Raw genomic sequence first — 57671 nt, forward strand, 5'->3', positions numbered from 1 at the left:
CTCCAGCATTTCAGCTGCGAACCACCAAAATGTCGAAAAAACGGCAGCTTTGGATAAATACTGAAGGAACAAACGTTTCCGCTGATTGCGAAATCATAGTCGCAATCAACCGAATGAGCTTAAACTGTGAGAACGAAATCGTCCTCAGGGGTCTGTATGGGCAGTAAGTCCCTACCGAAAAACAGTAAGAAACGCTCCTCAATGGAGAAGCTGGGCAAGCAGGGCTGGGAGGCTTTGCAGTCTGGCGATTTCGAACTGGCTTTGACATCTTATTCCAATGCCGTGCAGCTGGCCCAGGACCTGGAAGATCCGGCGGCGTTTGCTGTCTTCATCAGCTACCTGGGTGTCGCCAAACAGAGCTGCGGACGATTAGAAGAAGCGCATACCGATTACAGTCAGGCGGCTCAAGTGGCACGTGACAATCATCTGCCTCAAATCGAAGCACACGCGAATCTGCTGCTGGGCGAATTCGAGCGTGATCGCGGTCACTGCGACGAGGCTATCCAACACTTCATGCAAGCCCTGGACGCAGCATATACCTCCGAAGACAACGTCGGAATGGAGATTTCATTCGGTAATCTCGGTCGCCTCTATCTGGAAAGAGGTTGGGCAGAGCAAGCTTCTGAGTGGTTCAGACACGCACTGGAAGCAAGAGAAGAGACACCGAATCGCTCGTCCTGGCTTGGTAGCCTCGGTCTATCCATGGCAGAGTTGGGTCTCTTCGAAGAAGCTGTCAGCTACTACTCCATCGCCTTTGACGAAGCGCAGGCGCGTGGTGATTACATGACCCAGGCAATCTGCCGAGGCAGTCAGGGCAACGCTTTCTTCGAATTGAAGAGATATCCGGATGCCATTATGTGCTATCAGGATGCACTGCAGCTTTCCGAAGCAGTTGGAGATGGGCGTCGCGTCGGTATATGGGAAGGGAACATCGGCACCACCTGGCTCAAACTGGACAATCTTGATAAAGCGATTGACTGTTGCGCAAAAGCAGTAGAGTTAGCACGGGAGTATAAGGATCCACAGTCGGAAGCGGCTCACCTTGATAGTCTCGGCGATTGCTTCATGGCAAAAGGTGAAGTCGAAACGGCGCTGGAGTACTACGAACAAGCGCTTCAAATCAGCGAAGACATTGATGATAGACAGGGCGAGCGCATTTATCTATCGAACATCGGCAAAGTCTACGAGAAGCGAGAGCAGTTGCAGCCTGCTTTTGAGTGCTACGAGAAGGCGATCAATCTCTTCGACGAGCAGCGTGCTTCGATTAAAGCAGACGATTTGAAAACGAGTTTCGCCAATCGCGGACAAGAACTTTATCGAGACATGGTCAAAGTCTGTCTATCCATGGACAAACGAGTAGAAGCGCTCGAATACGTTGGTCGCGCAAAATCTCGCGCCTTACTCGATCTGTTGAGCAATTCGCCAATCGATATTTCCGAACTGACTGAGAGTCCCGACCAATCTCTGGCTCGATTGATCAGACGCGAATCTGAACTGCGCAGTCAGATTGCTCACTTCGAACGACTCTTCTGGCAAGGTCCACCAGCCAGCGAATCTGGCTCCAGAAGCGCGACTCTGGCGCCCGAAGATTCACAGAAGATTTACTCTGAGTGGAGAGATGTCGTTAATCAACTGCGCCGACGCCATCCCAATTACGCCGGGTTGGTGACTGCCACCACGCTCAATTTCGACGAGATCAAGTCGCTCTGGACAACACCACGTGGAAACGATCCCGAACAATATCAATTGAACCGCAGAACTGCTCTGCTGGAGTTTTACTGGACAGACCAGTACATCGTTTCCGCAGCGATCTGGTACGGGAAGGACGAACCGACCATCCACATCATAGCCAGCGAAGAAGACCGCGAGTCGTTCGACGCTGACCTGGCAAGCTTCCTGGAAATGTCAGCGACCGAAGGTTGGGAAGTGCCAACAAGTTTGTGCAAACGCTTATACAACAAGCTGGTGGCGCCGGTGATGGCAGGCATTCCAGAGTCGATAGACAGATTGCTGATTGTTCCACACTCCAGCCTGCACCATCTTCCTTTTGCCGCATTGCATGATGGAAAAGGTTTCCTCTGCGAACAGTATTCGATAAGCTACCTTCCCACTACAAGTTTGATTCCTGTTCTCGCAAAAGCGAATCGCAACACAGCCGCTGAAGGGAACAAATACCTGGTCTCTGCGATCAGCGATTACTCCGCTACCAGACGAGAGGGCTTGGTGTTCAGCTCGAGATTGCGCTCTGCTGCTGGTCTCGAAGACTTGACCTACACCATGGAAGAAGCACAAAACATTTTCTCTCAAACATCAGACGCAAAACTGCTTACAAACGATGAAGTGAAACAATCATTGCCGGAACTATTCAGTCAATATTCGGTAGTGCACTTTGCCGGGCACGCGGTCTTCAATCCTGAAGAACCGCTTGCATCAGGACTCGTCCTTGCCGACGGTAGCATTTTGACAGCGGCGGCAATTCTGCAAGGCAACGCTCTGCGAACAGATCGCGGAAAACTTCTTGTGCTGTCTGCATGTCAAACAGGCGTGAACAAAATCACAGAAGGCGGCGAAATTTTAGGATTGGCGCGCGCTTTGATGTACGCAGGCATGCCGAATCTGGTCCTCAGCTTGTGGGAAGTTGCAGACAGGTCCACAGCGGAATTGATGCAAGAGTTTCACAAAAATCTTGCTCCGGCAGAAACTGGCAAACAGTTGCAAATTGCAGACGCTCTGCGCGAAACTCAACGTGCCGCCGCTAAGGCTGGTCAACCAGTGCATGCGTGGGCTCCGTTTGTGCATCTGGGTATTGATTGAGACCAATCTCGACCTCACATTTCCTCCACAACCCATTGTTATGTTGGAGATGGAGGACGGAAAAATGTTTCATAAATACGACTTTGGCACGGCCAGCCAGATCACGAGTAGACGCTGGACAAACGTACAACTCGAACCGGAAGCGCCGCAACAAGTTCCTCTTGCCGCCAAAATTGTTCTTCTCGAAATTGTCGCGATCGCAGGGTTATTGATCGTTCCTCATTTTTTACAAAATGCCACACGTCTATCTGAAGATGGTCGAGGCAAATTGCTGCACTTATCTCACAGTCATAAACATGCACAACACAAGCTCAGTGCGCACTTACACCAAACAGACAGACGTGTGGGCTAGACCCGCAGATGCGTCAATCAGCTCAAGATGAGTAAATTGACAATCAGGGGCACGCACTTTTACCTCTGTTTTGTCGTAAACTCTCAACATGCCGATTACTGATGACTCCAAAGAAAAACTGAAACTGCGCCTTTCAAAAGCGATTGGGCATCTCAACTCCGTCTATCGGATGGTCGACGAAAAGCGCTACTGCATGGATGTTTTACATCAGCTCAAAGCAGTGCAGGCGGCACTGGACAAGACAGCAGAAGTAATGCTGAAACAGCATCTCGAAACTTGCGTCGTCGATGCTATCCAAAAACAAGATTCGGCTCGTGTCATCGAAGAGCTAATGCAAGTTTTCCGCAAAGCGCCAGAGCTTTATGTTCCAGACGTTGATTCGATTGAACTTGATTTAACCACCCCGGCCAAAAAAGAGTGCTGCCATTAATCCTTCTGGAGTTTGATCATGCAACCATGCTGTTCTCATCATATTCTTGAAACGATGATGCAAAGCCTACCAATGCTTTCTGTGGCTGTTTTTGCCATAGTTCGCTATTACAAAAGATTCGAACAAGCTGTGCTGGTGAAAGCTTTTAGAAAGCAGAAAGCGACTAAGTAGTTAATTACGAACAGTTACCAGCAACATTCTTGAACTCAGGCTGCGTATAATTCGGACTCAGGCTGCATGCCAATCCGGACTCAGGCTGCATACCAATCCAGGCACTCAGGCTGCATGCCAATCCGGGTGGCATCGAGTGTCATCAGGCTGACTGTAACTGTGTTTCAGCTTGACGTAATCGCCTGACTCACTTTTGAGTTTGTAGATGTGGTTCCCATTTTTCGCAGCTTCCGTCAAAATCGCAAATTTAATAGACTCGTTGTCCATGCCTAACTACCACCGTGCCTTCCCTCTAGAAAAGCAGCGACATGACAACCGGCTTAAAAGTTCCGCTCATGCCGAAACTTCGTTGGCGCCGCGTCTTAAAAATCAGCTAGTTGATGTTCCAGGGAGTGGCGCTGACATTGACCATGTTAACGGGATGCTGCGACTTCTGACCGCCGTAATTGATTGCTTCTTCGATTTCATGAATCATGTGACCGTTCATATGACCCAACGAACCTAGAGCGACCATGCAAAGAGCTGCAACGCAGCCCAAACCCAAGGCATATTCGACCATGCTCTGGCCTTTGGCACTTCTTGATCTCATTTCATTCCCCTTGTGAGTAACGGGCAAATTCTAACGAGCGCTCCAACACGTTTAAAGCTAAGCCCCGGGAGGGGATAGGCAAACGCTTTGCAACCACCAGGACGTCGGTTCAATCGACAGAGAAGAAACCGTATATAGTGGCACTGCGCATGAAGCAACCGCGATTAACTGCTCGTCGCGGCCCAATTCAGAAGTCGCTAACGGAGAATCGCAGTCATTTCCACCAGTGAAATAATATCGCTAGCCTCAATATGGAAGAAGTGGGAGAATTAGTGGGATTGCTCCACTGAAATGACGCCAAGTTTTGAAAACAACTACTAAACAGAAATACCTGGCTACCTTAATCGTCTGCATCTTTAGCTTGTCGCTGTGCGCATGTACACAAAAACAGACCAGTGCCGAAATATTTGCCAGCGGCGTCAAATACTACAACGATCGAAATTACGTTCAAGCAGAAAAAAAGTTTGAAGAGTCGTTGAAACTCTTTATGGAAAAAAACCCGACATCGCCCGATGTGTGCAGTAACCAGATGTATCTGGCAAACACAAAATGTGAACTCGGAAAGCTTAGAGATGCAGTCGAGATGCACAAAACAGCGATAGCTTCGATGATGAAACAGTACGGAGCCGATAGTGAGCAAGTTGCAGATGCTGAGTTGCGCCTGGGCATCGACTACTACACGATGAACGACAAGAAGTCCACCAAAGCCCATTACGAAAATTCTCTGGCTATACTGAAAAAGCACCTTCCCGCAACGAAAATCAAAGTTAAACAGTTGCAGTCGAAACTTAAGGCTTTAGCCGACAACAAATAAAAGGGAAGGGAACCCTGATGACGTTTCTCGCAGGCACATCTAGGGCTGCAGAATCCTGATATTGCTTGCGTTCACACGCCGGACACTTTCCGGGTTCAACATCAGTCTTAGAGAACAAGTAAACGGCTGAGTCGTCCCGCACTAAGGAAGTTTCCTAGATATGGAATTGAAAAGAATGAATCCCAAGCCCGAGCTGTCGGCTGTAGCAACAGCAGTCCGCCCCATCAGACCTTGCGCCTCCACCTTGATGCAGTCACGTGATTGGTACACGGGAAAGGTCCCTGAACACGGCAGTTGCCCGGGTGTAGACCAATGGGGAAAGATTCATTCACTACCGATCCCGAACCTGGCAACGTGCACCAGGCAGGAAGTTCAAGACTACTTCGACAACTCATGGACATTGACGGAAGTAGTCCTCTCAGGGCTGGCATCGCCTGAGGTTTTCTATCGTGTGCCTTACCATGGACTGCGTCATCCGCTAATCTTCTATTACTTGCACCCGGCGGTGCTGTACGTCAATAAGCTGCGCCTGGGTGGCTTGATACCAGGTCCAGTCAATGCAGAATTTGAAAGTCTGTTTGAAACGGGCGTAGATGAGATGTCGTGGGACGACATGTCAAAGAACACTATGCAGTGGCCGGAGCTGTATCAGCTTCACAACTACCGGAAACAGGTTTATCGGCTCATCTCAGATCTGATTGCAACGAGACCAGAACTCGACGAAGGTCACTCACAGGTCACTCCTGAAGACCCAATGTGGACTCTGTTTATGGGTTTTGAGCACGAGCGGATTCATATCGAGACGTCATCGGTACTGATACGCGAGTTGCCCATTGAGTGCGTTCGGAAGCCGGACGCCTGGCCGGAGATGATTCTTGGCACCGGATCTGGTGACGCCTCATTTCCACCGACGGCAGGCGTCGACTTCCAACCTAGTAAGATGTTGTGCATCGAGCCCGGTGATGTCACCGTCGGCAAAAGACATTCCGAGCCATACTACGGATGGGACAACGAGTATGGTTCACGAACATCCAGCGTAAGCGCGTTTGCAGTCTCCCAAAACCTGATCAGCAACGGCGAATTCTACGCATTCGTCTCATCAGGAAGTTACCTGGAACCGAGGTTTTGGAGTGAGCAGGGATGGAAATGGCGTTCGTTCAGAAACACCAAATTTCCGACGTTCTGGAAGCTCGACGGTCCAGCCGGATTGCATCGATACAAGCTCAGAACTATCTATGAGCTGATCCCAATGCAATGGTCCTGGCCCGCTGTCGTCAATTTCTACGAAGCAGAAGCATACTGCAAATGGAGGAACGAACGAGAAAAGAGCGAAAGTGGAAACGAAGTCAACTTCAGATTATTGACTGAAGCTGAGCACTATCGATTACGCGACCGCGCAGGTAACGTCACCGCTGACATGGCATCGAGCAAGCGGCTGAACTTGAATCTCAGCTCCGGCGCAGAGAGTCCAGTCGGAATGGACCTGAACGACATCGATTCGGATCGCGCCGGCGACCTGTTCGGAAACGTATGGCAATGGTGCGAGGACCACTTCAATCCGCTGCCAGGCTTTGCAGTCAACAAGTACTACGACGACTTCAGCGTGCCGTGCTTTGATGGCGAGCACCAGATGATCGTAGGCGGCTCATTCATCAGCACAGGCGATGAAGCGACAGCCTGGGCTCGCTTCCACTTCCGTCCGCACTTCTTCCAACACGCAGGGTTCAGAATCGTGTCCAGCACCGGTGATGGTGCAGTGACGAAGCTCGGAGCCGAAGAGAGCAAAGTGAATCCTTATGAAACAGAAGCGATTTTGAACGAATACCTGACGCTGCACTTCGCACCAGCCGAAGTTCAAATGCCATTCAGCTTCATCAGTCGAGAACTGACTGAATTCCCTCAACGGTGCGCAGAGCTGGTAATGAAGTGGACCGAGAAACTCGGCATCACGCCGGAAAAGGCATTGGATGTAGGCTGCGCAGTGGGCGGTTCTTCCTTCAAATTGGCAGAAAAATTCGAGCATGTCACAGCGGTCGACTTGAGTCAGTCATTCATTGAGGCTGCGAAAAAACTGCAATCTGAAGGTTCGCTGCAATACAGCTGCCGCACGGAAGGAGAAAAATTACTCGACCTGGTGGCGAGAGTTGACAGGTCATCCGCTGAGAAAGTTGAATTCAGGCGCGCCGACGCTTGCGCATTGCCGCCGGAATTTATAGATTTCGATGCAGTATTGATGGCAAATCTGCTCTGTCGACTACCGAGCCCGATGTCCTGCCTGTCACGTATGAGCGGACCGCGGGGTATTGTGCGGAGGGGTGGAATCCTCGTGCTGACGACGCCATTTACGTGGATGGAGAACTTCACGCCGAAAGAGCTATGGTTCGGAGGGCAGGCCGACGCTGATAAATCCTCGGAAGAATCATTGATGCAACGAATGGAAGCAGAATTCGAGTTGCTGGAAAAATTCGACATGCCACTGCTTATCAGAGAGCATCAGCGCAAATATCAACTTATATCCGCACTCGCTTCTGTCTGGCGACGGAAGTAGCGCAACGCACCGATAGTCCCATTGAGCCATTGATGTATGCCACCAATGGCTCAATGGTCAGGTAGGGTGTTCGCTTGCAGTCGCAAGTACGGGCGTCATGTCTCCCGATGCTCCGGACTCAGTCCCAGCCCTTGACCCTTAGACGGCAGTCTGACCGGCTAAAAGTTCGCCAGCGGGGTTTCCAAGCGTTGCCACAATTTTGAGAAAAAGTCGAATTACTATGACTGTGTTGGGACCAATCATCTCTCAATAAAAGATGGTTCCAAATTGCCCGATTGAGTCGATGCAGTATACCTGCCGATTTACTAGAGACCAAACTGCACGTTAGCCCTCCAAGCCAATACGCATCATGCTTCGTTCTGCATGGTCTCGATTGCCTGCCGCCTAACCCGATTTTTCGAAGGAGATCAATATGTCGACTTTAGATGCAAGCGCCGAAGCTACAAGAATCGCCAATCTGGACCGCCAAACCGGCAAGGGTGCTGAAGCCGCCTCTGCTACGCTCGCCGCCGACTACAACAATTATCTACAAGAGCATGGCAACGATACACAAGCCGCACAAAAGTGGCTGAAGGACACCACCGCTGAACTTGCCAAAGCAGGCGTTTTACCAGACATCGCAATCGGCGTGCTCAGTAACGAGAAAGACAATCTCAGTTCTGATGGAGACAAAATCACGCAGCACGACATCATTCACGACAACTTCTTACTATCAGGCAGCACCGGAGCTCAACAATCATTCGACGCAGTCTTCACTGACATGCTGGCCAACAATACAAATGGAATTACAGACCAGGTAAATGAAGCTCTTGGCTCGAAGAACGGCACATACACCGAGGGGCAGTTCAACGATTTCGCAGAAAACCAGGCAGAAGCCGCTCAGAAATTGGATGCGCAGAATGCAAGCCGCAAGACGGATGCTGGACTATTCGAAGTCGTACCAGGAACCAATATGACAGTGCTGCAATACCTCGACATAGCAGCTCGTGGTGGTGACGGTGATGGAAAAATCGGCAGAAGCGATCTCGATGCAGCACTGGCCAATCCTGTACTTTCCGAGACAGCCAGAGCGTCCATTGAAGCCCTCAAACAACAACTTCATGACGAAGATTGGAACACCCGCAGTATCACAGACATCCTCAAGCAAGATGGTGTCGCTGTTGATGGCTCGCCAAAGGACGGCGCTGGATTCTACGATAAGTCGGTAACTGCGTACAAGCAAGCCAATTCAGATTACCAGGCTATTCAGGAGATGCCGGAAGCGCCGGCGGAGCAACCAGAAGCTACCAGCGCGCCAGCCAGCACAGTGACTGTTAAACGAAGCTAGAGAAAGAGCCGAAGCTAGAGAACTAGCGACAACTCGACCAAAGTTTCAGAGAGAGCAGGAACCAGCATTCACTAGGAGTGCTGGTTCTTCGCATTTTGCTGTTCCAGAGTTTTACTCGGAGTGCTGGTTCTTCGCATATGGCTGCATCAAAAGCTCGATGCTGGCACCTTGCTTGCCTTCATCTTTAACAAAAATGTCGGCTGCTTCGCTTTGCTGATAGTCTACGTTGATATTCTGCGGAGCATTCATGTCTTTGCCGATCCGCACTTTCTCAAAGGAAACGTGCCAGCGCGGAACATCCTTTTGATATTTAACACCACGCAAAATTTGCAGCATTGTCCAACCGCGATCCTTTATCAAAGGATATTCACCATTTTCCTTCGGAAACTTCAAAGACCCTATTTTAGACACTTCATTCGTGTCTAAATTTTCAATCGAGAGGTCATACCATATGCCGGCATCATCGCGATCGCCTTGCGATAAACGCACTCGGTAGCGATGCGCGCCCCACGGATATAGACGCCGAATCCCAATGAAGGGAGTGTCGGGGTTACCGTCCGCGAAACCACCCGGCAAGACTATACGCGCATCAGCGGGATCCATTTTGCCCCAGCGTGAATAAATCAGACCACGACCTGGTGATATGGGTTTATGCGGATCATGCACATGCGTTTGAAAGCCAAAGTAAAAGTGGCTCTTACCAATAGAACCTTCGTAAAGTCTCAAAAACAAAACCGGCGTTTTGGGAAGTTCATCATGGAAATTTATATCAAAGGTTAGATCGCTGAATTCCTTCTGCGGCAAACGCCAATCAAGCCGAGCTGGTTGATTGGTGCGCAACGGCTCACGATCCTCAAAATGCACCGCTGCTGGAGCAAGGGTTAAAATATCGGGTTCATTGGTCTTACTGGCACCACCAGGAGACGGCGCGGTTGTTCTCGGCGACTCACCACCAGCTGATGGACCCGATGACGTAGACGTAGACGATGGCGTAGACGATGGAGTATCCGAATAACCGCCAGATGACGTAGCCGATCCAGTTCCCGTCGATGCTATGGACTTTCCGCTCCGGCCTTGATTCGAATTCATTTGCTGGTAAAGCAACACTGACGCACCAATCGCATAAACCACGGCAACCGCACAAACACCATACAGGAAGCCGCGTGATTTGTAGAAAGGACCATCAGATTTGGACCGTCCGGCAGACCGACCAATGTCTTTTCCCAACCAAACCAGTTTGAGATCTCGACGCAGGTCATCCATCGTTTGATATCGGTCTTCAGGCTTCTTCTGCAAGCATTTCAACACGAGAGTCTCGAAGCTGCGCGGAATGTTCAACTGCTTGAACTCCAAACTGAAAGGCGCAGGTTCCTCATTTAAGTGTTTGAAAATAGTCTGCACAGGATTCTCACCTGCTAGCGGCGGCTTGCCGGTGACAAGCTCGTACATGACACATCCCAGTGAATAAATATCGGAGCGCACATCAAGCGGATAGCCCATGCACTGCTCAGGACTCATATAGAGCGGGCTGCCAAATATTTCGCCTGTCTGAGTTACACGCTGCGTGGTTAAACCGCTTTCGGACTGAACTTTAGCAATGCCAAAATCGATCAGTTTTACGAAATCGAAGTCAGGTCCGGCATTTGTAAGAATGATATTTTCAGGCTTCAAATCACGATGGATGACTCCATGCTCGTGCGCGTATCCGACAGCGGTGCTTATTTGCAGGCAAATTGCCAGAGCGCGCGGTATGTCTAAAAAGATCTCCTTCTTGAGTAAGTCGGACAGGCTATCGCCTTCAATGTAGTCCATCACCAGATATGGTGCGCCATCATCGGTGCGCCCGTAGTCATACACAGTCGCCAAATGAGGATGTGAAAGCGACCTGACAGCTTTCGCTTCTTGCTCGAATCGCTTCACGCTTTGTTCGTTCGTAGCAAACTCTTTACGCAATAACTTTAGCGCCATCATTTTGTCGAGCACACTGTCAGCAGCTTTGTACACAGTGCTCATGCCGCCTTCGCCAAGTACTCCGAGCAGTTGATAGCGCTCGCCGATATTTCGTCCAACATTTCCGTCTGCAGGAAGTGGCTCTTTTTTCGAACTAACCACAGATTGGTCCAAAGTCTGGTAACCCGAGTCAGCAGCAGCGCCATCATCGAAGCGAGTGCCTGCCGCAATTCCAGCGGATCCAACAGTTCCTGTGGTTCCTACAGTTCCTGTGGTTCCGAAATCTCCGGTGGAACCGACGCCCCCAGCAGTTCCGGCACCTCGGGCAGTTCCATCCCTTTTGTTCTGCTCGTCGGCGCAGCTGCAGTACTTCGCAGCGTCCTTCGGGCTCGGCACGGATTCTTCGCCAAAGATCCAGCCTGTCAATGAGCCACGATTTTTGGGTCTGAACGGCTTGCCACAAAGGTCACAGTCAAGCTTGACATGTACCTTCTTAGATTCTTTCGCGGTGGTGTCAGTGGGTTCGGGCATTAATAGGCGACTTGCGGTTAGGAATCATTCAAAATAAGCGGGCCAAACAAACGAGATTCCTGCTCAATCATACCCGTTGCAAAGCATCCAACGTGTGTTGATAAACTATCATAGATAGCCCATAGCCTAAATTCATGAGCCAACCCAGTGCAGACCCCGCGAAACGAAGAAGCAGCCCTCGACGCAAAATCTAGATTTGGATTGCTCTGCGAAAGTCTTCCAGTCGGTCTCCTGGTCATCGACTCCGACGGAATTATTCAGCTCACAAATAGAAAGACAGCAAAAATTCTTGGTATCAAACGAGAAGATTGGGTCGGCTGCAGCCTGCTCGACCTCTTCGAAAAACAGGGATCGAAGTCGTTCGACACTTTTTTCGAGGAAGTGAAAAATCGTGGTGGTTCAATTGAACTCGAGTCTAAAGGCGGCACTGCGCTGGACGATCCATCAGGCAATACACAGAGCATTCCAATCGAATTGTCACTGAGCGACTTTCCGATTGCCGCAAACAATAAATTGCTGCTCGCAACAGTGATGGATATAACCGAGCGACGAGAATTCCAACGATTGAAGCAAGAGCTAATCGCAATGGTCAGCCATGACATGGCAACACCGCTCGCTAGCGTGCAACTGGCATTAGAATTCATTGCCTCAAAAGAACTATCGGAACTAACCGAAGGCGATTTAAACTTAGCCAAAAAAGCTGAGAAGAGCGTAGCGCATCTAGTTAAACTCGTTGACGACCTTTTGACTGTAGAGCGCCTGGAGTCGGGCAAAATCGACCTGGTGCCAGAATGGTTCTTGGCTGGTAGCTTACTGGAGGAATCGGCAGAGCTGCTGCAAGATTTTGCGGTGTCGAAGCAAGTAACAATTGAATGCGAGCCGACAGAACTGCGTGTCTATGCCGATCAGAGCAGGCTAAAACAAGTGGTGATGAACTTCCTGTCTAATGCGATAAAATTTTCGCCACCAGATTCAGTGGTATCCCTTTCCGCATCATCCACTGATATCGGCGTCCGCTTTTCCGTCGTAGATAGAGGACGAGGCGTACCAAGCAGCGAACAGCAATTGATTTTTCAACGTTTCCATCAGGTAGAAAAAGACGACGCAAAGAAGAAAGGGGGACGCGGTCTCGGATTGGCGATCTGCAAAGCGCTCGTCGAAGGGCACGGAGGACAAATCGGAGTGATTAGCGAAACTGGCAAGGGCAGCACATTCTGGTTTACTATTCCAAACAAAGAAGAGCCCGGCAAATAAACATCAAAGGCAGCTCGGAGATCCCATGGCGAAGATTCTGGTAATTGAAGACGAAAAGGAAATGGCTGAAACGGTTGCGCACGTGCTGCGAAGCGAACACCATGTTGTAGAAGTGGCGCTCAGCGGCAATGACGCGCTCGACAAGCTGCGAGTCAGTCAATACGATCTGCTTATTCTGGATTTGAACCTTCCCGGCACTGATGGGCTGGAAATTTGCAAAACCGTGCGCCATCAGAAACGACCCGTATCAATATTGATGGTCACAGGACGCAAAACCCTGGAAGAAAAAGAGAGAGGGCTCGACCTCGGTGCAGATGACTATCTGACCAAGCCTTTTCACTTGAAGGAGCTGCAAGCGCGGGTGCGCGCGCTATTGCGACGGGTGCCCACCGACAATTCTCATCTGGTTACGATTCACGACCTGTCGCTCGACCGCAAGCAGCACATAGTAACCAAAGGCGGTGCCGTGGTTAAACTTCTGCCGACAGAATTCGCGCTGCTCGAATTTTTTATGACCCATCCAGATCGTGTTTTTACCTCGACGCAAATCATCGAACAAGTCTGGCCCCAGGACACCGACGCTACTGACCGTGCCGTTACCAGTTGCTTGAATCGACTGCGCTCCAAACTCAGCGACGGCGAGAAATTCGACTTAATCGAAACGCTATACAACGAAGGCTATCGAATGAGCTCGTCGCCAAATAAAGCTCAGGGATCTTAATACTGAGTAAACAAGTCGACGGCGGGCCAGTCAGTTACGTCCGAAAGTGCTTGATGCATTGCTTTCATCGCCGAAACAAGCACGTTCGGCTTTTCGCTAATTCCAGTACCATTGAAAAACACGACCCAATCTATATTATTTGGCAAATGCTCGATGTATGTGTGAACACCGGGAACTCCACCGTTCTTGGCAAATTGCACACCTTCAGGTGAAGTTTTGACCGAATCCCAACCAAGTCCGAATGTACTTCCATTCTCACGCACGGGAACCGGGGGTGGTACCGGAGCAACCATCGTATCGAAACTGGCTTTCGAGAGAAATGGCTTGGTTCTGGTGCCATCGACAGCGGTCAGGAATTTGCTCATATCTACGACTGACGACTCCCAACTGCCAAGCGAACCCGTCAACTCACCATTCGGATGCCCACCGGGCAGAGGTTTGAGCATAGGCGCATAACGGTGCGCCTCATTTGCTAAATAGCGGCCCCTTTCAGGTTCAAGACGATTGCCACGAATTCCCATCGGAAACATCACGTGCTGATTAACGTAACTTTCAAAATCTTGACCCGATGCGTGTTCGATTACACTTTTAAGGGCGCCGAACTGGAAATTTGAATAATGGCACTCCGTTCCCGGCGCATAATCTAACTGTTTGTTAGCCATGACGAAGAGCAGCAGCTTTTCAAACTCAATTGGTCCTCTCGCCGTCAAAGAATTGAATGTTTCTTGATCGTAGCCGACAAAATCAGAAGCCCATCCGGCTGAATGGTGTAAAAGTTGGCGCACTGTGATGTCGAAAACTCTGCGGTCCAGAACATTTTCCAGCCTGGGTTTACCGAGTACGTTGTATAAGGTGTCATCTAGATTCAGCTTGCCTTCATCTACCAGACGCAAGGCCGCTACGCCGGTCACAGCTTTGGTCACACTGGCGAGACTCATGTATGTGGTCGGTTCAAAAGGGCGGCGGTTCTCGAGTTCAGCGAATCCATAACCGCGCGCGAATACGAGCTTTCCGTCTTTGCAGATAGCTAGCGCGCCACCGGGAACGTTGTAGTTCTGCAGCAGACTTAGCATTATCTGATCGAATTGCTGTAGCGGCGCGCCACCGCTTGCCTGAGGTGCCTGCGCGAAACAAATCGAAGGCAGGAAAAGCGCAATGACAAAAATGCTAACAGCCCGAAATGCCACGGAATAAAGGATGCGCATTTTTGATCCAACGAATCTACAAGAACGCTCTATTTTACGCCCAAGAAAACGAAGGATTTATTACGGGCTTTCAAGAGGTTGAGTGACCGGAAGCACCCAGCCTGATGAGCCTTTCAGGCATCCCTTCATGTTAAATGCCGTTAATGCGGTGGTACATTAGTATCAATCTCCGCAGGAGCGACAATTTCAGTCAAATGTCTCAACCTAAATGGCGTCAACGCCGCACTCTTAGTACTGCAGCTCAATTTCTTTCTATGTCAGTCTGGATAGGTGTTTGCCAGAACGCAGCACAAGCCGAACTGCAAGGTGGAACGGCAGCCAATTCGCTTTCAGGCGGGACTAGCCAGACCACACTCACAGGTGGAACTAATCAGACTGCACTAACCGGTGGAGCGAACCAGACAACTCTGACAGGCGGAGCCAATCAGACTGCACTAACCGGTGGAGCGAACCAGACAACTCTGACCGGGGGAACCAACCAGACAACCCTCACAGGTGGAACGAATCAAAGCTCTCTTTCAGGCGGAGCGGCACAGACTTTGCTCAATGGTGGCTTGAAAGTCGATGCAGTACCATCAGGAGCGGATCAGAATCTACTTAAGGGCACCGGAAAAGCTGGCACTCTATCTGGTGGCACACCCCAAACTCAACTGAATGGGAATACCTCATCGACGACATTGTCAACCGGTGCTCGACACACGGCGCTGCAGGGTGGTATCAAAGATGATGCCTCTCTAAACCCTTCGCTGAAACTACTCAAACCCGCTACGGAAAAGGGAAAACCACTGCTGCCTGGTGGAGGAACTTTTATACCGGGACAGGTAACACAGATTTCCGGACACACAAGTTCAGGACCTCTGTCACCAATATTGCAACCATCCTCCGCTCAGCCCGGAGTTTATCAACGCACCATGAGCGGCACGATCGCTCCAATTTCCACTTACACCATGACTCGAAGCAACAGTCGAGTCTGGGTTGCACCAGGCTATGAGGTGACTCCAGCCAACACCAGCCGCAGTACTGACTATGTACCGCCGACCAGCAGCTCCAGCTCAGTAATGACTCAGAAAGGCGTTACAACCTGGGCTCCAGGTTTCGATGTGACCAGCATCAGCCAGGTCGCAGGCGCAACCGCTTCGATAGTGGCAGGACACGGTGTAGGCACTGGTATTGCAGCTTATCTGCCCAAATATGAAGTGCACAAGGTGACAGTCACATCGCCACCAATGGCATTTGATCCGGTGACAACAATGCAGAAAGGCGTCACAGCCTTCGCGCCCGGCTACGAAGTTACAGTTATTTCCCACAACAAAGGTGTGGTTAGCTGGACTCCGGGCTATGAACTATCCAAGTTAGTGCAGGGAGCGTACAAAGAAACACTGAGCGGAGTCTGGCATTCCGGTTCTCCAACACCAGCACTGCTGGCTAATCAGGGAGTGTTATCGCAACCGCAGTTCGCAAAAGTTCTGGTCGGTCCTGAGCCAATGGTTGCGACTGGTTTGCTGTTGCCACAACTGAGAGCGCAAGCCGTAGAAAAACTTACCTGGGACGAATGGTACAAACGCGTCGCACGCGCCATATATTGCCGCTGGCAGTATGCTGAGGTGGGTCCTGGTTCCGCGACTCTGCGAATGGTAGTGACGAAAGACCGCGACATTTCCTGTCAATTGATCGATTTCACTCCAGCGCCGGACATCAAACGAGATGTAGCAGCCGAAACGCTGTTCCGCGAAAGCGCAGTAAAAGCAGTTAACATGGTGACGAAATTCGAAATTCCAGACCTGCCACCAATGGATACCGACAAAGTCGTGTTCGATCTGGATCTGAAACGTGTTGTGGATGGACCAATCGGTGTAGATGTTGCCAGCCGCAAGTAATGCTAAAATCTGGCAACAGCCCTTAACCGATGAGTAGAAAATGCCAGAGCCAACGGACCCGCTTCAGCTTGCGAAAAACTTCTCGAACAGAATTTCTCTACTGCCCACAATGGCGCTGAGTTTAGCAGCGGGAGCGATGTGCTTACTGCCTGGAGCGGTGACATTCGCAATCGGAGTAAACGCCCTGGCACCGAGTATGGTGCAAGCGCAAGCAGACCCACTCGACGTCTATGTTAAGGCAGGCATAGATGCCACCCAGCATGCTCAGATAACTGAACTTGCCTCACAGCTCGAACAGACAAACATCGGACGTTCGCATGAAATAATGGACCTGATCAAAGAAATTCGTACTCTGTCGTTGCAGCCCGATCTGGACGAAAAGAAAATTCTCGCCGCCCAAAACAAAATCAATGAACTTCAGGGAGCGATGGCAATTGACAGACTGAAGTTAAATATGAAAGTGCGAAAACTTTTGAACCCGGAGCAGCGCACCAAATTAGTTTCAATCATCCGCGAGCAGAGATCGATGCCGTCTCAGCCATCCACGCAATCTGCATCACAGAATCAAGGACACTTACAGCCGTAAGTTCATCTGAGCCAGTTTTCACAAGGCGTAATAATCAGAGCTCCGGTTAATCAGAGATCCGGTTAATCTAGAGATTCGGCGAATCAGAGATCCGGTCTGTAAGAAACGAAGTGCACAGTAGCAAAGTTTGCACTGTAGTCGACGCGTGAAACAGATCCTGTTGGTACAGAAATGCGCCAAAAATTGTGAACCGACATACCCAGTGCATTTACGAGAATGGCCCTGATAATGCCTGCATGAGTAACGAATGCTACAGTCTGCCCTTCGTAATTTTTGATCAGCGCTTCCAGATTGCCTCTAATCCGTTCACACAAATCCTCGATTGATTCTCCGCCGGGAGGTCGATTTGTGATCGGGTCTTTGGACCACGCAGCATAGATCTCCGGATCATTTTTCTTGATGTCCAGGTAAGTGCGCCCTTCCCATTCACCGACGCGCCATTCATCAAACCCCTGACATATAACAGGAGTCAGATTGCTGGCACCAGATATGATGTCAGCAGTCGCCTGCACTCGCTTTGCAGTATTTGCGACTAGCACATGAGGATTATGCCTTGGAATCCAACGCGAAATAGCCTTCGCCTGCTCGATTCCTTTTTCAGTCAGTCTGGCTGCGGGGTCCGTATAAAGCAGTCCGGCTTCAGTCGCTTCAGTGTGCCCATGCCGAATCAAGAGCAAGGAAGTAATTGCTTCCTCCGGGTGCAGCGGTTCGCTCTTCTTAGAATCGTCAGACAAGACTCAGTTCTCCACGTAGCTAATCAGGTTGACAGAATCCGGCAGTGACCAGCTTCTCTGCATCAGCTGGTTCTTTCCTTCCATAAATGCTGCAAATGTTCAAAAGCTTTTGCACCTGGGAAGCAAGAAGAGGTTTCGGACCACCGAGAACGTGTGCCACAAGCATTGTCTGAGCGTAGTGCTCTACAGTCTCGAGCTTGTAGAATGCGTCAAATATGTCTTTTCCCAAGGTCAATGAGCCATGGTGGTCAAGCAGGATCGCGTCATACTTTTCAACATATTCGCGAACACTGTCAGGAATTTCTGCAGTGCTTGGTGTCGCATACGGTGCTGTGGGAATGTGTCCGAGCGTGCAGACGACTTCAGGCAAAACACATTGCGACAAACTGACACCGGCTACGGTGAACCCGACCGCAGCGGTAGGATGTGCATGAACGACGGCGCGAATGTCTGAACGCCTGTGATAGGCAACCAGGTGCATTTTCAGCTCTGTCGAAGGCTTGAAATCGGAAAGTGAGTTACCATTAATATCTGTGAGAACTAAGTCATCACAATTTAAGCGGCCCTTGCAGGTTCCGGCCGGCGTGGTCAAAATGAGATTATCAGCCAGCCTTACACTGAAGTTGCCTTCAAGACCGGTTATGTAACCCCGTGAGTAGCAAAGCCTGGAAACCTCGACCAGTTCCTCTCTTGCCTGCTTTTCGGAAAGCACAAATTGCAACGGAAAACTCCTTAGAATCTGAAGAAATAAGCAATTCTTTATGACAGGTTATTATATCTAGTAGACTACTATCGAGATGTAAGTAGCCACCTGAATCGTCACAGACTCGGTCGTGGCGGTGGCCCGACAAAGACAGAGACCACAATACTATGCGGTGTCCAGAATGTTCTGAAAGAAATTCCGTTGCAGCGAGAAGTTGCGACGCGTGCGGTCACAAGTTCAAGCGCAAGCCAGTGCCGGTTGCAGTTTGGGCTGGATTGGGCATAGTTGCAACCGCACTGACCTTCTGGGGCGTTGCATCAGCGGTTGTTCCGAGCCTCACAGACCCTTCCAAATCGCTTGGACGTGTTGCTAAAAATTTCCTTGCCGGACCCAAAAACCCCGAGCACGCAACCAAACTCAAGAACGAATTTGATTCTGCGATTAAAGAATTCCTCGTCGCTAACGGCAAAGACCAATCTCCAGAACTAGTAAAGAAACTACAAACAATCCTGGCGTCAGACGCTTTCGAAGTGCATTCGTTTGAATTGCCACGCGGTTTGAGAGTCATAGAGATCGACACGCTTGTGCAAGCTTCAGACTTCGTAGTGCTCAACTCTCCTGCAGGTACAAAAGTTTATACATTGCCTGACTTCGAAGTTTTCGACAGCGCACAAATTCTCAACGACCACGCACGCAATTCGCTGGTATTGATTGGGCACTCCGCGGGTCAGGGCGCACACAGACCACAGGTCAAAGTTTTTGCGTTGCTTCCTGACGATATTCAAGACGAATCTGCCAAAGCAGTGCCAACCATTGTCGGTGAAGGCTCCGCAGCTTTCGCGCCGAACCACAAAGACATAGTTGCTGAGCTCTCGCTATTCTCCATAGGTGCTGCGCAGAAGCTGTTCACGCAACATCAACCAAGTATCGGACGCGGAGAAGAGGAACGAGTCAAGCAAGTCTTGACCTGGAAAGATGGAGCTTACACATCTACCATCTCGAACGGCAAAGGCGCACTTGGAGCACTGTATGCAGTGGCACGATGCATGCAGTCACCAGCCGAAACAGATCGTTATTCAAACACTCTGTCAACCAAAGCAATCAACTTTATAAAGTCGAATGCCATCAAACTAGATGCGCCAAACTTCGTGATTGGAAGGACTGAAGCTCCATCGAAACAGCGCAGAACACCGACAGTAAGCAGATTGCTGACGGGATCTGCCGGCAGCTTCAGAGTTGAATTGCAAAAATCGGGCGACGGAGCGGATGCTCATGTTGTAGCAAGCAACATCAAGAAAACGGATGAGACCGTCCCAACGCCACCACCGGTGAAGCCATCCGAAGTGGTAGCACAATCGACAGCGCCACAGGTGCAAACACAGACAACCAGCACGACGACAGCTCAAAATACAGCACCGGTGACAGTTACGACCGTGCCAGTTCAAGTGGCTGCAATAAACGACCCCACCTTGAACCACCATCAAGCAACAATCGTCGAGAAGAAAGCAGCCGTAAAGAAAGATACCAAGACCGATATTCCAATCGAAGATCGCATCATCAATAGTGCGAAGAACATTCCGACCAACAAAGACGAGGGGACCAAAACCGCTCAGTCCAAGGAAACTAAAGAGTCTAAGGATTCCAAAGAATCAAAAGACACGAAAGATTCGTCCAGCAGCAAAACTTCCAAGACAGCAGACGCAAACCCTTCAACAGATTCCAAGAAAATCGAAGTGGTCGACCCCAAGTCGCATGCAGTGAAGTATCCGGTTGACGAGGCGTTCACCCCATCACTCGAGAAGACTATTGACAGCAACATCAACTTGCGCCGCGGACCAAGCAATGGCTACAGAACACTGGCACACCTGAGACCAGGCGCGAAAGTCGAAATAATCGGCAAGAAGGATGGCTGGTATAAGGTGCGCAGCGGCGGCACCGAGGGCTTCATCGCCATGTCGACCGTGGACATCAAGAGCCCGTCAGCGACCTCAAGCCCGACAAAAACCGACTCTTCGACGAACAGCAGTAAGAACAGCTCGAAGTCAAGTAAGAACAGCAACCAATCGACAGGCACACCTCAGCTGCAAGTAAGCAACGGTCCTTCACGGACAAGCACTGCGCCGGTCAAGACAGCGTCTTCTTCGACTGGAAAGTCGAGCACACCGAAGGAATCATCCTCATCCAAATCAAGCGCCGCCAAAGAGTCCACAGAGCCCTTACAGAAAGGCTTGACGACCGGCACGCTGAACCGCAATCGAACCATTCGCGACGAGAACCACAACCCCATCGGTGTAGCCTCCAAGGGCGCCAAGGTGGTTGTGCTTACAGGTCTCAAAAATGGCAAGTATAAAGTTCAGTTACCGAACGGAAAGACAGGCTACGTGGACAAAGACACGGTTGACGTGGTTAATAACGCGCCTGAATTCGTTCCCTGATATCCGACCTGTGTTATATTTGTAGGCCGGGACGTGGCGCAGCTTGGTAGCGCGGTTGCTTTGGGAGCAATAGGTCGCAGGTTCAAATCCTGTCGTCCCGAGAGTTTCAGCTCTCAGAGCTTTTCATGTAATCACTGAGTAACCATTTGATCGAAGTGCGTCTTTATTCGCTTCGCTCATCCCCTTGTACCAGATTTAATATCAAAGCGCATCCAGACTCATAAATTTGACGTGCGTGAGCTGGTTGCCTGACCCCTCGTCTGCCCCATCTTCGCCTTATAGAGTTTGAAAGACAAAGCCTGTCAGGCTTTGTTTTTTGTTTTGACTGGAGTGGACACGATCTGCCACATTTTCTGCCATGTACTTGAACATTTTGGGTAGCTAAAGTGGACAAGATCAAACACGAATTCTGATGAAATTTTGGGGTACAATTCGGGACCAACTTAAAATTCACTTTCAATTGACCACAAATTACTGCTTGCGATCAACTCCCAGCCTGACATGCGCTCTTTTGGTTCGCAGCATATCTAGATACAGGAAAGATTATGGTTGTTCAACTAGGCCCCACGCAACTCATACAATGGCTGAACGGCAACGGTTTTCAAAACTACGCTACGATCCTACAGAACGATCGGGATAGCGCGGCTCAACTCCTTACGTTAATGCCGGTGAATCTTATCAACGGGATTGAAATTGCACAAAGCCCCCAGCAATTAGCCTGGCAAAACGTTGGTTTATTCTACCGAACGCAAGGTCGCCTGCACGAAGCGCTAGCGGTATTTGAGCTGTTGTACCAGACAATGACCGAACGGCAGGTAGTCTTGAACCGATGGGTTCACAAAGCGATGCCGTTAGTTTTCCTATCGGAATGTCAATCCGCACTCAACTATAGAGCGGGCGCCAGAAGAAGCCTCTTGCTGTCTCTCATTGAAGATTCCATAAGTCACGGTGGACTGGTTCCTGCAACAAGCGGCACTTATTTCCGACTTGTATGGCAACACGGATATTCGCAATTGCAACTGAACGAAATCGGTCAACTTACACAAGCACAATTTCAACCGACGTTTGATTATTCTTGGTTTCCAGAGTGGATTTTGTCTAATATTGAAACTCCAGATAGATCGATTTCCTCAGAATTTCCTACGCTTGAAGAAGCAAATGAGTATCGCGCCAACGCTGCCTATATTCGAAGATTACTTGTTGATATAGACAACCCGACCATCACAACTGGTCTAGCGTTGGAGAGACTAGCTCAGTACTGTTTAATGCTTGTACCAGGCATAAAAGCTTATCGCAGACGTGGAACACACAGCACCGATTTCGATGTCACATGCTACATGGAGGGCTCTGTCAATGACTTTCGGGCAGAGCTGGGGCGCTATTTCATTTGCGAGTGCAAAAGTTGGAGGGACAAAGCCGATTTTTCTACCGTAGCAAAGTTCGCACGCGTACTTGATTCAGCAAAAGTTCGCTGCGGAATATTGTTCTCGAAAAACGGAGTAAGTCGGGGAATCGGACATCAAGAGAAATTTGGTGCGCGCGAAATTTTGAAGGTGTTTCAAGACCGGGGAGTTGCAATCATAGTTTTCGACCGCCAAGACTTTAACAGAGTGGTTGCAGGCGAAAGCTTCCTGAATCTAATGCGCCTCAAATACGAAAAGATTCGAATGGACCTAGTTTAGATTGAGCACCACTAATCATTGCAAACTAAAACGGAAACGAATTTCTACCATGTTTCCGAAGTGGGAGACCAGATTCTTGCTCCATGTTATTGCACCGAATCGTGACTTTTATAACCCAAACTGGTTCATGAGCTGCAATTAAAAATGTCACTTAACACCGCAAAAATGTTTTCGCGTCCTCAAAAAATTGCGTTTTTGATTGATCCAACCACCACATCCGATTTGGAGATCAATTCGTTACTTCTATTCTGCATGTCGGTGTGGGGCGGACGGCATTTTCCAATCGTTCCAGTGAGCAGTATTAACGAAATGTCTGGTGATTGGTTGTCATTCTTGGCTAACTCCGAGCCAGATTTGGTTTATTCAACTATCAAAATTAGCGACACTTTCAAAGCTCAAATTCGCGAAAGAGTCAGGCCTATCACACTTCTAAACGGCGATAGGAATGAATTTCATTTTGACAGCCAGTTCTTTGAAGTCGCCAGTGTCAGTGACGTAACGCATTCACGATTCAGAAATTTTGCGCCACAAACCTGGTGCCCTATGCTCACAGCTTTCGACACGCTCGGAACAGGCAGTGACATTCGTAGAGCTTCCGACAATTATGCGCTGCGCAATTTCGGATTTCTGCCGCGGGACATTTGGAGAAAACTGGAATTAGACCCCCTAACGTTCGTCGAGAGGTTTCAGATCGAAAATCCGAATTCGATGTTTGACTTGTACGGGTACAAAGTTTGGCCGATAGACTTCTGTAGCTGGAACATTTCCCGCTTCCAACCTGACATACCCTTTTTCTCGTCGCATGTACAAATCATATTGGGAGATAGCTTGTACGAAGTACTCCATTGGTGGAACAGGGGTACAGTACAACGCATTCCGATGCCAGTACGAGACACAATCTGGGTTCCAAGGGAGATGCTTAACGGTGATGAATTGTTCTTCGTTGAACTAGGCAAAGTAATTGGTGGATGGACCGACCTGTTAGGTCCAGCAAGATTTCAACTAGCTTCCTATACCGAGACTTCTCACACTCTGGAAAAAATCGCTAGGACGCTTTCTGAAAGCTCCGGTCAAAGATTTCAAGCAAATAACTTGCGCCTGGAAGAGTTTGATCCATGCCAAGTATCAACTTCAGCGGGTTGCGCACAAGATGATATGGAGTTTCGGACCTTTGAAAGCAAGGGCACTTTGATCAACATACCGACTCCAACCGATCTTAAGAACACGAACAAGAAAAAGTTAGGTTGGATCGTGGAAATCGAATTTCAGACCCCAGTCCTCGGAAACGCTGCAACATTTAAATCAGGTCGCTGGCACCTGCCAGCCCGTGAAGGGCTCGAAAAGCTTTTCTGCAAAAACGCACGCTGCAAGATCAATAAATCCGGGCATTTGGTGGCAGAAATTCCAAATTTAGACAGCACTCAGAATTTGCATCTTCAAATACCTGACGTTCCAGACCTGATGAATCATATTTTGAAAACGGCATCAGACAATACTGCTACGACTACTGCGCATCCTTCAGCTCTGACCCAATCCGTTGACAGCGTGCTATCTCATTTTGATGGCATCGAAAATTATGAACGCTTTACACGTCAAAAAGGTTGGCAAAGTATTTTTGACAAACTAAGCAGTGTCGAGGAAGAATTGAAAGCTTTATTTGAAAGCGAATTACGAGAATACTTTCAGGAATTCTTTCCGAATGATCTTCAATCCTTTGAATCTGCTGCAATCCGTTTGGTATCAGCCTACCGGAGGGAAGGCCACAAGCAACCGCACACGTTAACACTCAAAGGATTGAAAGACCTATTTCACAAATCACAAAAAGTTTGGTCGGAAGAACAATATGAAACTGAACTGTCAGAATTGTTGGAAAGAAGAATACTTTTTGAGGGCTCTGAGCTCACTTGCACCAGCTGCGGTATTAGAGGTTGGTTCACAGTAGATCAGCTTAGCCGCCTTGTGACTTGCACATCTTGTCTTTTGCAATTTAACCTCCCTCACAATCGTAAGCAATCAGTACGAATGAATGGATTAATCTATACCGCTCTCAACAGGTTATACCTGAGACCAGTGATAGCGGCAATCTCTGCAATACGTCAGAAAACGACGGAGTCTATGTTATTTTGGCCTTGCATCGACCTGTGGAATTCGGAATCAAAGTTAAAAATCACCGACATCGACCTATTGGTGTTAGCCGATAGCAGAACCTTGTTCGTTGAAGTAAAATCGAACGCGGCTAGCTTTGACAAACCGAACGAGTTGCTTACTTTCATAAACTACGCTAAGAATGCTAAGCCTGACGAAGTTGTTTTTGCTGCACCTGATCACACTTTCGCACCAGTCGATCCGGCGTGGTTTGTGAACGTGACAAAAGAGCTCACAAAAGAGAACATACTCGCTACCATTCTTAGGCTTACATAACGTTTATAAATTATTCAAAACAAGTAAGACAGCGGTGGTCGTAAGTCGAATCCGCCAAAACATTTCCAGGGCACTGTTTTCTACTTTTGCACTTCCTGCGCAACACTTTGAAGGTTGTTTGGCAGGATAAGCAGCGCAAAGCCTTAGAGTCAGGAGTATTTGGTGATAATTGGGCTAAATCTGCTTTGTAATAGTAGTTAGAGTCATAACACTCTGGGCAGAAGTATCGTCGTAGCCGAGGATCGAAACCATAATGCTTCTTGAGTTCAGCCGGTGTCAATCCAAGCTTATCTACGACGTGTAGAGTTTCTTGCGCGAAAAGTGCACCGGGATTAATATCATAGGCACCAAATAAATTGTCTCGTTCCTCAAAATACATCTTTCTAGTACAATGCCAAGATTGAGGTCCAGTAAACACTTCGCTTATTTGCATAATCGTAATAGCCACGTCTTTAACTGAAACGGTCGCACGTTTGTCCAGCGAATGCATTGTTGTATTTCGCAATCTTCGCAGTCTTTTAAAAGTTGTCTTAAATGAATCCGGCAGCCTCGGCGAGCAAATCGTGTCATGGAGCCTTATCAAGTCTTGCGCATCTACCGTTTTAAAGTCAGCAAAAGATTTGTCTTCAGTATCGCACCCGGAAATCCACTTCCCCGGTTCATCCGAAATAAGGAGATACGGACTGATCGCCGCTATTTTTCCTTTCAGCATAAACTCTGTTCCCTGCTGAGCGAGAGCAATCGAAATTAACAAATTATGCTGAGAGTTTTTCCAATATTTCTCCTCAAGTCTTAGTTGCTCCTCCTCATCGTTGTAATTGTCATATTCCTTGTACCGATCAAGCTCAGTAGATAGCCTAATAATTTCTTCCCAAGCGAGATTTAAAAAGGCTTTACCGGTGGCAACAAATTCATCAGAAGTCGGCAAATCGATAATCACAATGACCTTACTTTTTGAACAACATCATCAAATGATGCTATCTAGATCTAGAGTTTCAAAAAAGAGCACGCAAGTTCATTCTCGCATGAATTTTAGGCGGTAATTTGGGCGCTGAATCAACTTCAAAATTCGTTGTGCTTTAAACTTCCACAGACTCGCTTGTCTCACCACCGTAGCTTCTAAGGTCCAGGGCTCCAACTAAAGGGCTGGCTGGGGCAGCTTGCCACCATCAGACAATCCGCCGACAGCTAAAGCGCTTAAAACCACCGCATTTAATTCCATATTTAAAAGGTATAACAGATGCTCCAAACGCCCGATCAACTGTCATCTAATCGAGAACGAACTAGAGCAACCTTCGCCACTACATTTCAGTCGTTCTTGATTGGTGCGCAGGTTTTTAGTACCGCATATAGGGCAGATGATCTGCGCTGGGCGCCAAGACTTTGCATGCAACTCAGCCTCTGAGAACGAGCCGAATAAAGCATCAGACCCGTCTATATTGTTAGCTGCTGGCGACCCGTCGGCATAAACAACTTGATAATCTTCCCCAGACAGCTTCAAGATGTGCAACCCGTTCGCTGTTTTGTATAGATTTGAATTTTTGGCAGGCCGACCGCCTTTCGCCCCGTTGTTTCTGGCAGCCTGTTGCTTTGCCAAGGTCGTAGACCCTCCGCCTTTAGCGCTTGCGATTAGACGAAGGTCGACAGGTTCCATCACCAAATAAACAAAATGATTAGAGGTTGCCTGACAAATCCTAAGCGGAGTTTCGTGGTGAAAGCAAAAACCGTGTCGGATGCTGGGCTGTTTCTCAAGTTTAGGAGGGCAAGGCAGCTTAGCGCAGAGCTGTCGGTAGTGCTCATCGCATAATTCAATCAAAGTAAAGAATTGCATTATCAAAACCCAAGTAACTTGGATATCATAACCCAAGTGTCAAAAGAAGCAAGTTAAGTCGAAGACTACGCTGTCCACCTCACTATATTGCCAAGATTGTACGAAAACCAGTAAACCGGTGCAGTTCAATTCACAGCTGCAATTCTGACTGCGCTTGTTTGTACGCCTCGACGAAATCCACTGCTACCGCCCTTATTTGTTCAATAATACGACTTACAAACAATTGGGAACTAACTTCCCCGGTCCTAAGCCGTGGTGACATCCAAGTGACTACAGGGTAAAAGTCATTTCGCTCCCGTCGTATGTCACGCTCTAAAACAGCAAGCTGAGTGACGTAAGCGCGGACAGCGTAGACATACGTCCCACGGTCACTTTTTATACTTTCAACGGTAATTCCCAAATTTCCGGGTGCATTAACCGCTCCATACTGTTCACTGGTTAACGTTTTTATACCGGCGTCATTCACAAGCTTCTCGATCTCTTCCTCAATTTTTTTTGAACTACTTTGCAGATCGAATGCTTCAATTTCACATGGCAAAGGCGTAACGGCGATCCGGAAACCATCAAGAGCCATCAAAGATTCCCGTTGGTTTCGTTCAAATTCGTTGTAGTCACTCATAAAGCTCTCCAATCACTTAACCTAAACATATCGCTTACCGACAGCATCAGATGCGTAACAGTAACATCCATCTAATGGTGCCCTGCCGAATGTCGAATACTCAGAAATAGGGGTTTCACCGACAGTCGAAAGAGTAGAGTTGTAACTATTTTACATCAGCGACAGATTGAAACACTTTGAATTTTCACGAATACGCAAGAATTGCAGCACCGCATGCCGTAAGGCAGAATGAAGGTTCCGATCACGGACGCACCAAACCTTGCAGAATCGTTCATTAAACATGGTTCGATACGTACTTTGCACTGATCGGTCCTAGACCATTAAGCCACTACATATGGTACAACTAATTCAGCACAAGTTATAAAAAACTCTGTATGGCTTGATCGCCCTTGGGCAAAAATCATCATTTACTACGTGCTCACGTCTCATAACCTGGGTTAAACACTGCCAATTTGCAATCTAATAGTTCACCACCATTTGCCACAGCATGGTGGCGTATATGGTGATTAATCTCAGTCGCATCTTGCCGTGAAAGGCACAATCACAAAACTTGATCGTCTTCTTATTTATCAAACCTGCTCAATGGTGCTAGTCACGGTTGGCTGCTAACCCCTAAAGAATAATAACTGTGTGTTCGAAATCCATATCCTATGTAGCTCCTATCGTAAATTCGTAAAGCGACACCCTTACTACAAGCTATAACAGACTTCGAGCATGGCGCGCAAGCCCTTTCCGATTGTATATACGTTCGATTCATGCGCTGTTAGAAGATCCGCATGGTTCTGACTCGGTCACGACACCAGCTGGCACCTTAGTGTTGCAGCGTACCAGCTTAAGGCGTTAATAGATGAGCAGTTGAGGCGAGCAATACGCCGAAGATACCTAGCCCTCCTCATCAGGTCCACGGCGCATTTACATTTGTGCTCCAGACATTAAGGCATGAATCGCTCAGCGAATGCAGACTAAGGTCGACATGGAATGTTGAACAATTTGTGATCTGTGGGGAAAGCCAGCCGACTTCACCTATACACTCGTTCAATAAAATGAGGTTGAAAATGCAAATTTCAAAAGAACAACTGACCAAGCTTGCGGCAGCCTATGAACTGCTTACGATAATTGGTGATCACAAGTGGGAAGAACATGGCGACATGGACGAACATGACTTGGCATGCAACGCGCAACTCCTCATGAAAAGAGTCTTCATGGATATGGGAGTTACGGACCAGTACGGAAATATGATTGAACCCTACAATCAGACCTATGAGCTGATTCGGGATGTCTACAGTAGCGGCTATCGACGTCTTGGGAAATAGTTTTTGGAGGAAGAAAAATGGAATTGAGCAGCACTGAGAAGGACGAAGTTCGTAAAATTAGGGACCGCGCGCTGGATTTGATATCGGAACGAAATCAATATGACATTAGCGAAAGGCGGGCGTTGGAGAGCCTGAAAGACGGCAGTTTGCTCGATTATCTTAAACAAAGTTTTGATTCTGTCAGATCCGGGTTGAACGCTTTCGATGATGGTCCTTTTATGACTCGCTTTATGGAAGACGATCTTCCAGGCGGAGTGATTTCGCTTAAGGATGAAGTCATTCACTTTGACTTGGTGAGCAATCCAGTCAAGATAGTTTTTAAATATCCCGGTGAAGACGTTTACATCTCGGAGCTTGAGCATCAAGTCTTCTATCACCCAGCTGATGAACGCCCCGCTTGGTATTCAAGCGTGGAACGTTACCACGGCAAGACGAGCCATATAACTACTAATTCATTGGCACTCCGCGTATTTAAGTGGCTTACGGAAAATTACCGAACTCACTGATTCTAAACGTATGTAGTAAATCGGTTAATTGGTTAATTGGTCTTTCAATGAGATGGTTTTTAATCTTTCAAACTGTTCTTCTACTGCTCTGGGGCTCGAAGGCTAGTGCACTAGACCACAAGAACTTGCGCAATTTCACGACAGCAGCTGTGATTGTCGAAGAGATACCAAAGGAAGCGGCTCATTTTGGTGTAAATGAAGACAGAATAAAAACGATGGTGCAGCTAAAACTGCTTAAGAACGGCATAGCCGTTTGTCGAGATATCGATGAATGTGATGCACCGACATTCGACATTGCCGTTAATTCACTCATTCATGATGACATGCTGTTTTGTACCATCTCGATTACCGTACGAGAGCAAGTGGTTCCATGGTTGGTGCTGAAACAAAAGCGAGATCCCCAGACAGGCAGCTTACAAGCCAACCGCATGGAACTCCTAAAGGAGTCAGAGTGGGCAATTGTATGGAAGGGGGACACTTTTGGTGTCTTTGGACGAGCGAGACTGCCCGAAGAAGTCTATCAAATGGTGAACCAGACCTTGGATGGTTTTTTGAGGGATTTCTACCTTTCAAGGCAGAAAGTCCCAGGTACGAATAAGTCGGTTTTATGAGTTCTGATGCCCGGCTCCAGCATAGTCTGAGACGTGTCAAGAATCGTCTCTGAGGCATCGCAAATGGTGCCTAACTTTATTTCAGGGCGGGGAAATTTTGGACTTGCGATATATACAAAACATAGCCGCCCTTTTGCTTTGGTGGAGATATTGACGGCGCATGCACCCCACGATCGCCTTTTCTTGACGTTAAGGGTGGGGGTGCCTGCCGGCGGTCGCAGCCAGGCTTGCTAGGCTGTCTTCAGCAGTCTTTGAAGTGTTGAGACGCTCAATCCAGTCTACTTTGCTGCTTGTCGCATGCTGAGTTCTTGGCTTACCAGCTCTCTTGCCTGGTTCCGCTCAGCAGCACGGTCTCTCGCTCGTCGACCAAGCTTCACGCCTGCCTCACGTCTAGCCCGCAGCCCTGCCTTAGTGCGTTCGCTCAGTATCTCTGCTTCAGCCTGATCAACGACAATTAGAACTACGCGGTTGTCGAAACTATTGTCTCATCAACTGACTTTTTTTCTGACTAGTATTTTCGTGCATAAGAACTGGTAACGACAGAACAAATCTGTTGTCCCTCGTTACCGAAAAGAATCACAAGCGGCCGAATTTGCTGTGCACTAAATGCTGTGCCGTCGACTGAAAGAAATGAGACCCTAGTTTGGATTGTGAGCATCCTTTATTTGCGCAAAATAATGATCCGAGTCGGCATAAGAAGACAGATTTATTTGCATTTGGCACTTCACTCCGTTAGTAATTCGAAACACAAACCAGCTGTCTTTCAATTCATCTGGAACACTCTTGAAGGCACTGAATTGCGTATTGCGGAAGACAATTGATGTTCTCTCCGCCGGAATTTTGATAGCAAAATATCTCGAACTTCGGCCTAAGTCGAACAATTAGTGACACGTACTCAGGTGTTTTCTACTTCAAATTAGCACTTTTGATAGCAGCAAGAACTCTTTTTTCGCAATCATCGGACCAAGTTCGGAACGTTAAGCTAGGTGTTAGCCAAGTAGGGTCGCCCCCGTGATGTTCGGGCTCAAAGTAGTACCAGAATTGATACTGCTTCGAGCTTGAGCTCTGCAATCCACCTTCCTGAAGTATTTTACTCTCGTTGCTTGCTGAGACGGAAGAGCCTGTCATGGCTATTGTGCACTGAATCACCAAAACCAGAAATTTGCAAAAGGGGCAATAAGCAATTCCGGAATTTCATTTTCGTTTCCTCGATGGAAAGGTGCTCTCGCTGCTTACGGCACTGTATGTAGTGCCAGCAACCCCTGTCGGTTCAGCGACTGGGCTGTTTTCGCTCACGACCAATCCCCCTCCTTTTCTTGCCACTCTCTTCAGACTCCGCTGTGCAACTCCTTGCGGATTGTACTCATCTGTCCTGGCTTCGTTAGACCGTGTCTGTTTTGAATTTCAGTGAAATCGAAGTGTTCTGGTCTCGCTGTCCATAGACTGTGTCCAGGGCTAACACCAGGCTGCACAATGACGTGAGTGCACTCGATGGTGCCATCCCCGTTCATTCGAGCGCTTTCGGTAATTTCCTTTTCGGGTTCGCTCATCCCAATCTCCACTCCTCGTAAATCGGCGCAAACAGGCACCGTAATGAGTTCGAGTAATCATTATCATGATGTGGCGTTGCGTGCAGAGTCCCTCACCTGTCAGCCATAGGTCTTCTTCATCAGCCAATAATCCCAACACTCGCCTAGCCTCTTTCCGGGCAGACTCGGATTTAATTGTCCTTCCGTGTAAAAGCCAACCGCAAAGTCGCATGGATAGACAGTTACAACAGCGCTCATATTTGCGATGAATACAATAATGACTAGATTTGGTATCGCTTATAAACCAATAAGTCCGGCTCTGTCAGAGCGAAATCATGCCTCGATATTGTACTTACTTATTTGAATGCCTCACCACATTAATCAATCTGTCGATGGCGTGCTTGTCGTTAAGCAAGTTCACGTTGATTTTGTCAGCAGCTTTACCATTGAAACGAATATTGCGAGCGCTGAAATCTGACGTAGTATTTCCATTTGCCTTCGCAACAATGGCTACACGCGTAATCATCAAGCCACTGGGGATAATAATTCTTACCGATACCGGCTGATATGTGCCAGTTTCGACTTTCAATAGACTCGAATTGAATGCCGCGCTTTCATAGGAATATATTTTAGTCGCGGGTGCAAAGAATTCAACCGATACCAGCGGCGGTGCAAATTCAGAACCGGGATTCAAATAACGGTCCATTTCAACATCAAGGTAAGCACTGTCAGGAAAAGGAGCCCCTGTCCCGGGCATAATCAAAGCAAAGTCTGCTGAGCCTAGTATTGCAGCAGCGCCAAAAGTAGGTTGGTCACTAGATAGTCTGACAACTGGTTGCTCCGCGGAAATATTCCAAACGACTCTGGGGCCGACTTGATTCGGCGGAATCGTTTTTGCGCGCTGAACTTCGCCGTACATGGTGTTAGCGTTCACGCGACCGACTGCGAGCGCAAAGGTTGCGAATAACGCGAACGCTGTTAGGCTTTTGTTCATAGAAGGAAACTCCTGCCACTTTGAACAGATCTCGATTTCGCCATTATAGTCTCCCGGTCGCCGCCCAGTATTTTTCAAGTAACCATACTCGAGTCGTATCGTGTGCCACACCTTGGAGCAAAGATTCGGCAGTTCGCGGCCCGACAATGTATAATTAATCAATAACTGTCGTTGCAGACTCTGCAACCAATCGCATGCAAAATTTTGAAGATCCAGAAAACTGGACCGGTGGACCGACCTTCGATTTGACGCTCATTTCTGAGGCACGATTAAGTGGAAGTTCCATCAACGAATTGCTGTTAGCTTCTGGCAAGTTTTCACTCTACTCCGGTTCTCCAAAAGAGAAAGGCATGCGGACGCTTTGGGAACTATCTCCAAATGTGAAATTGCCTGCGAGACACTCGCATTACTGGTCGACCTACAGAACTCCATATTTTTACTACAACTTCCACATTCGACCAAAGGTGTTTCAGAAGTACATAGGTACAAAATCCTACGAAGATATTGCACAGATTGAGGATCCGACGAATCTGGCTATTCTCATAGAAGCTTTCATTGAAATAGTGTTTCTTATCAAATCTAAATTCAGTATCGAGTATGCCACCATCGCGGACGAGAACGACGGTCGAGGTCATCCAGACTGGAGAAGCGACCTAAAAGGAATCTACATCAGCAAGTCCGTATGCGAGCTTCTGCAGATTCCTTCAGTTCCAGTTGATGAAGCTGACCTAAATTTCTCAAATTCATTTATCGACGTGCCCAGGGCATCGTCCGAAGTTCACACCGCCCTTGCGTCCTTAAGAACCAATAGGCTCAGGCAAATAGTCAAGAAACATGATCCGGCTGGTTTGCTTGCATTAGGGGCTCCTTCTGACGAATACGATGCGGAAATCTCACAGCTAGACCACGCGCTGCAATCGATCAAATCAAGTGAGGCACTGGCGATATTCTTGCAGGATCAATATTCCGGTATCAACATGGGGAAAAGCGATTTATTGGACCGTATCAAAAAAATGTCCGATGAGATTTGGTCCTGGCAGTATGAGACTAGTGACTACTAGTTCAGCTACAAATTCAAATGCCTCGATCATGCTGCATTCGATATTTCTCGATGATAGGCAGAAGTTTTGAGACGTGTTGCTCGGCCATTTTCCAAACAGTTTCCGAATCGCGATTCCAAGGCCTTGTTGCCGGGTGCGCGACCTGCAGCATGTCTTTGCGCCACTCCGCGATATCCGTTTTCAGAAATGACACTTGCGCGGTTACACGACTAAGGACATCCAGATTAAAACGTAGTGCATCCTGACTTGTTTCAGACTCCAGAAAATTTTCCTTCCCGGCAGAAACACAGCGTTCTATCTTTTTTATCAGAGCGACGATTTCCGGAATCAACAATTTATCTTCATTCCAATTGTTTTCCACTTCGTAAACGGACTGCTCATCGGGACTTCGAAGTTGCAGTTCTAAATCGCTGAAGTCGAGGTCAAACGGAAAACTCGGTAGCCTGCGGTGTAAGCGGTTCTCGTTTCGTCGAGCCAACTCGTAATAATGATTACCTGAAACAATCATCCGACCAGTCATGGCGTGAGAAGAGCCGATCGTCGCAAACCGCAGAATCGAGGCTTCCCGATAACTGTCAAAAGCAGTAGCTTGAAAGCTCAAACAGAGTTCCGTGCCGATTTCCTGCATAATGCGTCTAAGCTGGTCAAATGATTGGACAGTTGGCGCCACAAAAGCCTTCAATTCAAGCAGACAACGCGGATTATCGGTGAACTCGGCATTAAAAGTCAGCCACGCCTTGTGTTCACCAAAATAATGATTTGCGTCTAGTAACCAACCTACTCTATCGCCAGCCTTGTGCGAGCTTACGATCAAATCAACTACTTGTTCAAACAATTTATTTACAGTCAAATGACTGCTGGTTGTTCATCCACCTTAAACCAAATCAAGTTTGCACGCAAGCATCAACCAAAAAATGAGACAAAGACTGATTTGCTAGTTTATGTTGCTCATACCGAGACATAGCGCAAAATTCAATCGAGTTCCCGATGTCTACGAATCGCCTCACGTGCGAATTCCTCTGCTTTCTTCTGCTCCTCAGTACAACCACTTACAGGATCTCGACCTTGCATAACTGGAAGCAAAACAAATCCATATTGAACGCCTTTGAGCGCAGCCGCTGTTCTTGTCGGCACTTTTAGTTTACTCAGTATGCCTTTGATGCAATGCTCGACGGCGCTCGATTCTAATTCCAGTTCTTCAGAAATTTCTTTATTACGAAGATCAAGACGAACCAAAACAGCCACTTCTTGCTCTGTCAGACCGAAATCATGTGTTGAGACAGTTGGTGTCTGTCTAATCAAGTGAACAATTTTCGGCTCGCTATAACTCCTCGCAGCAATGAGTTCTTGAATAGCATCGAACAACACTTGTGGACCAGAGCCTTTCAGACAAAATCCGTTTACGCCAGCTCTGGTCAACTGATAGAAATATTTGGTGGCATAGTATGAGTCCGTCCAGACCAAAACACTAGAATTCGACGATTCCTTTCTTAGAGCGCTGCACAGAGTAACGCCACCAATATCATCGAAAACGATGTCTAAAATTACGACATCAGGTGCCAGGGTTCGAACCAATTCGAGTAAAGATGCGCCGTCTTTTGCCTCACCTACAATTTCCATAAATGGTGAAATCATCGCGGACAGACCCGCTCTAATCAAATCATGGCGATCGCATATCACCGTACGCGGACGATAAGAAAATCTCGGACTATCAGGCCACTCGACATGAGAACCGCCACCATCCGAACCTCGTCCATCACCCGTTCCTGTTCGGGTAGGACGGTTGCGTCCGGATCCGTCACGCCCAGAACCGCTTAAACCCTTCGTTTCGGGCTCGCCAGGATGGTCAGTACTCGACATCGGACCAGGTGCCCCAGAATACAGTTTTATCAATAGCCACTACAAGCGGCGCCCTAACTCAATATGACAGAAAACCTTTAGATAGCTAGCACTACCGAGTGCGCTGCCAGATCTCGTAAACTTGCCCTTGCTTGGTGTGAAATACTTCCGGGCGAGCAGTGCCTGGGAATGAAAAAATCGCTTTCAACACATCGTGGTCAAGCTCAAAAATCCCCTGTAGCGCCTGCCCGGCGAATGGACCTTCATCAGGCAGCAAATCGATCTGGTTTGGTGACACCGCAGTGTTCAGCTTCACGCCACCGGTTTTGCTTTTTGGAAAACCACCGACAAACATAGGATAAGACAACTCAGCCCATTCCAAATTGAATTTGTCATCTTCAGTGAAACTATAACGAAATTCCTGGAAGATGCTGTAAGGCAGCCACTTCCCATGCAACTGGCAGCCAATCACTTTCCATTCACCGATCAGTTCCTTCAACATTGCGCGTTTCCTCTAGTGTTCTACTTGATCAATTCAGCAACCAAATTCGCCATCAGCATCGACATTTTTTCAACAATGCTGCGATGCACAACAATTTCATATTCTTCCAGCAAAAGCTTCGGATCGCGATAGCCGATGAACGTCTGTTCCCCGCGCCAGATCACTATCTTGAGGGGCAGTTCAATCCCAACCGCAGGACATTCTTGCATCAAAGAAGTGCCCACTTTCGGGTCGCCGAAAATCACCACCTGTTCGTCTTGCAATTCCAAACCTTGTGCACGAGCCGCTTCAGCATGATCGATGCGAGCGAAGACCCGAATGTTCTTGCTGCGCAAAATATTTTCAAGCTTGTCGGCGACTGCTTGCACACTTTCGGAACTTGAATTTATGGTCAAAGAATGATTCATTGCGGCGAAATAACACTATCCAAACTCCAGCCCTCTGCCGGAAATCGTCGTAATAATACAAGAGATCATTTTGATTTTTGTTGATACGGATTTCAAGCACGGCTAAAATGAACTCCTGATGAAAGAAGATTGGGAAATAAACAAAGAATTGAAAGAACTGGCGGAGAAGCTTTCCGCTCTTAAGTGCGTACTGCAGCCGCTCTCTGAAGAGAAGGTAGCGGCGTGGGAAGCAAAATGGGGGGTCACACTGCCTGGCACTTATCGCCGTTTCATTACGGAAATCACCGACGGAGTCGTCATGCCAAGAGCCACTCTGATTCCGCTGGAAGAGACAATGACAACGGCGCGCGGTAACAACTGGCTGCCTTCGCAATTACCCCGCGATTTCCTTCAAAAGCCTTTCTTGCCGGATGACGACTTCAATCCCGACACCATACCTGGTCTGGACGACATGACCTGGCGCTGGAGCGATGACGAATACTCCAAATGGTGGATGGAACACCTGCATGGCACAATAGTTATTTCGCGGCACAAAGAGGAACGCACCTCATTTCTCGTCGTCACGGGCAAATCGCGCGGGCAGGTGTGGGCTGACCTGACCACGGTCGGCGAGGGCTATGAGAGAGCAGACTGGGACTTTCTCGACTGGGTTTTAAGAAACGCTGCATAGGTAAATCAAATGGAAATTGTCAATTTAGCAGCCTACAAATTTGTAAGCATCCCCGATCCGAATTCCTGGAGACCGAGAGTCAAGGCTCGCTGCCAGGAGCTGGGCGTGATGGGCAGCATACTCTTCTCGCCCGAAGGCATAAATCTGTTTGTCGCGGGAGAGCGCACTGCCATAGACGCGTTTCTTCATTTTCTGCGAACTGATGAATTGTTTGGCGGAAGATTCGCCGACATCATAGTCAAGGAAAGCGTCTCTGAAACACAGCCGCACAAGCGGATAGTCGTAAGACTGAAAAGCGAAATCATCACCATGAAGCATCCAATGCTGGTGCAACCGACTGATGAGCGTGCACCAGCAGTAGAGCCAGCTCAATTAAAGCGCTGGCTCGATCAGGGTCACGATGATGAAGGAAGAGAACTATTGCTGCTTGATACGCGCAATGAGTTTGAAGTCAACATCGGCACGTTCGAGGAGGCGATTCACTTCAAGATAGAAAAATTCAGTGAATTCCCGAAAGCATTTGATGACACCAAACCAACTATCAATGAAGACCTGCAGAACAAAACCGTAGTTTCATTTTGCACAGGTGGAATTCGTTGCGAGAAAGCCGCTTTGTTTCTCAAAGAAAGGAATGTTCCTAATGTCTTTCAGCTCGACGGCGGCATCCTCAGATACTTCGAAGAAATCGGCGGCGCTCACTGGAACGGCGAATGCTTCGTTTTCGATCGACGTGTCGCGCTAGACCCTGCGTTGAACCCAACTCAAAAAGAATACGAAATAACAGCCAAGCAAAGTCGCATGGAACAATACTATCGATGGAAAGCGAAGAAAGAGTCCGAAGCCGGCGCAAATTCTTCGCAATCCACCGTTAGTTAGCCATCTAGAATTGCTCTTAGCGGGCGTTAGCTAAATTCGCAGTTAGCGATCGCCAGCTAATTCGCACTCAGCGGTCGCCAGCCGGCTGGTAAGGCTGCATTGGTACGGTCATCGCCTCATATGGGTTCCAGGTGGTCTTTATGGAAGGCTCGACAGTATGCGTAACTACTTGCTGATCTCCGGACCCCGGTAAGTAGTCGTTCTTCAAACGCCTCAGACCAGTACGCAAATTAGCTTGCTCATCTGCAACATTGCCCAGAGCGCGATTCATAGCAGTCACAGCACCTTCAACGTCTCCTTCGCGCAGCAGTCGCTCGGCTTTATCGATGTGGAAACTTGCATCCTGCTCGGCACCATATCCCCCGTCGATGTGTTTTTTCGCGCTCTTATCGGCGCCGATCAGATCTTGTAGGTTGCCAAATCCAGAGTCGAGGCGAGCACCGGAACTATTCAAATCGCCCGAGGACTGGCGCAAATTCTGGATAGCAGCATTGAGATCACCATTACGGGCATTGCGAATTGCGTCATTCAAATCATTGGTAACCTGATCACCACCTGTAATGGCAGCACGAATATCCTTCAGCCCCTGCGGATGATTATAAGTCTGATCGTCATGCCTTAATTGCGCGAGGTTATGGTGAAATGCCTTCTGTTCTTCCGTTATTTCCTCTGAAGTACTTCCCATCGAGCGCAAAGCACCTTCGATATCACCTTTGCGAAGCCGTTCCTGAGCATCGTAGATGTGTGAATTTGCACGACCTTCTCGATAATAAGCCTCGCTCAATGACTTCTGCGCATCATTATCGCCTTTAACGAGATCGCTCACGTTCGGCTGAGCGCGATCAAGAAATCCGCCGCCTTTGTCCATATCAGAAGATGTCGCTCGCAACGCAAGCAAGGCGCCGGTCACATCTCCGTTTCTAGCGCTAGCCATTGCGTCACTCAAATGAGACGCGGCATCATCTACTGCATTTAGACCACGATTAACATCCTTGATACCAGCAGCATGATTAGGTGCTTCACTTTTGGAGTATGGAGACGAAAAATTTGACAATTCCGAAGTTAGCTGATCATCCGATTTCAACTTGTCGTTTGTAGCTTTGCATGGAAAAACAGAGGCATATGAGGTATCTTTCGGGCTGTACGCATCAGCAGCTGCATTCGCTAATGGCGGAGTTCCGGCAGATAAACGAGCTTCGACCGCGTCAAATGATTCAGGTGCACGGTGTATTGAATTCGCCATGTTGATAAATCCTCCATAGAAACGATGCAATGAAGCTGCAAAACTGCACTTCAAAGTTGAATCGGCTTCCGTGTGTGTCAATTCGTTAGTAAATTGGGCGGGCAAACCGGAATCGGTTTTCATCAAGGAATCTAAATTATCGGCGTGACCACGGCATGACCACAGTCAATATCTTTCCAGCCGCCGCTAAAGAACCTTCAGAGCGTTCAAAAACTCGCCCACAACAAATGAACTTAGATTCGCCAGAATGACGGCGAGCATATCTCGATAAAACGTTCGCGTCCGAAACTCTTCACGCGTTCCAAACGCCCACCAGAAAAGTGCGCACTCGCTGAGCGGAGCAAAAGTTTCCGCAGCAATCAAATAGAGAATCTTATGATGCACCGGATTTATGAAATGTGGTATCACCCATATAACGATCGGATATGAACACGCCGTCAGCCACACGCCGGCAAATAACTTCTCACGCAAAGAATGCCGCTCACACAGACAAAAAACGAGAACCGGCGTCTCGATCAGGACCGATAGAGTAAACCCTACGGCGGTCCAGAGGAGTAGAGCGTTCACGTCTATCATTTACGATATGGTTTTCAACAGGAATGGAATCTCGGCTAGAACATGCGCCATCGCCAGTGTGAAGTATACATCTCTGGTAATGGAATAATTCAGCGCAAAACAAACCCACAACGCTAAAACTGCAAAAGTGGAAGAAACGAATATGGCAGGCACCAAATGTCTCAATTGATCGGAGCGATGAGCAATCGGGATCGAACCTGGCTGCCAGTTGCGCCATCCGGCACTTACCAGTGGAATCGCGACGAGCCAAACGCCGTAGTGCACCATTTCGAGAAAGGTGTGCATCGCTACAAGCATGTGCGATGAAGCGTATGGCATTACCTGAGACCCGGCATGTTTTGTTATTTGCGACGTCAACAAATCGACGGCGCCCAGGGGTGGCGCATCACGCAGAGTCCACCAGATGGCGGCGAGAAAGAGCGGCACTGTCGACAAACACAAGTGATAAATCGGACGCCAACTCGGCTTACTACGTTGCAACTCACGGTCGAGAATCCAGCAGCCAATCAGTGGATGCAGATAGACAAGTCCCAAACTAAACCAGGCAGGAAAAACGAGAGCAAAAGAAATTGCAAGAAGACCAAATGGCAATGCCAGGCCTGACAAATTCGAGCCCGGCAGCACCGAGCCCCGCAGTTCCGAGCTGCGCAGTTCAGAGCCGAGCAGTTCAGAGCCGAGCGGTTCCGCTCCTTGCCGATGCAAACCTTGCGCAGCGGATCCGCTGCTGGAACTTAACCGCCATCTGCCTGACAAGACAATCAGCCGAACACACCAGAGCACGAAAGCAGCGTCCCAGAAACCGAGCAGCGCACTGTATGCGGTGCCCGTCAAAACTTTCAAGTGAACAGCAGCCATCAGCGCGATATAACAGCCTGTGAGCAAGGCTATTCCGCAAAACGACCAGACGAAGAATTGCTTGAACTTTCCAAACCGAGCAGGCAAACGCGAAAGAAAGTATCGCGCCTCGATCCAATTATGAGGACCGGCAAACAAAAAAACAGTTGCAACAGAAAAACCAATTGGCGCGCAGCCAGCCATTGCGGCGGCAGCCAGGGCAATCGCGAAGAATCCTAATCCAAATTCAACTGCCCCGTCGGGTTTTGCTTGAGAGCGAACCGAAAGCATTGTAATCAGCCCCGCCGTGACTCAAACAGCGAGCATTCGCTAGCGTCTTCCTGACAGCTGATTGGCGTCCAGAGTCGCGCCATTTCCGCCGCTCTGAGCTTGTGCAAGCTTGGCTTTTGCCGCTTTTCTCTGATTGACGAACCACAGCCCGAAAAACATTATGGCAAGGGAAAGACATATCCCAGCCAGCACAATTGGCATCGTCTGATCTGGCGGTGGTGGAGGACCAGGCGCTATATCAGCTTGAGCTTGCTGCACTGTAGCAAACATGACTAAGATTAACGCCGCCAGATTGAAGCTTTTCATTGTGTTCTCCTCTTTCAACCGATTATAGTTCAACAGTCAAATCGCCGCATTTTAGGAGTGATTTTAGACTTTTTGCCCGATTTTAGGTTCCGTGCCTGCCAATAGCCGCTTAATGTTGGCGCGATGACTGTAGACTACAAAGACTCCAGCAAACAAGCAAAAGCCGGTATAGGCAGGTTCATGGCTGTAAAGCCACATCACAATTGCCGAAGTGCCCACCGCAATCAGCGATGCCAGGGAAACAAACCGGAACAGATATACGAGCAAGATAAATAAAGCGAAGGACGTAAGCGAGCCCATCCAGTTCATGGCGAAAGTCGTACCTAGCGCAGTGGCGGCGCCTTTGCCGCCTTTGAATTTCAGAAAAACCGACTTACTATGGGCGACAATGCAGATCATCGCTACGGCGCAAACAATCCACATAGAGTTGCCTATTTCGGGCAGCAAATCATGCTTAGCGCAGTAAACAGCGAGATAGGTCGGTATAAAACCCTTGAGATTGTCGAGAAAGAAGACGAGAGCAGCAGCGCCCTTGCCAGCTGTTCGCAAAACGTTGGTGGATCCCGTCGAACCGCTACCGACAGTCAAGAGGTCGATACCGCGGGTGTATTTCACAACCCAGTAGCCGATTGGCAAAGCACCGAGCACATACGCTGTTATGAGCAACAAAATCGTGTTCATGAGAGGAGACCCAAAGATTCACTCCGATCTTAGCCTATGCGCGCACCGAAAATGCTTTCACTCCAGGGTTCACAGGCAATACGAGCTGGAAATAAACACGACGGCATTAGAAGAAGGCGAGCCGGGTACAAATACTTTAGTCAGTCAAGCAGGTGATCACGTGCAGTCCAGATCTCAAAGAGACAGCAAATATGATGAGCGCGACCTTTCCGCGGTTATTGAACTGCGGGTTCCTGACGACAACCTCGTTTCAATAAACAGAAACAGCCGTCCAGATGAGCACACTGATGAGCCAGGTGTTCAGCCCGGCGAATCAGCTCAAATAGATGCGGCTTCGACAACTGAAAAGCCCTCCGAAACGGATGGCGCTCAGCAGGCGGAAGAGCCGCCTGAAATCAACCTGCAAAGCTCGGAAGAAGAATTAAGGGTCAACAATAGCCAAACACTTAATTCGAGCCAGCACGATTACATAGAATTCTCCAACAAATTCGGACAGAGTATGGAACCTCCAGGAAATTTCTACAAAACCTGGGACCGCCATCTAAAGCAACCCTTCAATTTTGCTTACTTCACGATTGCCGCCGCAGCTATCGCATATGTCTCCACAAGTTGGAATCTACCGACACTTTGGCTGGCAGTCGCAGGATTCATGCTATTCGCGCTTGCCGCATTTCGGACGAGCTGGAACCGCAGACTTCATCCGAACGACTTTGCGATCGTTTTCTCAAGAAAAACCAAAATGATGATAAGAGCCACTGCCATTCTCTTTCCGATTCCCTTCTTCGTAATCTCCGTAGCACAGCCACTTTCATACGCGCAACTGCATGAAGGACAAAAGCTTTTTCATGATGGGAAATACGATAAAGCCGTAACACGATTCAATCGCGCTACGATGCTAAATCCGCGACTGGAACAAGCTTACGCCGAACTGGCTGACTGCTACAACTTTACTTATGAATATCCAAAGAGCCTGGAAAGCGCAGAAAAGGCTCTGCAACTTGACCCTACAGATGGTGCGGTTTGGGCATCCAAGGCATGGGCTCTAAACCAACAGAACAAATACTCTGAAGCTTTAGCAGCGGGGCAAAACGCGGTGAAGTTCGATCCCACCAGCGGAGAAGCGCATCGTACAGTAGCAGACGCATACTTCGGTCTGGGAGAGTATGAAAATGCTCTTGCCCCCGCCAGCGAACATGCTCGTATTCATTACGAGGAAGCTGACGCATTCGATTTGAAAGCAGACATTTTGGAAAAACTGAACAGAAAGGACGAAGCAGCGCAAGAACGTGCCGCAGCAAAGGCCTTAAGCAAACGGGAAGCTGAATGACACAAACAAATTCCTTTGCTCTGGACAGACACTACGAAGACGAAAGACTGACGGCAATTTACGACTTTGACAGTGGATGGTCACCCGACCGTCAGTTTTACCTCGACCTTGCCACCTCACCAGGTACTGAAATTTTAGACCTCGGCTGTGGCACGGGACTTCTCGCCAACGAGTACGCAGCGAAAAAGAACAAAGTCACTGGAATCGATCCGTCGGAAGCAATGCTTGCAGTCGCCCGAGAAAAGTTCTATGGCGATGAAATTGAATGGGTACAAGCGTTTGCACAGGACTTCGACCTCGGTAAGACTTTTGACCTGATTGTGATGACTGGACACGCATTTCAGGTATTGCTTACGGATGACGACGTTACAGCAACATTTAAGAGCCTGCAAAAGCATCTCAAACCAAATGGATTGATTGTGTTCGAATCGAGAAATCCATCGATAGACTGGCAGAAAAACTGGAATTACGATATCGAGATTGAGCTTCCCACTGGTGGCACTGTAAAAGAAGCACGCCGATTCATTGCGATGGAAGACAACAAAATGTCGTTTGAGCTGCGCTACCAGTTCAAAGATGAGCTCTTAACTTCCAATAGTGTACTGAGATTCTGGACCCTGACTGAGATTCAAAACCATCTAGCCGAAGCAAAATTGCAGGTAGAAAAAATTCTCGGCGACTGGAACGGTAATCCGTTTGCCAACACAACCTCCGAAGAGATGATTTTCTTTCTCCGCCATCAAAGTTGACCTGGCGTGTTTGATTCCTAGCTTGTGGAAGTTAACTGTCAAAGGATTAGACAATGAATCTGGATTCGCTGCGGTCAAGCCTACAACAGCAGCTAATTGAACAAGCGAACAGGCTTGAACTGAATCGAGACACGATCGAACTAAACTATGTGTTGAATTGGGGCGGTTTTGTTAATGCGTCATTCACTGCCACCGATGGTCGCAAAACATTTCATATAAAGGTTTCTCAATCACAAGAAAGTGATGAGAGCCTTCGAAGATGGTGCAAAGTGCATCGTCCACTTGAGCAAAAATATCACGCACCAAAACTCCTGCTGAACATACAAATGCATGAAACGGGTCGTGAGGTAATTGTATTCGAACAGATAAATGGCGAGCCACCAATGGTTTTAACTCGCACACTTTCTAACAAGATATTATCCGTGCTCCAACGCCTGCATAACGACTCAGGATTGGCACAAGAGATCGATGACGAGCGCAGCTCTCAAAGAAGCTATGCTGACTGCTACAAAGGCACTTTTCACGAGCGATTCACCGAAGATTTAGCAATAATCCAGAACAATCTGCCGCCCTTCGTGGACCGAACGTGTTTTGATTGGATGAAATTGCAAGCAGAGAAACTTCTGCAATCAGTAGAGTCATCGCCCGCCTTCCAAAAGACAACCGGGCATCTGGCGCATGGAGACTTGTGGTTAAACAACATACTTGTAGATGGTGACGAAAATTTCTGGATTCTCGACTGGGACGATCTATCCATATCAGACCCAGCACTCGATATAGTAATGTTGCTTGGGCCCTCCATAGAAGAAATCAGACCATTCGAAATTACAAAACAAGATGTGCCTGAATATCCGCTCGATGAAAGCATGGAAGAACGATTAAAAATCTATGCACCAGCAAGATTGCTCGACTGGATCATCGATCCGCTTGCTGATTACGTCGAAGCTGAATCAGCACCGGAAGTCGCTGCTGAAGTACGCATAAGGAATCAACACTTCCATACACTCGCCAGAGCAGCCTTTGAGTCAAGGTACAACAATGCACCACGATTTAACTGACGAAGAATTGTTGAAGCTGCTGGAAGCGCCTCCGCGCTACAAGGCGCCAAATCTTTACGACTCGGAACTCGACAGACTCATAACAGAGCGCGGACTGCAAACGGTGCGTCAGAAGAGACAACAATATTTTTGGAAAGTAATAATTGGCGCCATCATCGGCGGAATATTTGGCTTTGTATCGTCTTTTGTAGCGCCCTCAATCGTGTTCCAACTGACATTACTCTCGCTTGCTGTCTACTTCGCGATTGGATATTTTGTCGGAAGCCACCGCTCAAAGCTCGTTTCAAAAACCTTTAAGAGCGGTCGACATGACCTGACACTAAAAATGCTGCCTGATGCTATTTCGTGGAACACAGCGTGGTATCCGCTCACTATAAAGTCGTTGCTCAATTGCCAAAACATCGAATTAAACTTACTTTTGAACGAGGGGCGAATATTAGAATTAGAAGCGCACTCTCGTTTTCTGATGGCACACATAAATCCGGCACGGCTACAAAACAGCCGCGCTCTTCCGCGTCTTCAGAACAACATCTGGGTGAGCTGGATGCTCGCCGGCAGATACCTCGAAGCGGCCGAGGGTTTTGCCTCGAGTGATTTGAGCAAAACTGAAAAACATATACGCACAATTATTCTGAACAACCTGGCTCTATGTCAGGTCAAAGGTGGTGATCCTAAAGCCGCGCAAGAAACTCTCGATCGAGCCTTCGCGGAAATATCGAGTCAACCGCGAAGCCCCGTAAGACCCAATCTTGAATTTATTCAAGCGACCGTTTATGTAGAGCAAAATAATTTAGGCGCCGCTGAAGCAGCAATAGATAAGGCTAAGACGCTCGCCGAGAAAATTGGTAACAGCGAGTTACAAGCAGATTGTATGGTTCTCAGCGGTCGAATACTCAGCAAGCAAAAGAGATACGATGAAGCCGAACTATTTTTCAAAAGCGCCATAGAAGTTTTCTCGAGCACCGACAACACTCACTACCTCAGCTTGTGCTTCGCCATGCACTACTATGCGCAAATGCTATTGGAAACGGGCGATGAGAAATCGGCACTGCGCTCGATGCGCAAAATTCTTGAATACACGCAAAGCTACCAACAGCGAGAAGAAAACACGTGCGAGCGGATCAAACAGCGGCTCAGAGATACCAGCAAAATCAGAACGGCGAGTGACCTGATCACCTTAGGAGAACGGGAGCCGCTTATTGAACTGGGCACCGCAGATAACTGAAGCGCCTATTCAACAACTGAAAGGGCGCTCACGAGCGCCCCTGTCGCTTTTATATTGCACTTCGAATCCCATTAGGGTGACGTCTGTTTGAAGGACTAAATCGCTTGTGCTTGTGTTTGATATGACAGCAAGCTATTCAATTTAGTTCCCAATGTCTGACTCAAAATTGCAAAAAACTTGCACGAACCAGGATTCGAACCTGGAGCCAAACGCTTATCAAGCGTTTGCACAACCTTTGTGCTATTCGTGCATGGCGGACGGTGCATGGACTCGAACCTGCAACCCTTTCGGGCACCTGTTTTCAAGACAAGCTGCTTTCCAATTCGCTTACCGTCCACATGGCTGCACAGATAGGAATCGAACCTACAACCTACCCGTTAACGGCGGGGAGCTCTACCGTTGAGCTACTGTGCAATATCTTCCGTGAACGACTCGAACGTTCAACCTCGTTCTTGTAAGGAACTTGCGCTACCGATTGCGCCAACGGAAGTGGGAATTGGAAGTTGGAAGAAGGAAGTTGGACCCCCATGCAAGATTCGAACTTGCGACAACCGACGCTCGTAACATCGTGCTCTGTCCTCTGAGCTAATGGGGGAGGCTTCCGCCTTGCTTGGATTCGAACCAAGGGCTTTCTCGTTAGAACCGAGCTGCTCTGTCCACTGAACTACAAGGCGATTTTTGACCTCAGTTGGATTTGAACCAACGCATCGACGCTTAAAAGGCGTGTACTCTACCGACTGAGTTATGAGGTCGGAGCCTTCGGTCAGACTCGAACTGACAAATGAGAATTTACAAGATTCTTCCTGTACCAATTGAGGCACGAAGGCAACAGACGCAGTGGATTCAGATAACAACCCGAATTTTCTTAAGAAACCGCATGGTGTGCGCGGTTCGCGTCTTCGTCCCTGTAGTGTATGTTGCGTGTAGAACATGATCGTAGTCCTTGATGGTGCGTTTAACGGAAACAAAACGGGTAACTGAATTTGATCGCCTGTCGGATCGGCGATTAGATGCAGTATTAGTTCTATTTCGCAGCACAAGAAACATGATCTGTACTCCTGTCAGAATTGGTGTCTAACGGTGAGAGTGGAACTCTCAAAAGTATCGAATTTTTGGAGACGGTGAGAATCGAACTCACCACAAGGAGTTTGCAAGACTCCCTCGCCAGCCTCGGTAACATGCATCCCCAGAACAAAGCGGGAAATAGTTACGCGCGGGCGCCGGTTCTGTTCGATTTATTCTTGTTACTTGAACTGTCATGACCGTGATCCTCATTGCCTGAAATCGTTACTGAAAGCGTGCGCGCGCCATTGCCGAGCCATTTATTCTGGTGTCTGCTTGTGGTTGCGAGCTGTAACGAGGAGGTCACGGTCGTCTAGTCCTATACGTGTTTGCGCCGTAAGCGCGGGATGGAGCGGAATAAGAGAATCGAACTCTTTTAGCCAGTTTGGAAGACTGGAGCACAACCAATATGCCAAATCCGCCAATTGGTGGCAAGGATGGGATTCGAACCCACGATCTTCGGCTTATGAGGCCGACGAGCACAGCCGCTGCTCTACCCTGCTATCTCTAACTTAACTCATTTGTACGAGCTAGTCAAGAAAAAAAAATTCTCAGCGCACACCGCATATGGTGCAAGACGCCCGGCACAGATAAATGTTCCCTCGTCTGTCTCCTGCATCAGGAATGCCTAGTGCGCACCGCGGGATTGACTGCAGGTACGGTTGCAGGTGCAGGTACGGTTGCAGGTGCAGGTGCGGGTGCGGGTTCGCGTGCAGGTGCGGGTGCAGATATGGGTGTCTGTCTAAGTGCAGGTACGCGTGCAGTTGCACGGTGCAGGGATATGCGACCCTGCCGCCAACCTGGTATCATTCCTGTACCCAGCGCCCTACACCTGTAGTCCTACACCTGTAGTCCTGGCGCCACCATGCCCGCCCCCGCATCAACATCTCGATACACAGCGTCAAGTCCCCGCACATCAAGCAGATTCAAATGACACTTTCACCTAAGCACCAAACAATTGACGTCGCTGGAAGCCCTCTGCACGTACCTGAAGGGATCAATTACAGTTGCTCAGGCTGCGGTCGCTGTTGCTACGGCGTCGCTGTGCCAATGACGGAAGAAGATTACGACCGTGTTTCAGCGATTGATTTCAGTAAAGATTTACCGCAGTTCGATTGGAGCAAGCAGTATAGAAAGCTTAGCGAAAAAGAACGCGCAAACACCAATTACACGCACGCAATTAAATCAACGAGCGACGGTCACTGTCCGTTTTTGATCAACAAACTTTGCCACATCCACGGGAAGTACGGCGAGGAAGTCAAGCCACTAATTTGTGGGTTGTTTCCATACTCTTTCAATCGCACACCGTCGGGTGTTTATTTAACGGTAAGTTTTCGCAGTAATGCAGTTCTGGGCAATGTAGGAACACCGCTGACTGAGCAGTTAGACACGCTGAAAGAAAAGCTTCGAGTTTATGAAACTGTATACGACGAAGGCAACATCATTTGGGACAAAATCAAACTTGCCACAGACAAACCTCTCACCTGGAACGAATATTTAGATCTCGAGCAACAACTGCTCGCCGCTTTTACCGAGGGCGAGCACACATCAATAAAAGAACGCGTATATGCGGGTTCCAGCGTCTTATTCAAAGACATAAATACGCCCGCAGCACCAACAAACATGACGCCAAACAAAATGGACAAATCATTTTTGGCCGGGTTGTATGCCTTGTATCTGCCGAACAATCCAAAGTTGAAAAACAAAGATGTACACTTCAACGGCATCAAATTTGCAGCTGAACTCTGGCTTAAACCGCCAATCTTCAAATATGGAGATAAGAGTTACACGTTTGAGAAACTAACAGAATTTCCCTGGCCTAAAGATGAAGCGATTGAAGATCTCCTGACACGATTTATTTATTCGAGAATTTTCGGCAAGTGGTATTTCGGTGGCGGCTTTGCTCAGCTCAGCGTAATAGCAGGCTATCATCATCTGGCAATGTTGGTAGCACTGGCTCGACTACACGCAACTGCCGCTGCCATCGATCGTGGTGGCGATAGCGTAACGATGCTGGATATCATGCAAACCGTGCGACAACTAGACGAGAAGATCGGCGTTGCGGTGCTGGACGGATACAGCGCTGCCTTGTGGGAGTTGGTGCTTTTCAGTCCGAATCGCGTTCACAGAATTCTGGACGCCTGCTTCAAATAACTAATTCGAAGCGATAGTTACTTAATCGACCCAAACAAAATAGGGCAGCCTTAACGGCTGCCCCAGTTCCAGATCTGACCACTGGACCAAAATAGCTGTCCATGGAAGTTTTCGAGCAAGGAGGTTAGCTCGAACACTTGTCAGAATTTTAGGTCGACAAAGTTTCAAAAACGTTTCTTTAACGTGTTCGATTTCTCCCGACATGGTTTCGACACATTTCTGACTAGAGTTGAAAACGAAGTCCCCCTGACTTCGCTTACTACGTTGAATTGAAGTCGTTTTTTGACTTCGTTCCTAAGAATCAAAAGGAGCTGTTTCGATGACTTCTACCTTTTCACCGCGCCACACCTCAGATGCCACCCAGCGCAGCGCCGATCAACTTACCAGTTCCAAACCAGATTTCGATGTTGTTTCACTGCTGCGTGAGCACCCAAGCCGCACGAGCGACGCTTCAAAAGCAAGCGGATCATCAACTCAGGACTCGCTCGACTTCGGATCTGTACACAGCTTGTACGGTAGCGACTCAACCGGCAAGGCTCCAGAAACGCAACAACACCAGGGACCTGACGCAATCAAAGACGATCCATCGGTACCGGTAGAGTTGATAGATGCAGCCTCCGAGCTGCGTCGCGCTCAGGATGCGTTCAAAAATGGCGACACCGAACGTGCCAATGAATGGATGAAAGACGCGGAAAAGAATCTCAAATCACTAATCTGCGATAACGCCAAACCAGACGGTTCTGATTCCGGAACACACAGCGATAATTCAGGTTCAGACTCAGGTTCTCACAGCGGCTCGGACAGCGGCTCGGACTCGGGTTCTCACAGCGGCTCAGACAGCGGCTCCGGATCGGGCTCTGATGGCGGTTCCGACTCGGGTTCAGACTCACATCAACCAAGCGACCAACAGACTCAAATTCAACAGATGATCGAAATTTTGGCCCAGGCGTTACAAGCGCTAGCAAATGGCGACATGCAACAGTTCCAGCAATTACTATCGGGTCTCCTGGCTCAACTCGAAGCCATGACGCAATCGAACAATGGTCCAGCCGATAACGCCGTCATTCCAGGTCAAGGGCAAGATTCCGGCTTTGGCCAATCTGACGGTACCAACAATCCGACGCCGGTGTTTGACGGGAACGGCAATCCCATATCAGGACCGACAGGCTTAGACAATCCGCTTACAGGACTGCCGCAAATCCCTGGATTGCCTGGTCTCGACGGCAGCAACCCTCTCTCTGGATTGCCACAGCTCCCCGGATTCCCTGGTCTCGACGGCAGCAACCCACTCTCTGGATTGCCACAGATCCCTGGATTGCCCGGGCTTGACGGCAGCAACCCTCTTTCCGGATTGCCACAACCGAGATTGTCCGATCTAGTCGGCACCAGCCCACTCTCCAGACTTCCGCAGATACCTGGATTGCCGCAGCTTGCCGAATTACCACAGCTACCTGGATTGCCCCAACTTCCCGAATTACCATCTCTCCCCGGGCTTTCAGGTAACAGAGGCTCCGACAACAACAACAGCAGCGGGCTGCCATCGCTGCCCGGATTACCAGACCTGGGAAGCATTTTCGGATTCTAAACCGAAGTTTCGTTTCACTGAAGGAAGAAATGCTAGTGTTGGGCTAGCATTTCTTCGTACTTCGGGCCCGTTAGATAGTGGCACTGACTCTGACAAAAAAGGTTCTGATACTGGTTGCGATACCAGTTGTTTTTGAACTGGCGTTGGTTGGAGTGCTGCTCAATCTCATTGCAAACGTTCAAGATGCACGAACAAAATCCGCACATGCACGTGAACTGGGCAGCCACATCACAGCGCTGATGGCTTGCTTTGTCAGACGAGCGACTCTCATCGCGATGCGTCGCATGATGACAGACCAGGAAATGACTGAAACTGAAAAAATACTAGCCTCGAAAGCGCGCGCTGAAATGGCGATCATCAAACAACTCGCATCGACCGAAGAAACTGAAATCGAGAAGTGGAACGAACTGGAAAAGACTGGATACTACCTTGACGCCGAGTTCACAAAGACACAAGCGATCGATTTCGAAGAAGACAAATTAAGAGCCGCTAAAGCTGTCGCGACAGCGAATAAAAAGTTCAATAGAATGTTTGCAATCTGCGATGAACTTTCGGGCATGCAGAGCAACGTACAAGCTGCCAACCAGGCTTACTTCGAGAAGTACGACACTCAGCTAAAACAAGTAATACAACTCTCCCTGGTGGCAAGCGTTCTTCTGGCAGCTTGTTTAACAGCCTATTTCAACGTCAGCACCAGTCGACGGCTACAAATGCTGATGGACAACACCGCCGCCCTCGCCGCCGGAAAGCCACCGGAGAAGACTGTTTCAGGCGGAGACGAACTGGCCCAAATCGACTTAATCTATCACCAGATGTACCAGGACCTTACTGTCTTGCGCCAGAAAGAGCGCGCCATCTTAGACAATGCTTCCCAAGTAATATGCTCGCTCGACAAAGATCTTCGTCTCAGCGACATAAATGATGCCGCGAACAAAATGTGGGGATTTACTCCAGGTCAATTAATCGGTAAACGTTTTCTTGACTTGATTCCAGATCAAGATAAAGCCAATATCAGCTCCATACTTCAGGCAGCAATTCGCGACAAGACTGAAGCACGCTTCGAAGCAAATATCGTAAAAGCAGATACGTTGCTCAGCGAAACTTCGTGGTCTGCAACATGGTCAGATGAACAAAGCTCACTCTATTGCGTCGTGACGGATATTTCGGAGCAAAAGGAATTAGAGCGACTCAAGCAAGAATTTGTTTCGATGATCAGCCACGATTTGCGAACGCCACTAAATTCAGTGCTAGCAGCAATAGAATTGGTCACATCTGGTCACTTTCAACTCGAAGACCAGGTGCACGTCTACATGGACAGGGCACACAGGAACCTCAAATTGTCGCTTTCTCTAATCAACCAGCTGCTGGAAATCGAAAAGTTCGAATCGGGCAACATTGCGCTGGAGCTCGACGCGATCAGCACCAGGGAGATTGTATCCAAAGCGATGGAAGCGGTTCTCGATATTAGCAACTCGAGATCAATTAAAATTGTAGTTCCAGAAACGAACTACGAATTGATCGGTGACTCAGCACGGCTTGTCCAGGTTCTAATAAACTTCCTGGGCAATGCGCTCAAATTTTCTCCTGAAAATTCCACTATAGTTATTGCCGAGGAACAGACTGATCAATACACGCGCATCTCGGTAACCGATCAGGGACGAGGCGTTCCGCACGAACAGCAAGCAATCATTTTCGATCGTTTCAAACAAGTCAATCCAGGCGATAAAACAGAAAAACAAGGCAGTGGACTGGGATTAGCCATCTGCAAATCGATTATCGAGGCTCACCACGGGCGCATCGGAGTGACTAGCGAGCCAGGCAAAGGCAGCACGTTCTGGTTCGAAATTCCCGTCAGCAGCTAATGTCCTAATATGCGTAATAATCTTCCGGCATCGTTTCGGTCGGCCGCCAGTCAAGTTCGCCAGCCTCGGCGCCCTTGTATCGCATAAAAACCTCGGTGGCGACATCGCGATTCAACTCGGGTTTGCGAGCCAGGCTTTGCATAACCCACTGATAGGTTTTGGTTGAATCAAGCTCTTGTGCCTTTGCAAGTCCAATCAGAAGAACCAATAAATGTTTGCACAGAGCCCCCCGTAAGCCTCCACAAACGTTTAAATTCTGAGTGCAGCAGGAGAACTCTCCTGTGTTGGTCAAACGGCATGAATAAACCAAATCTGCATCGGTTTGACTTTTCACGATTCCAACAATCGAGTCATCATGAACTTCCGAGAAAAGTTGAAAAGTCTCGGACTTCAACATCTTCAGCGATTTCTTCAATCGGTCTTTGTCGCACTTTTGATTGAGTTGCTCGATAAAGGTATCAAAGTCAACCGAACCGTGAATAGTTGATGCCTCAAGCTCCCGAAGCAAAAACGGATCAGAGCCACCACCCACGAACAGAACACCATTGGGCTTTTCGAATCCATCAGGCCATTTGGTATCGGCAGAGTAAGAGCAACCAGCAAATTCGGCTCCAGTAAAGTTCACAGTCGAAAGATCTGCACCTTTGAAATCACAAAGAGAAAGCTCTGCCCCGGAAAAATCAGTATTTACCAGAGAAGCTTTGCCAAAGCCGTTTCCACGAACTGTAGCTCCCACAAGCCTGGCGTTGTCCAGCTTACAGCCAATCCAACTTCCGGTGAAACTCGAACCCGTCATATCAGCCCCGCTAAAATCACTGCCTGAGAAAAGACCATCGGGCGAAGTCGATATATCAACCAGAATCGCATTCTTAAACGAACAGTTACGAAAATCGGTGTGATTGAAATCAGCTTTGGTTAGATTGCAATTGTCGAAGCAGCTATTTCTGATATCAATGTCTTCAAAGAGAATAGACTGAAGATCAAGACCCTGAAGGTCAGCGCCTTTGTAATCGCAAGCTTTCTTCTCTGAATATCGAATTTTATTCCATTTTTGCACGCGCTCTGGATCGGTCTTCAACATCTCAAGACGTTGAGCCTTCATTTCCGCTTCAGCAGACTTCTTTTTGTCAGCCTTCGCCTTCATCTCTTTGAAGTCCGGAGCTGGTAGACCAAAGGCTTCGCACCACGCTTGGAGTGCTAGCTCTTTCAACGCCTTTCCAGTAACGGAAGCGCCTTTCGCCTTCACATCCAGTGATTCCGGTATGACGGTGCCGCGAGTAGCGAATGTTTGCCCAGCTCCGCAAATCTCCGCGTAGTCAGCGAAAGCGTCTCGAACTGGGCCGCCATACCAGAAACAATCGAAGTTTTGAAGTTCCATCAATGTCGTCGGCTTTTTATGTCGGACACCCCCTGAATGACAGATCGTCAACTTTGCTTTCCGGGGTGAATTTATTGGAACCGGTTTGTCAGGATTGAACTCGATAGTAATGCTGGTCACAAAGCTTGTTGCGGAATTTGCAACTTGCTCCAATTCAAGAACTTTAGGACCCGCAGACCGCACTTCTTGTTCTAACATCACCGCACTCCTTGCTCTGACATCACCGTCAGCCTTGCTCTGACAGCAGCGCACTCCTTTCGACTATCGAAAAGATACCCAGACGACGGTCTTAATACACGTCTGAGATGGGAATTTTAAGTATATTGAGGGTGAAAAATCGTCAGGGAGAAGGGGTTGATCGCGATACTGTATGTAGTACCACACAAAAGGTTATGCACCCGAGACGGGTGCGCTCCATGATGCATTCAATGAAATTTCTCTGCACCCGGGACGGGTGCGCTCCATGAGGGCGCTCCGGATTCCGTGTTTTGCACCCGGGACGGGTGCGCTCCATGGTGGTCCATGAGAGGGGTCAGGTTCGGTTTAGCCTGTAGCCTACTTTACTGATCGTCTCGATCAACGATTCCTGGCCATCCACATCAATAGCAGAACGAATGCGCTTTATCGACGAACGAACGGCATCCGTTGAAGGAAATTTGTCAGTCGGCCAGACTCTGGCAATAAGCGTTTCGGCTGAGAAAACCTCATCCGGATGCCGCATCAAAAATTCGAGCACCGCATGATCGATAGGCAGAAGATTGATCGCTTCTCCGTCTTTGAGAATCCTCCTCGAACCAGTATTCAGAGTTAGATTGCCGATTGTGTAATCACTGTCGAACGTGCGCGGTCGTCTGAGCAGCGCCTTAATGCGTGCCACCAATTCGCGCACGCTGAAGGGCTTTGTCAGATAGTCATCCGCGCCAGACTCGAATCCAGTTTCTTTATCATCAATGTGCGTCTTACCCGTGAGCATAATCACAGGCACTTTGCTTCCGCTTTCGCGAACATTGCGAACGATATCAAAACCATTCATTCCCGGAAGCTGAACATCGACAACCAGTACTTCGTAGCTTCCATTCAGAGCAAATGCGAGCCCGTCGCTTCCATCGTTGACCACATCTACGGCATATCTCTCCAGCTTGAGACACTTGGATACAGTGCCGGCAAGTTCTTCATCGTCTTCGATAAGAAGTATTTTGGCCATGAAACTTGGAATCCAATCCCAACAAGGCTTCGAACGTGCAGTGGGTTGCCAGACTTATAGTAGCAGAACTATTTGCCCAAGTTAAACGTCCAGGTCAAGGTAAATGGCAAGCCCTGAATCGCCGAGCCGCAAAGGTATTGCCAGGTTTCTTAAGTCGATGCAACCGGAGTCGAATCTGAATTTTTGGCAGTCGCCTTCTTGAATGCTTCGTTCCAATCGATGCGACCGGTAAATTGCATGAGAACGAATAGCGTAATGATACACATGATCGTCACAACCAGGCCGGTGAACTGTTCAAAGAAGAAGGTGTAGGAGAACAGAACAAGGTAAATAAGTTGCGACAGCCCCACTTCGAAAAACGCGAACTTGTTTGATACCACCAATCTCATGTAGGACACAACTAGAAAAATCGAGACAATAGAGCTGACGATAAACGCATGGTCTACGGAGATGTGGTCGACCAGGTAGGCGAGAAGCAGATGGAAGCTAAAGAAAGCTGCCCCGATAAAGAAGTAATTCATCGGATGCACGCGAATGCCTTTGATCGTCGTAAAAACAAACAGTATGAAGAAGAAAAGAAACAACGAGACAGGAGCAAAGAAAGTAACCTTACTTACCCACGGACCAGGATTCAGTCTTTCAGGCATTTTCAGACCGATATCGTAGCCCGTCAACAAATTCTTATAGCGCCAGGTCAATTGCCAACCGTTACCAACTTTGCTCTTTTGAGATGGCGACATACTTCCATCAGGGAAATCAATCGCATCAAAATTGGTGATGATATTCATCGTAAAATCTTTGACTTGATTTACGCTAGAGCCGAAGTTATAGCGCCACGTAGTCAGCCCCTGCGAATCGTAAGAGATGGAAACATCCTCGAGCTGACTGGGTTCGATGTTGAAAGTCTGTGACAAGGAATTTCCCGTAGGCACGATGTTTCCGATGGTTTTATTAGCCAGACTGAGCTGAAAGTTGTCGTATATCGCTTGCTGAGCAGGCAGAGGAAACTCCATGTGCAGTGATTGTGGTTGCCCCGTCGGATTCGATACTTTATACGCGCCGCCGAAATGGACTTTGTATGTGGAGTACCACAACAAACCTTTTTTGCGATAATCCAGATTAATTGTCGCTTTTACATCACTTTTCTCTATTGGAACGTAATGGCGTTCAGTTTCTGTGACTACCTCTGTGACTGTCTTGCCGTCTTTCACAGAAGTCTGCTGCACTTGCTTCTTTGTCTCATAGTAAAAGCTCGGAGCCGACTGAGACTGAGCTGTGCCCCAGAGCTGATTAATGCGTTCACCATTGGTACTGTCTGAAGAATACGTGCGCTGAAGAACAGTCCCACCGAGAATGCCCCACGCAATCGCAGTACATACATAGATAAAAATGATTGCCAAAATCTGTTTGATCATGAGCGCTCCACCTGATGTGCCTCTAGCTGGATACCTTCGAGCATCATAATTGGCGAGGGTTGGAGTCGCGTAAAATCAAAGATCCATTTCTCACAAATTGCTGATCAGTTTTCGGCAAACGAACCTGGATTTTTACGTGCACTTAACCGAAGGAGCGGTTATGCTAGGTAAGAGATCGGGAGATGTCTTATGACCAGTGAAAAATCGGTCAACGTCGACGAAATTACCAGTATCAACAAAATCAAGCTCGTTGTTACGGATGCGGTAGTGGAAACGGAAGATGGTGCGACACAAACCACTCATTCCAGTCAACCGCCGTCTTCGAGTCAGTCAGCAACACCAATCAAACCAATGCCAGCCAGGCAGCAGGAACCGGCAGCGACGCAAACTGCATCAGCTCGGTCAGAAAGTGACGTAGAAACAGAAAAGATCGCAAATGAAATCGCTAACCCGGAAAAGTTAATGCGCGAACTTCCGGTCGATGATTTTTTTAGAGTCCTTGAACAAGCGACTCCAGAACAGCTGCAAACTCTTATTCACACATTCGAAAGAGGCGCACGCACCAGAGGTGGTGCAGCAATTCTCAAGAAAGTAATAGAAGTTCCGCAAGAACCACGCAATCTAATGTCGATAATTGCATGGTGGGAATGGCGAAGACCTCTGTACAACCTGATTGTAGGATTGAGCGGTCTGCCGTCAGTCATAGCTCTTTCGCTGTTTTTCGGACTGCACTTAGGTCTCACCGTTATGAGTGGACTCTGCTACCTGTTCTTCGCAAACATCTGTTATACGCTTGGTACTCCCGCCGAAGTGGTGGCA

At 48.5% G+C, this 57671-nt stretch carries 49 protein-coding genes and 11 tRNA genes (1 of these 60 cut by a window edge); 28 read left to right on the forward strand and 32 right to left on the reverse strand.

All coding sequences use genetic code 11. The features are described 5' to 3' along the window. Positions 1–156: 156 nt before the first annotated feature. From EKK48_28350 to EKK48_28360, 3 genes are all read left to right on the forward strand, one after another. Positions 157–2814 (forward strand): CHAT domain-containing protein, encoded by a 2658-nt coding sequence (locus EKK48_28350; protein RTL35607.1) that lies wholly within the window; start codon positions 157–159, stop codon positions 2812–2814. A 64-nt stretch (positions 2815–2878) separates the two neighbouring features. Next, positions 2879–3166 (forward strand): hypothetical protein, encoded by a 288-nt coding sequence (locus EKK48_28355; protein ID RTL35608.1) that lies wholly within the window; start codon positions 2879–2881, stop codon positions 3164–3166. Between the two features lie 88 nt (positions 3167–3254). Further along, a complete protein-coding gene (locus EKK48_28360) occupies positions 3255–3596 on the forward strand; it encodes a metal-sensitive transcriptional regulator (GenBank protein ID RTL35609.1) in 342 nt (113 codons plus the stop codon). A gap of 544 nt (positions 3597–4140) precedes the next feature. Here EKK48_28360 and EKK48_28365 read toward each other — a convergent pair. After that, the gene (locus EKK48_28365; GenBank protein RTL35610.1) at positions 4141–4356 is read right to left on the reverse strand and encodes a hypothetical protein; all 216 of its coding nucleotides are present in this window, start codon (positions 4354–4356) and stop codon (positions 4141–4143) included. Between the two features lie 304 nt (positions 4357–4660). On the opposite strand from EKK48_28365, the gene EKK48_28370 reads away from it, so the two are divergent. The 3 genes from EKK48_28370 (at position 4661) to EKK48_28380 (ending at position 9045) form a co-directional block, all read left to right on the forward strand. Then, positions 4661–5170, forward strand: a complete 510-nt coding sequence (locus EKK48_28370) for a tetratricopeptide repeat protein (protein ID RTL35611.1) — start codon at positions 4661–4663, stop codon at positions 5168–5170. 160 nt (positions 5171–5330) lie between these two features. Continuing rightward, positions 5331–7718 carry a 5-histidylcysteine sulfoxide synthase gene (gene ovoA, locus EKK48_28375; protein RTL35612.1) on the forward strand — a complete coding sequence of 796 codons (2388 nt, stop codon included), beginning with the start codon at positions 5331–5333 and terminating at the stop codon, positions 7716–7718. A gap of 412 nt (positions 7719–8130) precedes the next feature. Beyond that, entirely contained in the window at positions 8131–9045 is a 915-nt protein-coding gene (locus EKK48_28380; protein ID RTL35613.1) for a hypothetical protein, read from the forward strand. Positions 9046–9156: 111 nt separating this feature from the next. Here EKK48_28380 and EKK48_28385 read toward each other — a convergent pair whose 3' ends face one another. Next, positions 9157–11526, reverse strand: coding sequence for a serine/threonine protein kinase (locus tag EKK48_28385; protein RTL35614.1), 2370 nt, complete (start codon positions 11524–11526; stop codon positions 9157–9159). Between the two features lie 147 nt (positions 11527–11673). Between EKK48_28385 and EKK48_28390 the strand changes: the two genes are divergently transcribed. Together EKK48_28390 and EKK48_28395 are read left to right on the forward strand one after the other, a co-directional pair. Continuing rightward, entirely contained in the window at positions 11674–12780 is a 1107-nt protein-coding gene (locus tag EKK48_28390; protein RTL35615.1) for a PAS domain S-box protein, read from the forward strand. Positions 12781–12805: 25 nt separating this feature from the next. Continuing rightward, a complete protein-coding gene (locus EKK48_28395; GenBank protein RTL35616.1) occupies positions 12806–13501 on the forward strand; it encodes a response regulator transcription factor in 696 nt (231 codons plus the stop codon). Here EKK48_28395 and EKK48_28400 read toward each other — a convergent pair. Beyond that, positions 13498–14706, reverse strand: a complete 1209-nt coding sequence (locus tag EKK48_28400; GenBank protein ID RTL35617.1) for a class A beta-lactamase-related serine hydrolase — start codon at positions 14704–14706, stop codon at positions 13498–13500. The genes EKK48_28395 and EKK48_28400 overlap by 4 nt on opposite strands. 254 nt (positions 14707–14960) lie before the next feature. On the opposite strand from EKK48_28400, the gene EKK48_28405 reads away from it, so the two are divergent. Both EKK48_28405 and EKK48_28410 read left to right on the forward strand, forming a co-directional pair. Continuing rightward, complete coding sequence (locus EKK48_28405) at positions 14961–16583, forward strand: calcium-binding protein (GenBank protein ID RTL35618.1); 1623 nt, start codon at positions 14961–14963, stop codon at positions 16581–16583. A gap of 40 nt (positions 16584–16623) precedes the next feature. Further along, the gene (locus EKK48_28410) at positions 16624–17169 is read left to right on the forward strand and encodes a periplasmic heavy metal sensor (GenBank protein RTL35619.1); all 546 of its coding nucleotides are present in this window, start codon (positions 16624–16626) and stop codon (positions 17167–17169) included. 83 nt (positions 17170–17252) lie between these two features. On the opposite strand, the gene EKK48_28415 is transcribed toward EKK48_28410, so the two are convergent. Together EKK48_28415 and EKK48_28420 are read right to left on the reverse strand one after the other, a co-directional pair. Continuing rightward, positions 17253–17903 carry a histidine phosphatase family protein gene (locus EKK48_28415; protein RTL35620.1) on the reverse strand — a complete coding sequence of 217 codons (651 nt, stop codon included), beginning with the start codon at positions 17901–17903 and terminating at the stop codon, positions 17253–17255. Between the two features lie 19 nt (positions 17904–17922). Next, the gene (locus EKK48_28420) at positions 17923–18615 is read right to left on the reverse strand and encodes a class II aldolase/adducin family protein (protein ID RTL35768.1); all 693 of its coding nucleotides are present in this window, start codon (positions 18613–18615) and stop codon (positions 17923–17925) included. 158 nt (positions 18616–18773) lie between these two features. On the opposite strand from EKK48_28420, the gene EKK48_28425 reads away from it, so the two are divergent. The 4 genes from EKK48_28425 to EKK48_28440 all read left to right on the forward strand — a co-directional run bounded on the left by EKK48_28425 (position 18774) and on the right by EKK48_28440 (position 25144). Next, positions 18774–21041: a hypothetical protein gene (locus EKK48_28425; GenBank protein ID RTL35621.1), complete on the forward strand. Its 2268-nt coding sequence runs from the start codon at positions 18774–18776 to the stop codon at positions 21039–21041. A gap of 27 nt (positions 21042–21068) precedes the next feature. Further along, a tRNA-Pro gene (locus EKK48_28430) sits at positions 21069–21142 on the forward strand. Between the two features lie 444 nt (positions 21143–21586). After that, positions 21587–22723: a hypothetical protein gene (locus EKK48_28435; protein RTL35622.1), complete on the forward strand. Its 1137-nt coding sequence runs from the start codon at positions 21587–21589 to the stop codon at positions 22721–22723. Positions 22724–22867: 144 nt separating this feature from the next. Beyond that, a complete protein-coding gene (locus EKK48_28440) occupies positions 22868–25144 on the forward strand; it encodes a hypothetical protein (protein RTL35623.1) in 2277 nt (758 codons plus the stop codon). A gap of 10 nt (positions 25145–25154) precedes the next feature. Here EKK48_28440 and EKK48_28445 read toward each other — a convergent pair whose 3' ends face one another. Both EKK48_28445 and EKK48_28450 read right to left on the reverse strand, forming a co-directional pair. After that, the gene (locus EKK48_28445; GenBank protein RTL35624.1) at positions 25155–26084 is read right to left on the reverse strand and encodes a hypothetical protein; all 930 of its coding nucleotides are present in this window, start codon (positions 26082–26084) and stop codon (positions 25155–25157) included. A gap of 1021 nt (positions 26085–27105) precedes the next feature. Next, positions 27106–27594, reverse strand: a complete 489-nt coding sequence (locus tag EKK48_28450) for a hypothetical protein (GenBank protein RTL35625.1) — start codon at positions 27592–27594, stop codon at positions 27106–27108. Between the two features lie 1055 nt (positions 27595–28649). Here EKK48_28450 and EKK48_28455 point away from each other — a divergent pair. Genes EKK48_28455 through EKK48_28465 form a run of 3 tightly spaced genes read left to right on the forward strand, consistent with a single transcriptional unit; the run spans position 28650 to position 30024 of the window. Continuing rightward, a complete protein-coding gene (locus EKK48_28455) occupies positions 28650–28907 on the forward strand; it encodes a hypothetical protein (protein RTL35626.1) in 258 nt (85 codons plus the stop codon). Positions 28908–28924: 17 nt separating this feature from the next. Beyond that, positions 28925–29413 carry a hypothetical protein gene (locus EKK48_28460; GenBank protein RTL35627.1) on the forward strand — a complete coding sequence of 163 codons (489 nt, stop codon included), beginning with the start codon at positions 28925–28927 and terminating at the stop codon, positions 29411–29413. Positions 29414–29460: 47 nt separating this feature from the next. Continuing rightward, the gene (locus tag EKK48_28465; protein ID RTL35628.1) at positions 29461–30024 is read left to right on the forward strand and encodes a hypothetical protein; all 564 of its coding nucleotides are present in this window, start codon (positions 29461–29463) and stop codon (positions 30022–30024) included. 1328 nt (positions 30025–31352) lie between these two features. On the opposite strand, the gene EKK48_28470 is transcribed toward EKK48_28465, so the two are convergent. Further along, positions 31353–31574, reverse strand: coding sequence for a hypothetical protein (locus EKK48_28470; GenBank protein RTL35629.1), 222 nt, complete (start codon positions 31572–31574; stop codon positions 31353–31355). Positions 31575–31905: 331 nt separating this feature from the next. Beyond that, on the reverse strand, positions 31906–32547 hold the full coding sequence (locus EKK48_28475) for a hypothetical protein (GenBank protein ID RTL35630.1): 642 nt from the start codon (positions 32545–32547) through the stop codon (positions 31906–31908). 194 nt (positions 32548–32741) lie between these two features. Between EKK48_28475 and EKK48_28480 the strand changes: the two genes are divergently transcribed. Beyond that, entirely contained in the window at positions 32742–33608 is an 867-nt protein-coding gene (locus EKK48_28480) for a hypothetical protein (protein RTL35631.1), read from the forward strand. A gap of 13 nt (positions 33609–33621) precedes the next feature. On the opposite strand, the gene EKK48_28485 is transcribed toward EKK48_28480, so the two are convergent. The 4 genes from EKK48_28485 to EKK48_28500 all read right to left on the reverse strand — a co-directional run bounded on the left by EKK48_28485 (position 33622) and on the right by EKK48_28500 (position 36356). After that, a complete protein-coding gene (locus EKK48_28485; protein RTL35632.1) occupies positions 33622–34458 on the reverse strand; it encodes a hypothetical protein in 837 nt (278 codons plus the stop codon). Positions 34459–34580: 122 nt separating this feature from the next. Continuing rightward, a complete protein-coding gene (locus EKK48_28490; protein ID RTL35633.1) occupies positions 34581–35468 on the reverse strand; it encodes a response regulator transcription factor in 888 nt (295 codons plus the stop codon). Positions 35469–35559: 91 nt separating this feature from the next. Further along, positions 35560–35949: a TIGR03067 domain-containing protein gene (locus tag EKK48_28495; protein ID RTL35634.1), complete on the reverse strand. Its 390-nt coding sequence runs from the start codon at positions 35947–35949 to the stop codon at positions 35560–35562. A 20-nt stretch (positions 35950–35969) separates the two neighbouring features. Further along, entirely contained in the window at positions 35970–36356 is a 387-nt protein-coding gene (locus EKK48_28500) for a DUF302 domain-containing protein (GenBank protein ID RTL35635.1), read from the reverse strand. 118 nt (positions 36357–36474) lie between these two features. Between EKK48_28500 and EKK48_28505 the strand changes: the two genes are divergently transcribed. Beyond that, positions 36475–37026, forward strand: a complete 552-nt coding sequence (locus EKK48_28505; protein ID RTL35636.1) for an SMI1/KNR4 family protein — start codon at positions 36475–36477, stop codon at positions 37024–37026. Between the two features lie 9 nt (positions 37027–37035). Beyond that, positions 37036–37902 (forward strand): sulfurtransferase, encoded by an 867-nt coding sequence (locus EKK48_28510; protein RTL35637.1) that lies wholly within the window; start codon positions 37036–37038, stop codon positions 37900–37902. 67 nt (positions 37903–37969) lie between these two features. On the opposite strand, the gene EKK48_28515 is transcribed toward EKK48_28510, so the two are convergent. The 5 genes from EKK48_28515 to plsY all read right to left on the reverse strand — a co-directional run bounded on the left by EKK48_28515 (position 37970) and on the right by plsY (position 41833). Further along, positions 37970–39145, reverse strand: coding sequence for a hypothetical protein (locus EKK48_28515; GenBank protein ID RTL35638.1), 1176 nt, complete (start codon positions 39143–39145; stop codon positions 37970–37972). A 186-nt stretch (positions 39146–39331) separates the two neighbouring features. After that, positions 39332–39712: a hypothetical protein gene (locus EKK48_28520; protein ID RTL35639.1), complete on the reverse strand. Its 381-nt coding sequence runs from the start codon at positions 39710–39712 to the stop codon at positions 39332–39334. A 9-nt stretch (positions 39713–39721) separates the two neighbouring features. Then, positions 39722–40846, reverse strand: a complete 1125-nt coding sequence (locus tag EKK48_28525; protein RTL35640.1) for a hypothetical protein — start codon at positions 40844–40846, stop codon at positions 39722–39724. Between the two features lie 39 nt (positions 40847–40885). After that, positions 40886–41152, reverse strand: a complete 267-nt coding sequence (locus tag EKK48_28530) for a hypothetical protein (GenBank protein ID RTL35641.1) — start codon at positions 41150–41152, stop codon at positions 40886–40888. A gap of 63 nt (positions 41153–41215) precedes the next feature. After that, positions 41216–41833 carry a glycerol-3-phosphate 1-O-acyltransferase gene (gene plsY / locus EKK48_28535; GenBank protein RTL35642.1) on the reverse strand — a complete coding sequence of 206 codons (618 nt, stop codon included), beginning with the start codon at positions 41831–41833 and terminating at the stop codon, positions 41216–41218. A 160-nt stretch (positions 41834–41993) separates the two neighbouring features. Between plsY and EKK48_28540 the strand changes: the two genes are divergently transcribed. The 4 genes from EKK48_28540 to EKK48_28555 are packed head-to-tail and all read left to right on the forward strand — an operon-like array spanning position 41994 to position 46192. Then, entirely contained in the window at positions 41994–43160 is a 1167-nt protein-coding gene (locus EKK48_28540; GenBank protein RTL35643.1) for a tetratricopeptide repeat protein, read from the forward strand. Further along, complete coding sequence (locus tag EKK48_28545) at positions 43157–43909, forward strand: class I SAM-dependent methyltransferase (GenBank protein RTL35644.1); 753 nt, start codon at positions 43157–43159, stop codon at positions 43907–43909. Before EKK48_28540 ends, EKK48_28545 begins: the two co-directional genes overlap by 4 nt. Before the next feature lie 53 nt (positions 43910–43962). Beyond that, complete coding sequence (locus tag EKK48_28550) at positions 43963–44967, forward strand: DUF1679 domain-containing protein (protein RTL35645.1); 1005 nt, start codon at positions 43963–43965, stop codon at positions 44965–44967. Further along, entirely contained in the window at positions 44948–46192 is a 1245-nt protein-coding gene (locus EKK48_28555; protein RTL35646.1) for a tetratricopeptide repeat protein, read from the forward strand. The genes EKK48_28550 and EKK48_28555 overlap by 20 nt, the downstream gene beginning before the upstream one ends. 178 nt (positions 46193–46370) lie before the next feature. Here EKK48_28555 and EKK48_28560 read toward each other — a convergent pair. From EKK48_28560 to EKK48_28610, 11 genes are all read right to left on the reverse strand, one after another. Next, positions 46371–46442, reverse strand: a tRNA-Ile gene (locus EKK48_28560). A 1-nt stretch (position 46443) separates the two neighbouring features. Beyond that, positions 46444–46528 (reverse strand) — tRNA-Ser (locus EKK48_28565). Positions 46529–46531: 3 nt separating this feature from the next. Further along, positions 46532–46606 (reverse strand) — tRNA-Asn (locus EKK48_28570). 3 nt (positions 46607–46609) lie between these two features. Then, positions 46610–46682: transfer RNA gene (locus EKK48_28575), tRNA-Val, on the reverse strand. 28 nt (positions 46683–46710) lie between these two features. Next, a tRNA-Arg gene (locus EKK48_28580) sits at positions 46711–46787 on the reverse strand. 6 nt (positions 46788–46793) lie between these two features. Then, a tRNA-Arg gene (locus tag EKK48_28585) sits at positions 46794–46866 on the reverse strand. Positions 46867–46871: 5 nt separating this feature from the next. After that, positions 46872–46944, reverse strand: a tRNA-Lys gene (locus tag EKK48_28590). Next, positions 46944–47019, reverse strand: a tRNA-Thr gene (locus tag EKK48_28595). Before EKK48_28595 ends, EKK48_28590 begins: the two co-directional genes overlap by 1 nt. A 583-nt stretch (positions 47020–47602) precedes the next feature. Beyond that, a tRNA-Gly gene (locus EKK48_28600) sits at positions 47603–47676 on the reverse strand. A gap of 4 nt (positions 47677–47680) precedes the next feature. Beyond that, a tRNA-Met gene (locus EKK48_28605) sits at positions 47681–47757 on the reverse strand. Between the two features lie 115 nt (positions 47758–47872). Further along, on the reverse strand, positions 47873–48064 hold the full coding sequence (locus tag EKK48_28610; GenBank protein RTL35647.1) for a hypothetical protein: 192 nt from the start codon (positions 48062–48064) through the stop codon (positions 47873–47875). A gap of 120 nt (positions 48065–48184) precedes the next feature. On the opposite strand from EKK48_28610, the gene EKK48_28615 reads away from it, so the two are divergent. The 3 genes from EKK48_28615 to EKK48_28625 all read left to right on the forward strand — a co-directional run bounded on the left by EKK48_28615 (position 48185) and on the right by EKK48_28625 (position 52855). Beyond that, a complete protein-coding gene (locus tag EKK48_28615; protein ID RTL35648.1) occupies positions 48185–49408 on the forward strand; it encodes a YkgJ family cysteine cluster protein in 1224 nt (407 codons plus the stop codon). A gap of 319 nt (positions 49409–49727) precedes the next feature. After that, positions 49728–50993: a hypothetical protein gene (locus tag EKK48_28620; GenBank protein RTL35649.1), complete on the forward strand. Its 1266-nt coding sequence runs from the start codon at positions 49728–49730 to the stop codon at positions 50991–50993. Positions 50994–51070: 77 nt separating this feature from the next. Further along, entirely contained in the window at positions 51071–52855 is a 1785-nt protein-coding gene (locus EKK48_28625; protein RTL35650.1) for a PAS domain S-box protein, read from the forward strand. Positions 52856–52859: 4 nt separating this feature from the next. Here the strand turns inward: EKK48_28625 and EKK48_28630 are convergent, their stop codons facing one another. The 3 genes from EKK48_28630 to EKK48_28640 all read right to left on the reverse strand — a co-directional run bounded on the left by EKK48_28630 (position 52860) and on the right by EKK48_28640 (position 56852). Beyond that, positions 52860–54431, reverse strand: coding sequence for a pentapeptide repeat-containing protein (locus EKK48_28630; GenBank protein RTL35651.1), 1572 nt, complete (start codon positions 54429–54431; stop codon positions 52860–52862). 334 nt (positions 54432–54765) lie between these two features. After that, positions 54766–55437: a response regulator transcription factor gene (locus EKK48_28635; protein RTL35652.1), complete on the reverse strand. Its 672-nt coding sequence runs from the start codon at positions 55435–55437 to the stop codon at positions 54766–54768. Positions 55438–55586: 149 nt separating this feature from the next. Further along, positions 55587–56852 (reverse strand): hypothetical protein, encoded by a 1266-nt coding sequence (locus tag EKK48_28640; protein RTL35653.1) that lies wholly within the window; start codon positions 56850–56852, stop codon positions 55587–55589. A 189-nt stretch (positions 56853–57041) separates the two neighbouring features. On the opposite strand from EKK48_28640, the gene EKK48_28645 reads away from it, so the two are divergent. Further along, positions 57042–57671 carry the 5' portion of a hypothetical protein gene (locus EKK48_28645; GenBank protein ID RTL35654.1) on the forward strand. The gene runs 135 nt beyond the window's last position, so the window shows 630 of its 765 coding nt (coding positions 1–630); its start codon is at positions 57042–57044; its stop codon lies beyond the right edge, outside the window.

The sequence above is a fragment of the Candidatus Melainabacteria bacterium genome (assembly GCA_003963305.1).
Classification (GTDB): domain Bacteria; phylum Cyanobacteriota; class Vampirovibrionia; order Obscuribacterales; family Obscuribacteraceae; genus PALSA-1081.

Excerpts from the sequence above, each read along its gene's own strand:
- EKK48_28350 (RTL35607.1), top strand. The coding sequence starts at position 157 with ATGGGCAGTAAGTCCCTACCGAAAAACAGTAAGAAACGCTCCTCAATG.
- EKK48_28355 (RTL35608.1), top strand. The coding sequence starts at position 2,879 with ATGTTTCATAAATACGACTTTGGCACGGCCAGCCAGATCACGAGTAGA.
- EKK48_28360 (RTL35609.1), top strand. The coding sequence starts at position 3,255 with ATGCCGATTACTGATGACTCCAAAGAAAAACTGAAACTGCGCCTTTCA.
- EKK48_28365 (RTL35610.1), bottom strand. The coding sequence starts at position 4,356 with ATGAGATCAAGAAGTGCCAAAGGCCAGAGCATGGTCGAATATGCCTTG.
- ovoA (RTL35612.1), top strand. The coding sequence starts at position 5,331 with ATGGAATTGAAAAGAATGAATCCCAAGCCCGAGCTGTCGGCTGTAGCA.
- EKK48_28380 (RTL35613.1), top strand. The coding sequence starts at position 8,131 with ATGTCGACTTTAGATGCAAGCGCCGAAGCTACAAGAATCGCCAATCTG.
- EKK48_28385 (RTL35614.1), bottom strand. The coding sequence starts at position 11,526 with ATGCCCGAACCCACTGACACCACCGCGAAAGAATCTAAGAAGGTACAT.
- EKK48_28395 (RTL35616.1), top strand. The coding sequence starts at position 12,806 with ATGGCGAAGATTCTGGTAATTGAAGACGAAAAGGAAATGGCTGAAACG.
- EKK48_28400 (RTL35617.1), bottom strand. The coding sequence starts at position 14,706 with ATGCGCATCCTTTATTCCGTGGCATTTCGGGCTGTTAGCATTTTTGTC.
- EKK48_28405 (RTL35618.1), top strand. The coding sequence starts at position 14,961 with ATGTCAGTCTGGATAGGTGTTTGCCAGAACGCAGCACAAGCCGAACTG.
- EKK48_28410 (RTL35619.1), top strand. The coding sequence starts at position 16,624 with ATGCCAGAGCCAACGGACCCGCTTCAGCTTGCGAAAAACTTCTCGAAC.
- EKK48_28425 (RTL35621.1), top strand. The coding sequence starts at position 18,774 with ATGCGGTGTCCAGAATGTTCTGAAAGAAATTCCGTTGCAGCGAGAAGT.
- EKK48_28435 (RTL35622.1), top strand. The coding sequence starts at position 21,587 with ATGGTTGTTCAACTAGGCCCCACGCAACTCATACAATGGCTGAACGGC.
- EKK48_28440 (RTL35623.1), top strand. The coding sequence starts at position 22,868 with ATGTCACTTAACACCGCAAAAATGTTTTCGCGTCCTCAAAAAATTGCG.
- EKK48_28450 (RTL35625.1), bottom strand. The coding sequence starts at position 27,594 with ATGAGTGACTACAACGAATTTGAACGAAACCAACGGGAATCTTTGATG.
- EKK48_28455 (RTL35626.1), top strand. The coding sequence starts at position 28,650 with ATGCAAATTTCAAAAGAACAACTGACCAAGCTTGCGGCAGCCTATGAA.
- EKK48_28460 (RTL35627.1), top strand. The coding sequence starts at position 28,925 with ATGGAATTGAGCAGCACTGAGAAGGACGAAGTTCGTAAAATTAGGGAC.
- EKK48_28465 (RTL35628.1), top strand. The coding sequence starts at position 29,461 with ATGAGATGGTTTTTAATCTTTCAAACTGTTCTTCTACTGCTCTGGGGC.
- EKK48_28470 (RTL35629.1), bottom strand. The coding sequence starts at position 31,574 with ATGAGCGAACCCGAAAAGGAAATTACCGAAAGCGCTCGAATGAACGGG.
- EKK48_28475 (RTL35630.1), bottom strand. The coding sequence starts at position 32,547 with ATGAACAAAAGCCTAACAGCGTTCGCGTTATTCGCAACCTTTGCGCTC.
- EKK48_28480 (RTL35631.1), top strand. The coding sequence starts at position 32,742 with ATGCAAAATTTTGAAGATCCAGAAAACTGGACCGGTGGACCGACCTTC.
- EKK48_28490 (RTL35633.1), bottom strand. The coding sequence starts at position 35,468 with ATGTCGAGTACTGACCATCCTGGCGAGCCCGAAACGAAGGGTTTAAGC.
- EKK48_28495 (RTL35634.1), bottom strand. The coding sequence starts at position 35,949 with ATGTTGAAGGAACTGATCGGTGAATGGAAAGTGATTGGCTGCCAGTTG.
- EKK48_28500 (RTL35635.1), bottom strand. The coding sequence starts at position 36,356 with ATGAATCATTCTTTGACCATAAATTCAAGTTCCGAAAGTGTGCAAGCA.
- EKK48_28505 (RTL35636.1), top strand. The coding sequence starts at position 36,475 with ATGAAAGAAGATTGGGAAATAAACAAAGAATTGAAAGAACTGGCGGAG.
- EKK48_28510 (RTL35637.1), top strand. The coding sequence starts at position 37,036 with ATGGAAATTGTCAATTTAGCAGCCTACAAATTTGTAAGCATCCCCGAT.
- EKK48_28515 (RTL35638.1), bottom strand. The coding sequence starts at position 39,145 with ATGGCGAATTCAATACACCGTGCACCTGAATCATTTGACGCGGTCGAA.
- EKK48_28525 (RTL35640.1), bottom strand. The coding sequence starts at position 40,846 with ATGCTTTCGGTTCGCTCTCAAGCAAAACCCGACGGGGCAGTTGAATTT.
- EKK48_28530 (RTL35641.1), bottom strand. The coding sequence starts at position 41,152 with ATGAAAAGCTTCAATCTGGCGGCGTTAATCTTAGTCATGTTTGCTACA.
- plsY (RTL35642.1), bottom strand. The coding sequence starts at position 41,833 with ATGAACACGATTTTGTTGCTCATAACAGCGTATGTGCTCGGTGCTTTG.
- EKK48_28545 (RTL35644.1), top strand. The coding sequence starts at position 43,157 with ATGACACAAACAAATTCCTTTGCTCTGGACAGACACTACGAAGACGAA.
- EKK48_28550 (RTL35645.1), top strand. The coding sequence starts at position 43,963 with ATGAATCTGGATTCGCTGCGGTCAAGCCTACAACAGCAGCTAATTGAA.
- EKK48_28555 (RTL35646.1), top strand. The coding sequence starts at position 44,948 with ATGCACCACGATTTAACTGACGAAGAATTGTTGAAGCTGCTGGAAGCG.
- EKK48_28610 (RTL35647.1), bottom strand. The coding sequence starts at position 48,064 with ATGATACCAGGTTGGCGGCAGGGTCGCATATCCCTGCACCGTGCAACT.
- EKK48_28615 (RTL35648.1), top strand. The coding sequence starts at position 48,185 with ATGACACTTTCACCTAAGCACCAAACAATTGACGTCGCTGGAAGCCCT.
- EKK48_28620 (RTL35649.1), top strand. The coding sequence starts at position 49,728 with ATGACTTCTACCTTTTCACCGCGCCACACCTCAGATGCCACCCAGCGC.
- EKK48_28630 (RTL35651.1), bottom strand. The coding sequence starts at position 54,431 with ATGTTAGAACAAGAAGTGCGGTCTGCGGGTCCTAAAGTTCTTGAATTG.
- EKK48_28635 (RTL35652.1), bottom strand. The coding sequence starts at position 55,437 with ATGGCCAAAATACTTCTTATCGAAGACGATGAAGAACTTGCCGGCACT.
- EKK48_28640 (RTL35653.1), bottom strand. The coding sequence starts at position 56,852 with ATGATCAAACAGATTTTGGCAATCATTTTTATCTATGTATGTACTGCG.